The organism is Pseudoalteromonas sp. S8-8, assembly GCF_000497875.1.
Taxonomy (GTDB): domain Bacteria; phylum Pseudomonadota; class Gammaproteobacteria; order Enterobacterales; family Alteromonadaceae; genus Pseudoalteromonas; species Pseudoalteromonas arctica.
On the sequence record NZ_AUTR01000051.1, the window covers coordinates 1 to 57,671 of the forward strand.

The 57,671-nt window shown below is 41.5% G+C and carries 53 protein-coding genes, 8 tRNA genes and 1 rRNA gene (1 of these 62 running past the window's edge); 19 read left to right on the top strand and 43 right to left on the bottom strand.

Annotation, left to right across the window (positions count from 1 at the left end; translation table 11 throughout):
- Positions 1–48 precede the first annotated feature (48 nt).
- A 16S ribosomal RNA gene (locus L659_RS0116820) occupies positions 49–1,584 on the bottom strand.
- Positions 1,585–2,202: 618 nt separating this feature from the next.
- Here L659_RS0116820 and L659_RS0116825 point away from each other — a divergent pair.
- Positions 2,203–3,618 carry an alanine/glycine:cation symporter family protein gene (locus L659_RS0116825; RefSeq protein WP_024591297.1) on the top strand — a complete coding sequence of 472 codons (1,416 nt, stop codon included), beginning with the start codon at positions 2,203–2,205 and terminating at the stop codon, positions 3,616–3,618.
- 924 nt (positions 3,619–4,542) lie between these two features.
- On the opposite strand, the gene L659_RS0116830 is transcribed toward L659_RS0116825, so the two are convergent.
- The 12 genes from L659_RS0116830 to L659_RS0116885 all read right to left on the bottom strand — a co-directional run bounded on the left by L659_RS0116830 (position 4,543) and on the right by L659_RS0116885 (position 10,000).
- A tRNA-Leu gene (locus L659_RS0116830) sits at positions 4,543–4,629 on the bottom strand.
- 38 nt (positions 4,630–4,667) lie between these two features.
- Positions 4,668–4,741, bottom strand: a tRNA-Cys gene (locus L659_RS0116835).
- 19 nt (positions 4,742–4,760) lie between these two features.
- Positions 4,761–4,836 (bottom strand) — tRNA-Gly (locus L659_RS0116840).
- A 49-nt stretch (positions 4,837–4,885) separates the two neighbouring features.
- Positions 4,886–4,972, bottom strand: a tRNA-Leu gene (locus tag L659_RS0116845).
- A 39-nt stretch (positions 4,973–5,011) separates the two neighbouring features.
- A tRNA-Gly gene (locus L659_RS0116850) sits at positions 5,012–5,087 on the bottom strand.
- 64 nt (positions 5,088–5,151) lie between these two features.
- Positions 5,152–5,238 (bottom strand) — tRNA-Leu (locus tag L659_RS0116855).
- Between the two features lie 37 nt (positions 5,239–5,275).
- Positions 5,276–5,349: transfer RNA gene (locus tag L659_RS0116860), tRNA-Cys, on the bottom strand.
- A gap of 32 nt (positions 5,350–5,381) precedes the next feature.
- A tRNA-Gly gene (locus tag L659_RS0116865) sits at positions 5,382–5,457 on the bottom strand.
- A 212-nt stretch (positions 5,458–5,669) separates the two neighbouring features.
- A complete protein-coding gene (gene pgsA, locus L659_RS0116870; RefSeq protein WP_032827134.1) occupies positions 5,670–6,215 on the bottom strand; it encodes a CDP-diacylglycerol--glycerol-3-phosphate 3-phosphatidyltransferase in 546 nt (181 codons plus the stop codon).
- Between the two features lie 41 nt (positions 6,216–6,256).
- Positions 6,257–8,080 (bottom strand): excinuclease ABC subunit UvrC, encoded by a 1,824-nt coding sequence (gene uvrC, locus L659_RS0116875; protein ID WP_021032122.1) that lies wholly within the window; start codon positions 8,078–8,080, stop codon positions 6,257–6,259.
- 9 nt (positions 8,081–8,089) lie between these two features.
- Positions 8,090–8,740 (bottom strand): UvrY/SirA/GacA family response regulator transcription factor, encoded by a 651-nt coding sequence (uvrY, locus tag L659_RS0116880; protein ID WP_002963136.1) that lies wholly within the window; start codon positions 8,738–8,740, stop codon positions 8,090–8,092.
- Positions 8,741–8,848: 108 nt separating this feature from the next.
- The gene (locus L659_RS0116885; RefSeq protein ID WP_007587010.1) at positions 8,849–10,000 is read right to left on the bottom strand and encodes a dicarboxylate/amino acid:cation symporter; all 1,152 of its coding nucleotides are present in this window, start codon (positions 9,998–10,000) and stop codon (positions 8,849–8,851) included.
- A gap of 362 nt (positions 10,001–10,362) precedes the next feature.
- Here L659_RS0116885 and cysK point away from each other — a divergent pair, with 362 nt between their 5' ends.
- Together cysK and L659_RS0116895 are read left to right on the top strand one after the other, a co-directional pair.
- Positions 10,363–11,331: a cysteine synthase A gene (gene cysK / locus L659_RS0116890; protein WP_024591298.1), complete on the top strand. Its 969-nt coding sequence runs from the start codon at positions 10,363–10,365 to the stop codon at positions 11,329–11,331.
- Between the two features lie 142 nt (positions 11,332–11,473).
- Positions 11,474–11,908, top strand: a complete 435-nt coding sequence (locus tag L659_RS0116895) for a hypothetical protein (protein WP_007587009.1) — start codon at positions 11,474–11,476, stop codon at positions 11,906–11,908.
- A gap of 342 nt (positions 11,909–12,250) precedes the next feature.
- On the opposite strand, the gene L659_RS0116900 is transcribed toward L659_RS0116895, so the two are convergent.
- Positions 12,251–14,527, bottom strand: coding sequence for an acyl-CoA dehydrogenase (locus tag L659_RS0116900; protein ID WP_024591299.1), 2,277 nt, complete (start codon positions 14,525–14,527; stop codon positions 12,251–12,253).
- Positions 14,528–14,694: 167 nt separating this feature from the next.
- Between L659_RS0116900 and L659_RS0116905 the strand changes: the two genes are divergently transcribed.
- A complete protein-coding gene (locus tag L659_RS0116905; RefSeq protein WP_024591300.1) occupies positions 14,695–16,542 on the top strand; it encodes a M2 family metallopeptidase in 1,848 nt (615 codons plus the stop codon).
- 67 nt (positions 16,543–16,609) lie between these two features.
- On the opposite strand, the gene L659_RS0116910 is transcribed toward L659_RS0116905, so the two are convergent.
- The 8 genes from L659_RS0116910 to L659_RS0116945 form a co-directional block, all read right to left on the bottom strand.
- The gene (locus L659_RS0116910) at positions 16,610–17,413 is read right to left on the bottom strand and encodes a putative porin (RefSeq protein ID WP_024591301.1); all 804 of its coding nucleotides are present in this window, start codon (positions 17,411–17,413) and stop codon (positions 16,610–16,612) included.
- Positions 17,414–18,077: 664 nt separating this feature from the next.
- Positions 18,078–18,872, bottom strand: a complete 795-nt coding sequence (locus L659_RS0116915) for a putative porin (protein ID WP_024591302.1) — start codon at positions 18,870–18,872, stop codon at positions 18,078–18,080.
- Between the two features lie 199 nt (positions 18,873–19,071).
- Positions 19,072–19,446, bottom strand: a complete 375-nt coding sequence (locus L659_RS0116920; RefSeq protein ID WP_007377979.1) for a PH domain-containing protein — start codon at positions 19,444–19,446, stop codon at positions 19,072–19,074.
- Entirely contained in the window at positions 19,446–20,354 is a 909-nt protein-coding gene (locus tag L659_RS0116925; protein ID WP_007377980.1) for an ABC transporter ATP-binding protein, read from the bottom strand. The genes L659_RS0116920 and L659_RS0116925 overlap by 1 nt, the downstream gene beginning before the upstream one ends.
- A complete protein-coding gene (locus L659_RS0116930; protein ID WP_024591303.1) occupies positions 20,351–21,178 on the bottom strand; it encodes an ABC transporter permease in 828 nt (275 codons plus the stop codon). Before L659_RS0116930 ends, L659_RS0116925 begins: the two co-directional genes overlap by 4 nt.
- 143 nt (positions 21,179–21,321) lie before the next feature.
- The gene (locus tag L659_RS0116935) at positions 21,322–22,503 is read right to left on the bottom strand and encodes a cystathionine beta-lyase (protein ID WP_024591304.1); all 1,182 of its coding nucleotides are present in this window, start codon (positions 22,501–22,503) and stop codon (positions 21,322–21,324) included.
- A 9-nt stretch (positions 22,504–22,512) separates the two neighbouring features.
- Positions 22,513–23,433: an NAD(+) diphosphatase gene (nudC, locus tag L659_RS0116940; protein ID WP_007586996.1), complete on the bottom strand. Its 921-nt coding sequence runs from the start codon at positions 23,431–23,433 to the stop codon at positions 22,513–22,515.
- Between the two features lie 174 nt (positions 23,434–23,607).
- Positions 23,608–24,111, bottom strand: coding sequence for a LabA-like NYN domain-containing protein (locus L659_RS0116945; RefSeq protein WP_007586991.1), 504 nt, complete (start codon positions 24,109–24,111; stop codon positions 23,608–23,610).
- Between the two features lie 150 nt (positions 24,112–24,261).
- Here L659_RS0116945 and L659_RS0116950 point away from each other — a divergent pair, with 150 nt between their 5' ends.
- A complete protein-coding gene (locus L659_RS0116950) occupies positions 24,262–24,885 on the top strand; it encodes a hypothetical protein (RefSeq protein ID WP_010555313.1) in 624 nt (207 codons plus the stop codon).
- Positions 24,885–25,628 carry a DUF3307 domain-containing protein gene (locus L659_RS0116955; RefSeq protein WP_010555314.1) on the top strand — a complete coding sequence of 248 codons (744 nt, stop codon included), beginning with the start codon at positions 24,885–24,887 and terminating at the stop codon, positions 25,626–25,628. Before L659_RS0116950 ends, L659_RS0116955 begins: the two co-directional genes overlap by 1 nt.
- A 127-nt stretch (positions 25,629–25,755) precedes the next feature.
- On the opposite strand, the gene L659_RS0116960 is transcribed toward L659_RS0116955, so the two are convergent.
- Both L659_RS0116960 and L659_RS0116965 read right to left on the bottom strand, forming a co-directional pair.
- A complete protein-coding gene (locus L659_RS0116960) occupies positions 25,756–27,150 on the bottom strand; it encodes a DEAD/DEAH box helicase (RefSeq protein ID WP_007586988.1) in 1,395 nt (464 codons plus the stop codon).
- A gap of 200 nt (positions 27,151–27,350) precedes the next feature.
- Positions 27,351–28,190: an isopenicillin N synthase family dioxygenase gene (locus tag L659_RS0116965; RefSeq protein WP_024591305.1), complete on the bottom strand. Its 840-nt coding sequence runs from the start codon at positions 28,188–28,190 to the stop codon at positions 27,351–27,353.
- Between the two features lie 580 nt (positions 28,191–28,770).
- On the opposite strand from L659_RS0116965, the gene L659_RS0116970 reads away from it, so the two are divergent.
- Positions 28,771–29,973 (top strand): bifunctional alpha/beta hydrolase/OsmC family protein, encoded by a 1,203-nt coding sequence (locus tag L659_RS0116970; RefSeq protein WP_007586983.1) that lies wholly within the window; start codon positions 28,771–28,773, stop codon positions 29,971–29,973.
- Between the two features lie 58 nt (positions 29,974–30,031).
- Here the strand turns inward: L659_RS0116970 and L659_RS0116975 are convergent, their stop codons facing one another.
- Positions 30,032–30,799, bottom strand: coding sequence for an alpha/beta hydrolase (locus L659_RS0116975; RefSeq protein ID WP_024591306.1), 768 nt, complete (start codon positions 30,797–30,799; stop codon positions 30,032–30,034).
- Between the two features lie 129 nt (positions 30,800–30,928).
- On the opposite strand from L659_RS0116975, the gene L659_RS0116980 reads away from it, so the two are divergent.
- On the top strand, positions 30,929–31,252 hold the full coding sequence (locus L659_RS0116980; protein ID WP_010555318.1) for a hypothetical protein: 324 nt from the start codon (positions 30,929–30,931) through the stop codon (positions 31,250–31,252).
- Between the two features lie 72 nt (positions 31,253–31,324).
- Here L659_RS0116980 and L659_RS0116985 read toward each other — a convergent pair whose 3' ends face one another.
- The 3 genes from L659_RS0116985 to aspS form a co-directional block, all read right to left on the bottom strand.
- Positions 31,325–31,921: a pentapeptide repeat-containing protein gene (locus tag L659_RS0116985; protein WP_024591307.1), complete on the bottom strand. Its 597-nt coding sequence runs from the start codon at positions 31,919–31,921 to the stop codon at positions 31,325–31,327.
- A gap of 16 nt (positions 31,922–31,937) precedes the next feature.
- Entirely contained in the window at positions 31,938–32,168 is a 231-nt protein-coding gene (locus L659_RS0116990; RefSeq protein ID WP_007586979.1) for a hypothetical protein, read from the bottom strand.
- Positions 32,169–32,286: 118 nt separating this feature from the next.
- Positions 32,287–34,065: an aspartate--tRNA ligase gene (gene aspS / locus L659_RS0116995; protein ID WP_024591308.1), complete on the bottom strand. Its 1,779-nt coding sequence runs from the start codon at positions 34,063–34,065 to the stop codon at positions 32,287–32,289.
- Positions 34,066–34,311: 246 nt separating this feature from the next.
- Here aspS and L659_RS0117000 point away from each other — a divergent pair, with 246 nt between their 5' ends.
- The 6 genes from L659_RS0117000 (at position 34,312) to L659_RS0117025 (ending at position 40,894) form a co-directional block, all read left to right on the top strand.
- Positions 34,312–35,160 carry a DUF72 domain-containing protein gene (locus L659_RS0117000; RefSeq protein ID WP_024591309.1) on the top strand — a complete coding sequence of 283 codons (849 nt, stop codon included), beginning with the start codon at positions 34,312–34,314 and terminating at the stop codon, positions 35,158–35,160.
- Between the two features lie 24 nt (positions 35,161–35,184).
- Positions 35,185–35,685 carry a M48 metallopeptidase family protein gene (locus L659_RS0117005; protein ID WP_024591310.1) on the top strand — a complete coding sequence of 167 codons (501 nt, stop codon included), beginning with the start codon at positions 35,185–35,187 and terminating at the stop codon, positions 35,683–35,685.
- A 232-nt stretch (positions 35,686–35,917) separates the two neighbouring features.
- Positions 35,918–38,101, top strand: a complete 2,184-nt coding sequence (locus L659_RS0117010; protein WP_029769928.1) for a YHYH protein — start codon at positions 35,918–35,920, stop codon at positions 38,099–38,101.
- A gap of 89 nt (positions 38,102–38,190) precedes the next feature.
- Positions 38,191–38,631 carry a hypothetical protein gene (locus tag L659_RS01000000123060; protein WP_032827137.1) on the top strand — a complete coding sequence of 147 codons (441 nt, stop codon included), beginning with the start codon at positions 38,191–38,193 and terminating at the stop codon, positions 38,629–38,631.
- Between the two features lie 222 nt (positions 38,632–38,853).
- On the top strand, positions 38,854–40,212 hold the full coding sequence (locus L659_RS0117020) for an ATP-binding protein (protein WP_231389599.1): 1,359 nt from the start codon (positions 38,854–38,856) through the stop codon (positions 40,210–40,212).
- A gap of 4 nt (positions 40,213–40,216) precedes the next feature.
- The gene (locus tag L659_RS0117025; protein WP_024591313.1) at positions 40,217–40,894 is read left to right on the top strand and encodes a response regulator; all 678 of its coding nucleotides are present in this window, start codon (positions 40,217–40,219) and stop codon (positions 40,892–40,894) included.
- A 152-nt stretch (positions 40,895–41,046) separates the two neighbouring features.
- Here the strand turns inward: L659_RS0117025 and L659_RS0117030 are convergent, their stop codons facing one another.
- Positions 41,047–41,733: a DUF3334 family protein gene (locus L659_RS0117030; RefSeq protein WP_007586957.1), complete on the bottom strand. Its 687-nt coding sequence runs from the start codon at positions 41,731–41,733 to the stop codon at positions 41,047–41,049.
- Positions 41,734–41,849: 116 nt separating this feature from the next.
- Here L659_RS0117030 and cmoA point away from each other — a divergent pair, with 116 nt between their 5' ends.
- The 5 genes from cmoA (at position 41,850) to L659_RS0117055 (ending at position 46,197) form a co-directional block, all read left to right on the top strand.
- Positions 41,850–42,575: a carboxy-S-adenosyl-L-methionine synthase CmoA gene (gene cmoA, locus L659_RS0117035; protein ID WP_007378000.1), complete on the top strand. Its 726-nt coding sequence runs from the start codon at positions 41,850–41,852 to the stop codon at positions 42,573–42,575.
- Positions 42,576–42,587: 12 nt separating this feature from the next.
- On the top strand, positions 42,588–43,556 hold the full coding sequence (cmoB, locus tag L659_RS0117040; RefSeq protein ID WP_024591314.1) for a tRNA 5-methoxyuridine(34)/uridine 5-oxyacetic acid(34) synthase CmoB: 969 nt from the start codon (positions 42,588–42,590) through the stop codon (positions 43,554–43,556).
- Between the two features lie 190 nt (positions 43,557–43,746).
- A complete protein-coding gene (purM, locus tag L659_RS0117045; RefSeq protein ID WP_002959993.1) occupies positions 43,747–44,799 on the top strand; it encodes a phosphoribosylformylglycinamidine cyclo-ligase in 1,053 nt (350 codons plus the stop codon).
- Positions 44,799–45,446 (top strand): phosphoribosylglycinamide formyltransferase, encoded by a 648-nt coding sequence (gene purN / locus L659_RS0117050; protein ID WP_002959994.1) that lies wholly within the window; start codon positions 44,799–44,801, stop codon positions 45,444–45,446. The genes purM and purN overlap by 1 nt, the downstream gene beginning before the upstream one ends.
- A gap of 16 nt (positions 45,447–45,462) precedes the next feature.
- The gene (locus tag L659_RS0117055; RefSeq protein WP_024591315.1) at positions 45,463–46,197 is read left to right on the top strand and encodes a DUF3108 domain-containing protein; all 735 of its coding nucleotides are present in this window, start codon (positions 45,463–45,465) and stop codon (positions 46,195–46,197) included.
- Between the two features lie 309 nt (positions 46,198–46,506).
- On the opposite strand, the gene L659_RS0117060 is transcribed toward L659_RS0117055, so the two are convergent.
- The 14 genes from L659_RS0117060 to L659_RS0117125 all read right to left on the bottom strand — a co-directional run.
- Complete coding sequence (locus tag L659_RS0117060) at positions 46,507–47,271, bottom strand: class II glutamine amidotransferase (protein ID WP_024591316.1); 765 nt, start codon at positions 47,269–47,271, stop codon at positions 46,507–46,509.
- Positions 47,272–47,441: 170 nt separating this feature from the next.
- Entirely contained in the window at positions 47,442–48,395 is a 954-nt protein-coding gene (locus L659_RS0117065; protein WP_024591317.1) for a hypothetical protein, read from the bottom strand.
- Positions 48,368–49,072: a hypothetical protein gene (locus tag L659_RS0117070; RefSeq protein ID WP_024591318.1), complete on the bottom strand. Its 705-nt coding sequence runs from the start codon at positions 49,070–49,072 to the stop codon at positions 48,368–48,370. The genes L659_RS0117065 and L659_RS0117070 overlap by 28 nt, the downstream gene beginning before the upstream one ends.
- Positions 49,069–49,554 carry a baseplate complex protein gene (locus L659_RS0117075; RefSeq protein WP_024591319.1) on the bottom strand — a complete coding sequence of 162 codons (486 nt, stop codon included), beginning with the start codon at positions 49,552–49,554 and terminating at the stop codon, positions 49,069–49,071. Before L659_RS0117075 ends, L659_RS0117070 begins: the two co-directional genes overlap by 4 nt.
- Positions 49,551–50,180, bottom strand: a complete 630-nt coding sequence (locus L659_RS0117080; protein ID WP_024591320.1) for a hypothetical protein — start codon at positions 50,178–50,180, stop codon at positions 49,551–49,553. Before L659_RS0117080 ends, L659_RS0117075 begins: the two co-directional genes overlap by 4 nt.
- Entirely contained in the window at positions 50,173–50,460 is a 288-nt protein-coding gene (locus L659_RS0117085) for a hypothetical protein (protein ID WP_024591321.1), read from the bottom strand. Before L659_RS0117085 ends, L659_RS0117080 begins: the two co-directional genes overlap by 8 nt.
- A 4-nt stretch (positions 50,461–50,464) precedes the next feature.
- Positions 50,465–51,730 (bottom strand): reverse transcriptase/maturase family protein, encoded by a 1,266-nt coding sequence (locus L659_RS0117090; protein ID WP_024591322.1) that lies wholly within the window; start codon positions 51,728–51,730, stop codon positions 50,465–50,467.
- Positions 51,727–52,080, bottom strand: a complete 354-nt coding sequence (gene avd / locus L659_RS0117095) for a diversity-generating retroelement protein Avd (RefSeq protein ID WP_002960011.1) — start codon at positions 52,078–52,080, stop codon at positions 51,727–51,729. Before avd ends, L659_RS0117090 begins: the two co-directional genes overlap by 4 nt.
- A 55-nt stretch (positions 52,081–52,135) precedes the next feature.
- A complete protein-coding gene (locus L659_RS0117100) occupies positions 52,136–53,353 on the bottom strand; it encodes an SUMF1/EgtB/PvdO family nonheme iron enzyme (protein WP_024591323.1) in 1,218 nt (405 codons plus the stop codon).
- Entirely contained in the window at positions 53,350–53,928 is a 579-nt protein-coding gene (locus L659_RS0117105; RefSeq protein ID WP_024591324.1) for a phage tail-collar fiber domain-containing protein, read from the bottom strand. Before L659_RS0117105 ends, L659_RS0117100 begins: the two co-directional genes overlap by 4 nt.
- The gene (locus L659_RS0117110; RefSeq protein ID WP_024591325.1) at positions 53,925–54,635 is read right to left on the bottom strand and encodes a hypothetical protein; all 711 of its coding nucleotides are present in this window, start codon (positions 54,633–54,635) and stop codon (positions 53,925–53,927) included. The genes L659_RS0117105 and L659_RS0117110 overlap by 4 nt, the downstream gene beginning before the upstream one ends.
- Before the next feature lies 1 nt (position 54,636).
- Positions 54,637–55,776: a baseplate J/gp47 family protein gene (locus tag L659_RS0117115; RefSeq protein WP_024591326.1), complete on the bottom strand. Its 1,140-nt coding sequence runs from the start codon at positions 55,774–55,776 to the stop codon at positions 54,637–54,639.
- Positions 55,766–56,092 carry a DUF2590 family protein gene (locus L659_RS0117120; RefSeq protein ID WP_010553476.1) on the bottom strand — a complete coding sequence of 109 codons (327 nt, stop codon included), beginning with the start codon at positions 56,090–56,092 and terminating at the stop codon, positions 55,766–55,768. Before L659_RS0117120 ends, L659_RS0117115 begins: the two co-directional genes overlap by 11 nt.
- Positions 56,092–57,671 carry the 3' end of a phage tail tape measure protein gene (locus L659_RS0117125; RefSeq protein WP_024591327.1) on the bottom strand. It continues 1,798 nt past the right edge of the window, so only the last 1,580 of its 3,378 coding nucleotides appear in the window; its start codon lies off the right edge, out of view; it ends in the stop codon at positions 56,092–56,094. The genes L659_RS0117120 and L659_RS0117125 overlap by 1 nt, the downstream gene beginning before the upstream one ends.

Here is a 57,671-nt window from a genome sequence, read left to right on the forward strand (position 1 = left end):
TAACAATCATCTGTGTGGACACTACGAACAAATAAGTTCTAAATCGTATAAGGAGGTGATCCAGCCCCAGGTTCCCCTAGGGCTACCTTGTTACGACTTCACCCCAGTCATGAATCACTCCGTGGTAAACGTCCTCCCGAGGGTTAGACTATCTACTTCTGGAGCAACCCACTCCCATGGTGTGACGGGCGGTGTGTACAAGGCCCGGGAACGTATTCACCGCGTCATTCTGATACGCGATTACTAGCGATTCCGACTTCATGGAGTCGAGTTGCAGACTCCAATCCGGACTACGACGCACTTTAAGTGATTCGCTTACTCTCGCGAGTTCGCAGCACTCTGTATGCGCCATTGTAGCACGTGTGTAGCCCTACACGTAAGGGCCATGATGACTTGACGTCGTCCCCACCTTCCTCCGGTTTATCACCGGCAGTCTCCTTAGAGTTCTCAGCATTACCTGCTAGCAACTAAGGATAGGGGTTGCGCTCGTTGCGGGACTTAACCCAACATCTCACAACACGAGCTGACGACAGCCATGCAGCACCTGTATCAGAGTTCCCGAAGGCACCAAACCATCTCTGGTAAGTTCTCTGTATGTCAAGTGTAGGTAAGGTTCTTCGCGTTGCATCGAATTAAACCACATGCTCCACCGCTTGTGCGGGCCCCCGTCAATTCATTTGAGTTTTAACCTTGCGGCCGTACTCCCCAGGCGGTCTACTTAATGCGTTAGCTTTGAAAAACAGAACCGAGGCTCCGAGCTTCTAGTAGACATCGTTTACGGCGTGGACTACCGGGGTATCTAATCCCGTTTGCTCCCCACGCTTTCGTACATGAGCGTCAGTGTTGACCCAGGTGGCTGCCTTCGCCATCGGTATTCCTTCAGATCTCTACGCATTTCACCGCTACACCTGAAATTCTACCACCCTCTATCACACTCTAGTTTGCCAGTTCGAAATGCAGTTCCCAGGTTGAGCCCGGGGCTTTCACATCTCGCTTAACAAACCGCCTGCGTACGCTTTACGCCCAGTAATTCCGATTAACGCTCGCACCCTCCGTATTACCGCGGCTGCTGGCACGGAGTTAGCCGGTGCTTCTTCTGTCAGTAACGTCACACATGATGGGTATTAACCACCACGCTTTCCTCCTGACTGAAAGTGCTTTACAACCCGAAGGCCTTCTTCACACACGCGGCATGGCTGCATCAGGCTTGCGCCCATTGTGCAATATTCCCCACTGCTGCCTCCCGTAGGAGTCTGGGCCGTGTCTCAGTCCCAGTGTGGCTGATCATCCTCTCAAACCAGCTAGGGATCGTCGCCTTGGTGAGCCATTACCTCACCAACTAGCTAATCCCACTTGGGCCAATCTAAAGGCGAGAGCCGAAGCCCCCTTTGGTCCGTAGACATTATGCGGTATTAGCAGTCGTTTCCAACTGTTGTCCCCCACCTCAAGGCATGTTCCCAAGCATTACTCACCCGTCCGCCGCTCGTCAGCAAAGTAGCAAGCTACTTTCTGTTACCGCTCGACTTGCATGTGTTAGGCCTGCCGCCAGCGTTCAATCTGAGCCATGATCAAACTCTTCAATTAAAAAGTTTTATGTCTTTCGACAGCTCAATGAATTCTGAATTTTTTAATATCTTTCGATATTGAATTGACTGTGCCGAAGCAACTTATAAATAAGTTACTTCTGTTGGTCACTCAGTTTTCAATTGAGACTCTAAATTTGTTTGCCTCCCTACTTGCTCAATAAAGAACAAAGTAGTTTTGCTGTTAGAACTCAATCTGTACGAGTGCCCACACAGATGATTGCTTTATATTGTTAAAGAACGTTTTGAGTCGCTTTAGCGTCTCAAGGGATGCGAATAATACACCCTTTATTTTTCGAGTCAATACTTAGTTTTAAACTTTCTTTCGACAATTTAAAACCGAAGTTTTATTTAACTCTCTGAGTATTTCGTGCCTCGCTATGCTTCAGCGTTTCCCGTCTCAGTGGGGTCGCATTATAGGGAGCGGCGGATTTTACGCAAGCGTTATTTTCATTAAATAGTAATTAAAATTAAGCCCCAAGCAAGCACACACGATAAGCACAAGTTACCCACAAAACCCTGTTGATAACTCTGTTTTTGAACTTTAAAACTAAACACTTTTATCCTGATGTGATAAGTTGCGGTCACTTTTTTTAACTCATGTATTTAGGCAGTATCCATGACAGACATAATAAACAGTATAAGTGCCCTTCTATGGGGCCAAGTTCTCGTCTACTTATTAATAGCAGCAGGCCTCTTTTTTACTTTTCGACTAGGCTTTATTCAGTTTGTGCAATTTCCACATATGTTCAAAGTTATGTTTGGCTCTCGTAAATGTGCCGATAACGAAATTTCATCCTTTCAGGCTTTTTGTACTTCGTTAGCTGCACGCGTTGGTACAGGTAATATGGCTGGTGTTGCTGTTGCCTTATACCTAGGTGGGCCAGGTGCTATTTTTTGGATGTGGCTTATTGCATTAATAGGTATGGCTACAAGCTTTGCTGAAAGTACTTTGGCTCAGGCTTATAAAACAAAAGATGCTGAAGGCAATTTTAGAGGTGGCCCTGCTTATTATATGCAAAACGGTTTAGGTAAACGCTGGATGGGGACTTTATTCTCGTTATGCTTAATTTTAGCCTTTGGTTTGGTATTTAACGCCGTACAGTCAAACTCTATTGCTGCAGCATTTGAAGTAGCGTTTGATGTACCTAAGTATATAGTAGGCATTTGCTTGGTTATTGGCTCTGGTATTATTATTTTTGGTGGTTTGAAAACGATTTCTCGTTTTGCTGAAATGGTTGTCCCATTTATGGCATTAGCTTACTTGTTAGTGGCTCTTTATGTATGCGCTATTAACTTTACTGCATTACCTGATGTAATTGTACTTATAATAAAAAGTGCTTTTGGTATTGAACAAGCTGGTGCAGGTGCAATTGGTTATGGTGTTACACAAGCTATGATCCAAGGTATAAAGCGTGGCTTATTCTCAAACGAAGCTGGTATGGGTAGTGCAGCTAATGCTGCAGCCACTGCGACACCTTACCCTCCTCATCCAGCATCACAAGGTTATGTGCAAATGCTAGGTGTATTTATTGATACTATTGTTATTTGTACAGCGACTGCTTCTCTTATTTTACTATCGCAGCAATTAGTACCTGAATCTGGTGTTATGGGGATTGAACTTACACAAGCAGCATTACAAGAACATGTCGGCGACTGGGGTACTTACTTTATTGCCATTGCTATATTGTTTTTTGCTTTTACTTCTATTGTGGCTAATTACTCTTACGCTGAAACAAATTTAATGTTTTTAGAGCACAACTCTAATAAAGGTATGTTTATCTTTAGACTTGTTGTTTTAGGTATGGTGATGTTTGGTGCTGTTGGTGAGCTTGGTTTAATTTGGACGCTGGCAGATATATCAATGGGTTTAATGGCCATTGTAAACGTTATAGCGCTATTTATGCTTTCAGGTGTTGTTGTATGGCTCTCTAAAGATTACAACGAACAACGCAAAAAGGGCTTAATACCCACCTTTGACAAAAGTAAGCATCCTAAACTTGCTAAAGAGGTCGATCCCGAGGCCTGGAAATAAACAATAAACAGCGAGCTACGGCTCGCTTTTTTAGTTCTAAAAATAAAAAGTCCTGGCACATAGCACTCGATCATTTATTAGTAAAAGCTGTTACGGACGATAAGAACTGTATAGACATTATCTGATTATCAGCCTAGATAAGACAACCTACAAAAACAGATGTTTAATGCCCATAGCTCTGCATTATGTATAAGCACTTTATTGTTTACCTATTTGAAGTTCTCACCATAACTCTAGACTTACTCTTACCCGCGATTTTTAACTTCCAATGAGCATGTGTTACCAACCAATTCGACAACTATACCAACCTGCATAAATCTCTGAGCAATTTAACGAATTAAATTGCACTATAACGTCGTTAAAAATTTTTATTTAGAACACTAGATACAAAAATTTTTGCCTAAATCTAGCGTAATTTCCTTAACCTTAAATAGACCCCATATATAAGCAGATTGGTATTACTTTATGCTACCAGCACATAGGTGTTTGAACTTTGCTTTCAAGGTTATTTGCTCTCGAGGTGTAGATTGCTTTACTGTTTTGAATTTTTTAAAGCTAATGGCCTACTTTACTGGTTGGTATCATAAGTCTATGACGCTTAGTTCAGTTCAAAGTGTATTCATTAGCATTAAGTACTGTGTGTCGCTAAGGATTGCATGGCTGGTTTATTTGAGGCGCTATAGGATTGGGTTTGGAAATATTACATTATGCTTACTCATATATATCTTTAATACGATAGATATACAAACTCTTAATGAACTATCACACAACGCTATTATTGGGTAGACCATGCATAAAATAGTGCATATCAAGATAATATAAATCATAGAAAACATAAAAATGATAAATCAGGATTTTTACTGGATATTTTATAGATATTAGAAGATTTATTAGATTTTTTAAGCAGAGCGCTTAATAAAGAGATGGTGCCCGAGGCCGGACTTGAACCGGCACGACTTGTTAGTCGAGGGATTTTAAATCCCTTGTGTCTACCAATTCCACCACTCGGGCATCGAGTTTGCTAATTAAAGCGTGTGGAGTAAATTATATGGAGGCGGAACCCGGAGTCGAACCGAGGTAAACGGATTTGCAATCCGGTGCATGGCCACTCTGCCATTCCGCCTAAATGTATCCAAATAATTTGGAGCGGTACACGAGGCTCGAACTCGTGACCTCGACCTTGGCAAGGTCGCGCTCTACCAACTGAGCTAGTACCGCAAAATACTGTTTTATCAACTTCAAATCATCTTGGTAAAATAATTTAAAGTGGTGCCCGAGGCCGGACTTGAACCGGCACGACTTGTTAGTCGAGGGATTTTAAATCCCTTGTGTCTACCAATTCCACCACTCGGGCATCGAGTTTGCTATTAAAAGCAAGTGGATAAAACTAATATGGAGCGGTACACGAGGCTCGAACTCGTGACCTCGACCTTGGCAAGGTCGCGCTCTACCAACTGAGCTAGTACCGCATCATATTAATTCTAAATTAACCATTTTACAAATTACACTTGGTAATGTAATTAAACCACAAAGTGGTGCCCGAGGCCGGACTTGAACCGGCACGACTTGTTAGTCGAGGGATTTTAAATCCCTTGTGTCTACCAATTCCACCACTCGGGCATCGAGTTTGCTAATTAAAGCGTGTGGAGTGTTGAAATGGAGGCGGAACCCGGAGTCGAACCGAGGTAAACGGATTTGCAATCCGGTGCATGGCCACTCTGCCATTCCGCCCCAATAATGGAGTAATAACCTTGAGATAAACTTGGAGCGGTACACGAGGCTCGAACTCGTGACCTCGACCTTGGCAAGGTCGCGCTCTACCAACTGAGCTAGTACCGCATTTTATTTATCAGTTATTTGAATTAGCACATGATGATTTATGTGAACATTCAGGTAACTGATTAATTACCGTTTTGTTTATCTCGGGGGCTATGCCCTCTCAACACGGACGCATTCTACAGAGATTATTAAACGCGTCAATACAAAAAATGCTAGTTTTGAACTGTTTGCTTGTTTTTTATCTAAAACGGTGCGTTATTATACATTTAGAGTTAATTTTTAGTCAATTCGCCCCATGCTGCACGTAAATATTGCATCATAGAACTCAAGGTTAAAAAGGTCGCAATGTACAGTAGTCCAAAACTTAAATAGTTCATCCACGTATCATATTGCCAAATCAAACCGATAATGGCTAACATTTGTGCAGCCGTCTTTATTTTACCCATATTTGATACAGCTACATTACCACGCTTACCCTGCTCTGCCATCCATTCACGAAGTGCAGATATAATAATTTCACGGCTTATTATAATAAGAGCAGGTATTGTCATATACATTGACTGGTACTGATCAGATAACGCTACAAGTGCAGCACATACCATTACTTTGTCAGCAACAGGATCTAAAAAAGCACCAAAAGGAGTTGATTGCTCAAGCTTTCTTGCCAAATAACCGTCTAATATATCGGTGATCGATGCAAGCCAAAAAATAAAGGCGGCAGCAAAAAAAGCCCAGCTATAAGGCAAATAAAATATCACCAAAAAAACGGGGATAAGAAAAAGTCTAAATGTTGTGAGTGTGTTTGGAATATTCCACATAACTACTTGGATATGTCTTTTTGCTATATTCGCATGTAGGGCTAGCCCTTGTCATGCAAATGGTTAAATATCTTCTCAGCCATGTCAGGGCTGATCCCAGGAACTTTCTTTAACTGTTCTATATTAGCAGCTTTTACACCCTGCATGCCCCCTAAATATTTTAATAATGTTTGGCGACGCTTAGAACCTACTCCATTTATTTCTTCTAGTAGTGATTGTGTACGTTGTTTTTGTCGTTTATTACGATGCCCTGCAATAGCAAAACGGTGAGACTCATCACGTATATGCTGAATCAAATGAAGCGCAGGCGCATCTGAATCCATCGGAATGGTTTTGCGTCCACCGTCAATCAATAGTGTTTCAAGACCGGGTTTACGACTCGTTCCTTTTGCAACACCGACTAATAAAGGCATTTTAGTGTGCGGCCAATTAGAGAAGTACTGTTCAGCGCGTCCTAACTGCCCCTTACCGCCATCAATAAAGATAACGTCTGGAATTTTGTCTTCGTCTACTAACTTGTTATAGCGTTTATTAAGTGCAAATTCCATTGCAGCATAATCATCGCCACCTGTAATACCTGTTACGTTGTAGCGCCTATATTCTTTTGTATTTGGGCCTTGTGAGTCAAATACAACACAACTTGCAACGGTGTTCTCCCCCATGGTGTGGCTTATATCAAAACACTCCATTCGGGTAATATCGTCAAGTCGCAGTGTTGCTTTTAATTGTGCATAACGTTTATTAATAGAGTCTTGGGTACTTTGTTTAACCGCAATACTGTTTAATGCATTTTTATTGGCCAGTTGTAAGTATTGCGCACGCTCACCACGAGTAACCACTTTAAGGATTACTTTGCGCTCACTTATTTGTGTAAGCGCTTCGCCGAGTGCCCCGCTCTCTTCTATTTCAAACGGTAATATGATTTCTTTTGCAATACGCCCTGTTGCTCCTGGCGCTAAATAGTACTGTCCTAAAAATGAAGTCAATATTTCTTGCTCACTCGAATCTTTAGGTACTTTTGGAAAATAGGTTTTACTACCCAGTACTTTATGATCGCGGATCATTAATAAATGAATGCCGTTTAACCCGTTTAAATGCGCAAAACCGACAACATCCATTTCTGCAAAGTTACCAGAAATAGACTGTTGCTCCTGCATTTTACGAAGTAGCATTATTTGGTCGCGAACTTTTGCCGCTAATTCAAAGTTTAATTGCAGGCTGGCTGCTTCCATTTTTTTTATTAAATCAGCAATAACTTCGTGAGATTTACCCGTTAAAAATTTACGAACATAGTCAACTTGCTCACTGTAATCATCATCAGTTACTTTATTTACACATGGAGCTGAGCAACGTTTAAGTTGATATTGCAGACACGGGCGACTTCTTGCGCGGTAATAAGCATCTTCACATTGACGAACAGGAAATATTTTTTGCATTAAGCGCAAGCTTTCAGATACCGCTCCTGCGCTTGGGAAAGGCCCAAAGTACTCACCTTTAATTTTACGACTGCCACGATGAAATGCTAAACGAGGGTGTTTATGGCTAGTTAGTAAAATATAGGGGTACGACTTATCGTCGCGTAATAATATGTTGTACCGAGGCTGATATTTTTTTATTAGATTATTTTCAAGCAGCAGCGCTTCGGTTTCAGTATTGGTGAGGGTGACTTCAATGTTACAAATATTACTCACTAAAACGCGTGTTTTGCTATCGGTAATGTTACTTCTAAAGTAACTGCTCACACGCTTTTTTAGATGCTTTGCTTTACCAACATAAATAACTTGGTTGTCACTATCAAGCATGCGGTATACGCCCGGCTCACTTGATAGCGTTTTGAGAAAATGTACGTGATCGAATTCAGACATAAATTATAGTTAGTACGAAACGTCTATATCAATCATTTTATGACGAATAGCTAAATGGGTAAGCTCAACATCACCACCTACATTTAACTTTTCAAACATACGGTAACGATAGCTATTTACTGTTTTAGAGCTTAGATTTAAGCGTTCAGCTATATTTTGTGCTTTTTCACCTTTGGTGATCATAAGCATAATTTGCAGTTCGCGCTCAGATAAACTCTGAAAAGGGTTTTCATCTGTGCGGCCTGTCACTTGTGCAAGCGCTATCTGCTGTGCAATTTCAGGTGCAATGTAACGCTGACCAGCATGAACACAACGAATGGCACGAACCATTTCGTCAGAGCCTGCACCTTTAGTTAAAAAGCCATGTGCACCAATTTGCATTACCTTGCTCGGAAACGGGTCTTCACAATTAACAGTAAGCACAATAATTTTTACATCTGGGCAGTAACGACAAATCTTTTTAGTCGCTTCTAATCCGCCCATGCCTGGCATATTCATATCCATTAATACTATGTTTGGCGCATGCTGACGACAAAACTGTACAGCCTCTTCGCCAGTTTTAGCTTCGCCAATTACTTTAAACCCTCGTACGTCATCAAGAATACGCTTGATTCCTGTTCGTACAAGTTCATGGTCATCAACTAAAAGTACATTAATCAATGGAACATCCTCACTTACCTAACAACATGCAATTTAATTAAATTAATTTGCCACAGTAACATACATAAAGCGAAACAATAATTAATATTATTGCCTCGCTCTAATAGTTTAAGATGACGATTTTTCGCTAAATCTGTCAACCCATAACGCAATGATACCATCACCCGTTACATTACACGCAGTACCAAAGCTATCTTGTGCTAAATAAAGTGCAATCATTAATGCAACAGCACCTTCATTAAACCCAAGCATACTTGTTAATAAACCAAGCGCCGACATGACTGCACCACCTGGAGCACCCGGTGCTGCGATCATTACTACACCTAACATCATAATAAACGGTAGCATACCCATTAATGAAGGAACTTCCATGCTTGGCGATAAAAACATAACAGCCATTGCACAGGTTACTATAGTGATAGTTGAGCCAGATAAGTGAATAGTCGCGCAAAGTGGCACTGTAAAGTTAGCTACATCTTCTTTAACGTTATTTGCTTTACTTGATTGAAGCGATACTGGAATCGTTGCTGCACTTGACATAGTACCTAACGCTGTAAAGTAAGCTGGTAGCATATTTTTAACTAATTCGATTGGATTACGTTTTAACAATATACCTGTCGCTATATATAAAACGCTTAACCATAACCAATGCATAACAAGCGCTGCAATTAGTACTACACCAAATGTTTGCAACGTATCTACCACAGTGCCTGCCACCGTCATTTCGGCAAATACGCCAGCAATGTAAAATGGTAAAGCTGGAATAATTACTTTCGATAATAACCCGTCCACTACATCACGACCCTGATCAGACACCTTTTTAAGCGTATCAAGTTCTAGTTGGCTCATGCCTATACCAAATACAAAAGCAGTCACTAATGCGGTCATTACACCCATCAGAGGTGGAATTTCTAAATCAATAAAACTACCTATTTCAGTAGCAACTTCTGCTTCAAATGTAATGCCACCACTTAAAAAAGGTATAACAGCACTTACTAATAAAAATGCAAGCGTACCTGCAATAATGGTAGAGCTGTAAGCAAACCCTACTGTTTTACCAAGTAAGTGACCAGACCCTTTTGGTAGGCCAGCAATACCCGATGCAATAAAAAATAAAATGATAAGAGGGATGGTAAAGGAGATAATTTGACCAATCAGCTCTTTTACTGTAAATAAAAGTTCAACACCAGTTATAGGTACATATAGTCCGACTAAGATACCGGCCACAATACCGGCAATTAATTTTAAGATTAACTTCATTGTGATTGCTTAATTGAATTTAGATACGTGTTTTTATCATGTTTTAGACGCATTGTGTGATAAAACTATTCAAGTTACATTCATGTGCGCAAATAACGAACAAATACAGCTTAATCTAGAGCTCTTTTGAACATTTTTTGACTAAACGAGTTTTTACTCTTTAAATCTCAAATTAAGCCCGCACCTACAATAACTAAAGCACCGTTAATAATTGATTTTTATTTCGACTGGTTATAAGCCCAATAAATATATGTTATAGCCAAACTTTACTTTAGTTTTTTTAAACTCACAGTAAAGTGTGTATGTATAGTTAGTAGCAAAGGCTATTAGCACGTTGATCAGATTGTATCCAAAGGAACATTATGTCTACTATTTTTGAAGATAACTCACTAACTATTGGTAATACGCCGCTAGTAAAACTTAACCGTGTTACGGGTGGGAATGTATACGCTAAAGTTGAATCTCGTAATCCAAGCTTTAGTATCAAATGCCGTATTGGTGCATCAATGATTTGGGAAGCTGAAAAGTCAGGTCAGCTTGTTGAAGGTAAAGAACTTATAGAGCCAACATCAGGTAACACTGGTATTGCACTTGCATTTGTTGCAGCTGCACGTGGTTACAAGTTAACGCTTACTATGCCAAACACCATGAGCCTAGAACGTCGCAAGCTATTAAAAGCATTAGGTGCAAATCTAGTACTTACCGACGGTGCTAAAGGTATGAATGGCGCAATTGAAAAAGCAAAAGAAATTCAAGCAACAGCACCTGATAAGTATATTTTATTACAACAATTCGAAAACCCTGCAAATCCTAAAATTCACTTTGAAACAACAGGCCCAGAAATTTACGATGCACTTGACGGCAAAGTAGACTTTTTTGTAGCAGGTGTAGGTACTGGTGGTACTATTACAGGTGTTAGCCGCTACCTTAAAACAGAAAAAGGTTTAAACGTTAAGTCTATTGCTGTTGAGCCAACTAACTCTCCTGTTATTAGCCAAACGCTTGCCGGTGAAGAAATTAAACCTGGCCCTCATAAAATCCAAGGTATTGGTGCAGGCTTTATCCCTGGCAACTTAGATATGGACTTAATTGATGGTGCCGAGCTTGTATCTAACGAAGACGCAATTGCAATGGCGCATCAGTTAATGAAAAAAGAAGGTATTTTAGTCGGTATTTCGTCAGGTGCTGCGGTTGTTGCAGCTAAGCGAATTGCTGAAAAACCTGAAAACGCAGATAAAAATATTGTTGTTATCCTACCTAGTGCAACTGAGCGTTACTTATCAAGCCCAATGTTTGATGAAGAATTTAGTGAGAAAGAGTTAGTACAATAAGTAATTTTAAGATTTTTAAAAGGATGCTTTAGGCATCCTTTTTTATTATTTATTATCCAATTTTCTATTTATTGCCCCCCATACCTTTACATCTTCCTAGATAAACCACACACTTTAAAAAAACTAATTAATAATAACTAATATGAAAAAAATCACGAGTTTATTAAGTTTGGTTATCTGTTTATTTTTATCAGCCTGTGGAGACGATACCAAAACACTTGGCGACACTCCTGGCGATACAGCAACCGCTTATTTTGATGCGCTTTATAACCAGCAAGACCTTCAAAAAGCCAGCACCATGGCAACACCCAATCTTACGCGCATAATGAAATCCTACGGCACTGCAAAACAGTTTTCCCGTAACTTAGTAAATATGCAATATGATGAAGTAACCATTGAAGTTGATATGACCAATATGAGCATCCGTGAACAATACGGTGATAACGCCAAAATAAACCTTATTTTTACCGGCTATTTAAATGGTGATAAAATTGACGAAATGCGCAGTGTAAAAATGCTTCGTAAAAAGGGCAAATGGTACATAGATAAAATAGTTGCCGACCCTTACGCTCGTTAAAATAAATGAATTAAACATAAAAAGGCCTTACATTTGTAAGGCCTTTTTCACTTTAGCTAGGGCGTGTTGATCTTTGTGGATTGAAGTTTGTTCAATCTAGGGGCGATTTAATCGCGGCGCGAGGTTTGTAACCTAGTGGGCTAAGTAAAAACCGAGCAACAAAGAGTTAATCGTCCCTAGAAAGAACCCAAAGGGCAGCGCATGTTTGGCATTTATGCTGCGTTATCGCCTATTTATGGGGAATAACCACACTACATAGGCTCTGCCTTGCCTAAAAACCAAACAGCCTGCTGCAAATTCAACCACGAAGGGTCGATACGCCCTAGTATTTAAAGTACTGCGCTACAGCTCACCTGGTTGAAAATTATCAACTGCGATGGCTTTCTTTCGTAACTTATTAGCGTGATGCATTGCATCTGCATCCGTTTGCTCTAACAACTTATTTTCAAGCGCATAATTTATAGCACCTTCAATATCAAGCGTTGCAGGCACACTGCCCTTACGCTGCCATTGTTTTAGATCTTTAAACTGCGCTTGCATATCATGCATAGCTAAAAATGCGCTTTCCATGACCCCTGTACCTGCATTTTCATCTACATAACATAAATGCGTTAAGCGGTTTCTAAATACACCCGGTTGAGTCATACGCTCACAAATACTTTGTGCAATTTCATCACTTGGTCTGTGGTAATGATTTCCAAGCGGGAAGACGATACGTTTAAGGGTAAAATTAACAACCGGATTTGAAAAGTTTTTAAAGAAGCCATTAAACGCTTGGCCAATTTCAAATAATGAGTTCTCAATAGCATATTTTACAAATGGTAAATCAGCTTGTTGGCGCCCTTCGTCTTCATAACGTTTTAAAACAGTTGATGCTAAGTACAAATGACTTAATACATCACCCAAACGTGCCGATATCATTTCTTTTCGTTTAAGCTCACCGCCAAGCATTAACATAGCCACGTCTGTGCAAATAGCTAAGCCTCGGCTCATTCTGCTCAGTTGCTTATAATAAACAGCCGTTTCACCACCTACAGGCGCTTTAGCAAAATAACTACGTGTTAAGCCATGCACAAATGCCATACCTGCATTACTTGCTGCAAATATTATATGGTTCATTAATAAACCATCAAATTGTTCAAGTGCTGCGTCGTCATCTTCCATTGCAGCGGCTTCCATTTCTTTTAAAACAAATGGATGACAGCGTGTTGCACCTTGGCCAAATATCATTAAGTTACGCGTTAAAATATTCGCGCCTTCAACCGTAATTGATACTGGAATACCCATATAGCCATGCGCCAAATAGTTATTAGGCCCTACTTGAATTCCTTTACCTGAATGAATATCCATTGCATCATTCATTACCGTACGACCCATTTCAGTCATATGGTATTTAGCAATCGCTGTTACAACCGACGGGCTTAATTTTAAATCAATCGCACCTGCGGTCATTAATCTGCATGACTCAAGTGTGTAAGTTAAACCACCAATACGCGCAAGTGCCTCTTGCACGCCTTCAAACTGCCCTATAGATACACCAAACTGCTGGCGTACCATGGCATATGCCGATGTCATTTTTGAAGCTAAATGTCCAGTTGCTGCACTCAATGCTGGTAGTGATATACCACGCCCTGCACTTAAACACTCAACAAGCATTCTCCAGCCACGCCCTGCACACTCTTGACCACCAATGATCCAGTCCAGTGGTATAAATACATCTTTACCGTAAGTGGTACCATTCATGAAGGCCATATTAAGCGGATAATGACGCTCACCCGTTTCGACACCCGGATGATCGGTTGGTATTAGAGCACATGTAATGCCTAGCTCTTTCTTATCACCTAATAAAGCATCAGGGTCATACATTTTAAATGCTAAGCCGAGTACAGTAGCCACGGGTGCAAGTGTAATGTAACGCTTTGACCAATTTAAACGCAGGCCCATTACTTTCTCGCCATTATGCTCACCCATACACACCACGCCTGAATCAGGAATACTGCCAGCATCAGAGCCCGCCTCAGGTCCCGTTAATGCAAAACAAGGAACATCTGTACCATTAGCTAAACTTGGCAGCCAACGATCTTGCTGCTCTTTAGTACCATAGTGAAGAAGTAACTCGCCCGGACCTAAGCTATTAGGCACCATAACAGTGACTGCGGCTGTTAAGCTTTTAGTCGAAATTTTTGATACTATCGTTGAATTAGCAATTGCCGAGAACTCACGACCGCCAAATTTTTCAGGAATGATCAGCGCAAAAAAACCTTCTGTTTTTAGGTAATCCCACACTTCTTTTGGTAAGTCTTTGTCTTTTTGTACAATTTGATAATCATCAAGCATCGCCAATAAGGTTTCTACTTGGTTAGCCATAAATGCGTTTTCTTTATCGCTAAGCTCTGGTTTAGGAAAGCGGTGCAGTTTTTGCCAGTCTGGGTTACCACTAAATAACTCACCATCCCACCAAACATCACCTGCTTCCATCGCCTCTCGCTCTGTTTGCGATAATGGCGGAAGCACCTTTTTGAACATTTTAAACGTAGGACGACTAATCAAGTTTAGGCGAATATCTTTAACCGCAAAAATAACCACCACCACGACCAGCAATATTATAAATATTAACATGCGCACATTCCTTACACATTGAATGAAAATAGTAACTTAATTATGACCCATCTTAATTTAAATACAATCATTGCACGACGAGTCGTGAGCCTTAACGCATTCATTTTATTGTTTTAAACATCACTGCTATTATCAACGTTTTAATAACAATAAATTAAAGGAATAGCATGACCCCCTTTCGATTTAAACTAAGTATGAGCGCCTTAATGGTAGCAAGCACTCTTGCTTTAACGGCCTGCGATGCGCAAGTAACGATAGACACTACCGATTCAGCACACACTAAAAAAGCTGTAACAGCTAAAGATGCAAATACATTTATAACAAACACAGAAAAAGAACTAAGTGCACTTTATTTAGAATCGAGCCGTGCAGAATGGATTTACGCAAACTTTATTACTCATGATACGTCGGCTCTATCGGCTGAAGTTAACCGTAAAATGACCGAAACAGTCGTGCGTTTAGCAAATGAAGCTGCAAAATACGACGAACTAGAGCTTGATTACGATGCTCGCCGTAAGCTTGATAAACTAAAACTAGCACTTACACTTCCTGCCCCACAAGACGCTGATAAAACAGCACAACTTTCACAAATTGTCGCAGAGCTTGGCGGGCTATACGGTAAAGGTGAATACTGTAAAGAAGACGGCACCTGTTTAAGCCTTGGCGACATGACTTCAAAAATGGCCACCAGCCGAGATTACAACGAACTACTTGATTTATGGCAAGGCTGGCGTCAAATATCAAAACCAATGCGCTCACTTTACGAGCAACAAGTAGTGCTGACCAACGAAGGTGCAAAGGAGCTTGGTTATGCCGATACGGGCGCTATGTGGCGCAGTAAATACGATATGCCTGCTGATGACTTCACCACCGAGCTTGACCGTATTTGGGGCCAAGTTAAACCACTGTATAACTCGCTACACTGTCATGTTCGCGCAAAGTTAGGTGAAAAGTACGGCACCGACAAAGTACCTCAAGATCAGCCAATACCAGCGCACTTACTTGGTAATATGTGGGCGCAAGCATGGGGTAATATTTACGATGTAGTTGCACCAGAAAACGCCGATCCGGGTTACGACGTAACCGAGTTATTAGCTCAAAATAATTACGACGAACTTAAAATGGTAAAAGGGGCTGAAAACTTTTTTACCTCAATGGGTTTTGACGCACTACCAGAGACATTTTACGAGCGTTCACTGTTTGTAAAACCAAAAGACAGAGATGTGCAGTGTCATGCATCAGCATGGAATATCGATAGCAAAGACGATTTACGCATTAAAATGTGTATTCAGCGCACAGGCGAAGAGTTTTCAGTTATTCACCATGAATTAGGTCATAATTTTTATCAACGCGCATACAACAAGCAGCCTTTATTTTATCAAGAAAGTGCAAACGATGGTTTTCATGAAGCCATTGGTGACACCATTGCCTTATCGGTTACACCGGGTTACTTAAAAGAAATCGGCTTACTTGAACAAGTACCTGATGAATCTAAAGATATTGGTTTATTAATGAAAATGGCACTTGATAAAGTCGCCTTTGTGCCGTTTAGCTTAATGGTTGATCAGTGGCGCTGGCAGGTATTTTCAGGGGAAGTAGCACCGGAAAATTACAATAAAGCATGGTGGGAACTACGTGAAAAATACCAAGGAGTGCAAGCTCCTATCGCACGTAGCGAAAATGATTTTGATCCGGGTGCTAAGTACCACGTCCCGGGTAACACGCCTTATACACGTTACTTTTTAGCGCATATTTTGCAATTTGAGTTTCATCGCAGCTTATGTGAAATTGCCGGTAACGATAAAGCCATTCATCGCTGCTCTATTTATAACTCAAAAGAAGCAGGGGATAAGCTAAACGCTATGCTTGAAATGGGTTCGTCTCGCCCTTGGCAAGAGGCGCTTGAAACTGTAACAGGTAAGCCGAAAATGGATGCAACAGCAATGCTCGATTACTTTGCACCATTACAAACATATTTAGATAAACAAAACGAAGGCCGCAACTGCGGCTGGTAAATAGCGCTGAACAAAAAGCCCGCTCAAATGAGCAGGCTTTTTATTCATATTCTAATTTTCTGTTAAATTAGAACTGTAAGCTTACATTTGCAAAGTAAGCATCATAATCAGAATCATCCCAGTTATTGCCGTAACCTGCTTTTAAACCAACATTGTTGTTGAAAAAGTGTTGGCCACCAAGAGTGTAGTCATCATTTTTATTAACTGTAACAAACACCGATGTTGCTTTGCTGAAATAGTAGTTAGATGCTAATTCCCAGTTACTTGAACCGCCATCAACATCTTCAAACTTACCTTCAACAGTCAAGTAGTTACCTTGCTGTAAATCAACAAAGTACTTAGCTGCTACTGCACGGTAATCAAACTCATCATCTGATGTTACTGTAAAGCCGATATAATCAGTGCTGTTTAACTGATGGTTATATGCTAAGTCAAACACAAACTGATTGTCAGCATCTTCGAAATCTACAAACGTTGCTTTTAATACAAGGTTTGGGTTAAAGAAGTAACCAGCTGAAAGTTCAATTACATCCGTGCTTGAGCCAAAATCACTATCGAAATTATTGTACTGTGCACCTAATACAAAATCTTCTACAAAATACTCACCGCCAACGCTAGTAACATCTCCAAGATCATTATCACTGTATGCACCATAAACATTTGTTTGCTTATTGATGTATTCAAATTGATCGTAAGGACCTAAAGTCGCTTTTGGAGAAAAATAATACGTTGAGTCAACACTTACTGTGTCATCACCATCTACGTCCACATATCCTACATGGCTGATTGATTGGTAAGTATCTGCGGCTATTGCAGTGGTTGCAGCGCTTGATAATAAAATGCTCGAAATGATAACGGCTAATTTTTTCATTTTAAATTCCCTATAAATATTACTTTTATGCCTCAGCTGTCTAGCCAAAGTCGGGGCGCATCCTAACGCCAAAAAAATGAACAAAAACTGAATAAAAGGTCAGATTAAACCCAGTGGAATTGTAATAATTTATACGTAAATGTAAATACAAAGTATCCATCAAATCTACAAGACAATATCATGTCATCATTTAAATTTAAAAAGTAACAAATACGGTACAAACTGTCGCTAAATTGAACACAACTTAATTATTCGATAAACCTCATCAATATAATTTCCTCTCACTAAATTTTTCTAATTTCTCAAAAAATTACTCTATTTAATTCATTATTTCTGTATTTATAATGAAAAATAGGTTTGTATCAGTGCATATTTTTATCTGTTTTTTTCCAATAACCATTGTTTACTAGCAAAAACAACTCCAATACTTATTATTTTATAGCTATTATCATCGACTGCACTTAATGACTTTAATAACAATTTAGCCATTCATGGCGACTCTATTTATAACTTAAAGGAGTTATTTAGATGAGCATAATAAAAGCCGTAATTATGACTGGTAAAAGTTTATAGTTAAAAGCTCAAACATTTAAAAACGACAAAGCCCGCTAAATTTAGCGGGCTTTTTAATATTACTTTTGTATTAACTAAGTACGGGACTTAATTAAAACTGAAAACGCATGTTAGCAAAGTACGCATCGTTGTCAGAATCATCAGCGTTGTTTTCGTAACCCACCTTTACACCAATATTTTTATTGATGAAGTGTTGAGCACCAAAGCTATAAGTATCTTGCTTATTGTAGTTAGCAAATACAGATGTTGCTTTTGAGAAGTAGTAGTTAGTTTCTGCTACCCATTGGTTTTGGGCATCATCAATACTTTCGTATTTACCTTCAAAAGTAAGGTAGTTACCTTGCTGTAAATCAATAAAGTATTTAGCAGCTACTGCACGGTAATCAAAATCGTCGTCTGATGTAAGTGTAACACCTACGTAATCTGTGCTGTTTAGCATGTAGTTGTAAGCTAAATCAAATAATGCGTAATCGTCGCCGTCTTTGTTTTCAACTAGTGTTACTTTTGCAAGTAAATCAGGGTTGAAAAAGTAACCACCCGTCAGTTTATAAAGCTCACTGTTAGAACCTGAATCTGGGTCGAGGTTTTCGTAAGATGCGCCAACAACAAATTCATTAATGAAGTATTCACCACCAACTGATGTTAAATCGCCAAAGTCGTCATCAGCGTAGCCACCATATACGTTAGTTTGTTTATTGATGTATTCAAACTGATCGTACGGGCCTAAAGTTTTTTTAGGAGATAAGTAGTAAATAGAATCTACAGCAACGGTGTCGTTGTTATCGCTATTTTTGTAGCTTAGGTTACTAATTGAATTATAGCTGTCTGCAGCAGCCGCAGTGCTAGATAATAAAATGCTCGAAATAATAACTGCTAATTTTTTCATTGTAAGACTTCCCTATGTACATTGCTTTTTATGCTCTAGCTGTATTGCTAAAGTCGAGGCACATGCTAACGTTAGGAAACTGAATGAAAACTTAACTAACCACTTGTATTTATTAAGTTAATTGTAAGGAAGTGTTGTAAACTGTAAAATTAAAGTAGTTGCAACATCTAGTCAACAACTACTTAAAACATGTACCGTATTAAAGCGCGTGTTGGCTAATAATACGATAAACATCGTTAATATTATCGCCAGACTTGAACTCTTTACTAATTGGTGTTGGATCTGAGCCAACCCATATTTTTAGCTCGGCATCTAAGTCAAAATGGCCTGCACTTTCTTTACTAAACTTGGTAATTTTAGAGTAAGCAATACTCACCATTTCCATTTTAGAGCCGGTCATACCTTGCTTATCAATTAAGATTAAGCGCTTATTAGTAAAAATAAACATATCACGTACTACTTTATATGCTTTTTCTACTTGCTCGCCGTCAATTAATGTATTGGCGAGGATTTTCTCTAAATCAGAATCGTCAACTTCGCTTGCATTACCCATAAGTCCGCTAAGTAAACCCATTATACTTTCTCCTGTTTAAATATTTGATTCTCTAATGTGTGACCATTAACTAACTGCCTGTACTGCCAGTGTTGTTGATGACAAAAGTTCAGTAGTGCAATATCAAGTGGATCGCTCGTTGGTTGATACTCAACAACATATTCTTTATGCTGGCTCATATACACTCGGCTCACCCCTGCAATTGCTTGAAGCTGTTGCTCAACATTTTGATAAGCTTCGCTTAGCATTAATGTATAAAAGTGTTTATCAGTATTATTTGTTTTTGTTTGATGCTCGCTTAGTACGCCTTTATCTAAATGAAGCACCTGTGAGCATAGTCGCTCAAGCTCAGTTAAATCGTGAGAGCTTAAAATAAACGTAGCCTGTTCACTTAATTCAGATACTAGCTCGCGTACTTCTCTGGCATGAATCGGATCAAGCCCTGCGGTTGCTTCATCAAGCATTACAATTTGTGGCGCGCCAATAAGTGCTTGCGCTATCGTAACGCGCTTGCGCATACCGTGCGATAAATCCCCCGCACGCTGCTTTGCAATTTCTTTTAAGCCAACCAAGTCAAGTACACGTAGCGCCTCAGTTTGGCTTTGCTTAGCGCCCATACCTTGCAGTTTTGCATAAAAAGCGAGTTGCTTATCTATATTAAAACGAGGGTCAAGTTGCGCGTCTTGCGGTAATGCACTTACTTTATTAAATAAAGCAGCGCTCCCTGGCTTATGCCCTAATATTTCAAGGCTGCCTTTACTTGGCGCTATATAGCCGCACAACAAACTAAATAAGGTGGTTTTACCCGCACCATTTGGCCCAACAAGCGCCACTGGCGCGCCTTTATTAATCTCAAAGTCCACATTATTAAGCGCAAGTTTTGCACCATACGATTTACTCAAACCGCTGGCTGTAATTAATGGTCTCATAGTGAGCTCCTTGCAAAAATACGTTGAGCAACGCTTAGTAACACCGCAGTTTGCACAAGGGGAATAGCCACAGCGCTTAATAATGGTAAATTTTGCCCCGCTAATAACTCTATTTGCACACCCGGAAATAAATAATCAAGCAAGCCTAATGCGGGTATTTGCCATTGCAATATACCAACTACAATACCGCCTGCTGCAAAATATAAAATTGCCAATACAATAGATAAACGCGATGAACGAGCAAAGGTATTTATTAACGTCATAAGTGCTACAAATGGACACAGAGTAATCACTAATATTAAAAATATAGAAAGCGCACGGGCAAAACCACCAGCCAGTAAACTTGGATCTCTAAACCCTAGTACAGCAAGCGTAGCTACAAGAGTAATGCCCACTAAGCAGGCTAATACCGCTAATTGTCCTAAAAAACGACCAAACAGTATTTCAAAGCGAGTGGAGCGCAGTGATAAAAACCTTAGTGTGCCGCGCTCTCTATCGCCTACCGTTTGGTCACTACAAATAAATAAACCAAAAACGGGAAAGCTATACAGGGCTATTAACCAGTACATAGCAAATTCGGCCTCAGGCCAATCCAATAATTTACTTAAACCAATAGAACCTGATATATCACGGGCTATTTGCTCAAAATCGGGGGCACTTACAATGCCTACTGCCTGCCCTATTGGGTAGCGCAGTATTATTAGCCACACCAATGCAAAGGCAGCTAATGCAATAAGTCCACGTTTAGTTAAAAACATACGTACAAGCTCAAATCCCGCTATTTGCGTTAATCGCCCTACGTTTATCGGTAATGATGTTGCCATTGACTATCCTTAATGACTTTTTATTTTCTGTGTATTTATCCACACTAAGTGTAAACACCTTGAATTACCAGCAAAAAAAAGCTCACCTGTGGTGAGCTTTGTAACAATACATTTAAATGTAACAGCATAAATTGCGATATAAATTATAAATGCCGCTTATAAACCTCAAGTGCTTGGCTTAAATCGCTAATTAAATCTTCTACATCTTCAAGACCTATGTGCAAGCGAATAACCGGCCCTAAATCCCAACCTGTATTTGAGCGCAACCCTTTCATGGTTAAATTAGCCGTTACCAAACTTTCAAAACCGCCCCACGAAAAGCCCATTTTAATATGCTCAAGGCTATCTAAGAATGCATCAATCGCTTTTTGATTGCCGGTTTTCATAACAAATGAAAACAACCCATTACTGCCATCAAAGTCACGTTTAAAGAACTCATGCCCTGGGCAGCTTTCAAATGCAGGGTGTCGAATATGATCAACAAGCTCATGTTGTTCAAGCCATTTAGCTACTTCTATTGCTGCTTTTTCATGTTGATTTAAACGCACACCCATTGTACGCAGGCCTCTAAGTGCTAAATACGCATCATCGGCACTGGTACATTGCCCTAGTAAGTATGAGTTTTCGCGCAAGGTTGGCCAATACTTTTTATTAGCAACAGCCACCCCCATCATCACGTCTGAATGGCCAACAATATACTTTGTTGCAGCTTGAATACTAATATCAACACCGTGCTCTAACGGGCGATAATGCAGACCGTTACCGTAGGTATTATCAAGCATGGTCATTACGTTGTGCTCATTGGCTACTTTTACCATAGCGGGCACATCTTGCACTTCCATCGTAATAGAGCCTGGAGATTCTAAAAACAACACTTTAGTATTTGGCTGAATGTAATCTTTAATACCTGCGCCAATGGTTGGCGGGTAATAGGTTGTTGTAATGCCCAGCCCCACTAAAATTTTATCGCAAAAATCGCGAGTTGGTTCGTATACGTTATCAACCATTAAAATATGATCACCGGTTTTTAAAAACGATAAAAATACTTGGCTGATCGCCGCAGCGCCACAAGGGTACAATGCACACCCTTCGCCGCCTTCAAGTTCTGTAATCGCTTCTTGTAGCGCAAAGTGTGTTGTTGTTCCTCGGCGCCCATAAAATAACGTTTTATCGCCACGGGTTTTAGCTGCTTCTTTTAAATCGGCTACAGTATCAAATACAATGGTAGATGCACGCTGTACAACGGGATTTACTACGCCATGTGTATAGGCTTTTTTTCGCCCTGATGATACCAGCTGAGTGTTTTTATTACTTTTACTCGACATTGTTAATCCTTAAGGGTTTGTGCGCCAATGCTCAATTAAATAACGAGAGATAGAATCGGTTCTAGGCAGCTTTAAATGCTCGCCTTCTTCGTGCCAATTACCAAATTGCTCTAAGTCTTCACGACTAAACCATTTTGCATCGTCTAGCTCTTCTTTATCTACGTTAATTTCCTCAGATGTCGCCTCTGCAAAAAAACCAAGCATAATGGACGATGGGAACGGCCATGGCTGAGATGCAACATAACGTACGTTATCAACCTCTATACCTGCCTCTTCTTTAACTTCACGCGCAACAGCTTGTTCCAGTGTCTCCCCTGGGTCTACAAATCCAGCAAGCGACGAATACATACCAGTGGGCCACGCGGCTTGGCGACCTAATAAACAGCGTTCTACTCCGTCAGCAAAGACTTTAGTAACCACCATAATTACCGCAGGATCGGTGCGCGGGAATGTAGGATGCTTACAGTTTTCGTTTTCACACACTCTAGAGTGCCCGGCTTCCACTGAACGGTTTTTACTACCGCAGCGCCCACAAAAACGGTGCGTGGCATGCCAATAACATAACCCTCTCGCAAGGGCGGCTATTGAGGCATATTTAATGGTTACTTGAGGCCCATATTGGCGAATATCAAAAAACTGAGCGCCCTCTATTAAAGGCGTAAGTACGCTTTCATCCAGATCAGATACATCCAATGCAAACACACCATGTTTAGCATTATTTAAACCAACAAAAATAGCACTCGTTAAATCTAAATGCGCCACTTGTTGATACGTTAAATAGCTTACTTTAGGGGTATCTTTAATAAATAGGGTTTGATTATTTTTAACTAAAACCCATTTACTTTGCGCCGACATTTGCGCTTTAAGCCACGATGGGTCTTTACGAAAATTTGAGCCTCTATCTAGTGGCATGTTGCTATAATGAAGCATGTAAGTCCTTGGTAACTCGTTATGCTTTAAAATTACCATAATCATTTAGCAAACCCAATTGATTACAGTAATAAAAAAAGCCTATATAAGGCTTAATTCATCTATTACGGCTTTGTATTAAAATCTCTCATGTTGCAGGCACTTAGCTTGCACTTTTTTAACTATTTTTTACTGTTAAAGTAGCAAAGTATTATCAATTAAATGAAATTGCTCTGCGCTTTGTTTTAATACCTCAGCGGTTAACCGGTCAGCACCGTATACATCGCACGGTACATTATATTGATTTTTTAAATGCCCAAGTAACAAAGCAAAGTCACCATCGCCAGAGAGCAAAATAACCTTATCAAGGCTTTTACCCTGCTCTAACATGTCTATTGTTATACCTACATCCCAATCGCCTTTAGCACTTCCATCACGGCGTTGAATAAATGGCTTTAGCTTTACGTCAAAACCAATCGCACGCAAAATATTTTGAAACTGATTTTGCTTTTCATCACCTCGATAAATAGCGTACGCAAAAGCACACTCAATATTGTATTGCGCCTGCATTACCCGCCAAAACGCATTGTAGTCAAAGTTTTTTCCGTAACTCTCGCGGCACGTGTAATAAATATTTTGCACATCAACAAAAATACCTACGCGTGGTTTCGTGCTTTGCTGCTCGTTTTGTAAAGTCATTTAGTGTCCTAGTGAGGATTAATAGCAATAAAAGTAACGTTATAAAATAAGTGTACCTTGCAATTTATATTTAAGTAACCTAAATTAGTTACATACCCTTATGTAACCAATATTGGTTACACATTAAAAAGTAACCATTTTGAGATTTTTATGATTGGTGTGATCAGCGGCGATATTATTAAATCGCAAACAATCCCTAAGCAGCAATACGATGCCATGCTTTATCAACTAGAGCAAAGTTTGCGAAACATTTCGGGGGAGCAAACACTTTGGAATATATACCGAGGCGATGCCTTTCAGTTACAAGTTAATAATCCTGAGCTCCTTTTTAAAAATGCCATACTTGTATATTTACACCTTAAATCGTCAGGTTATGAGCTACGGCAAAGCTTGGCACTTGGGCAAATAGATAACCCACGCAGCGATATAAAAACAGCAACCGGTTCTGCTTTTACCCTTTCGGGGCAAGGCCTTGATAAAATAGGTAATCAACGCTTTGTTTTTAATATTAATGAGCAGCAGCTTGATGAAAGCTTAAATCTTAATTTAGCCTTTGCCGACGTATTACTCACTAAAATCACGCAAAAACAAGCAAATGCCCTGTATGTCTATTTAACATCATCAGACAACAGCCACGCGGCACTGGCTAAAGAGCTTAAAACAAGTCGCGAAAATGTAACAAAACTACTAAATTTAGCGCACTACCAACTTATAGAGCGCTTTATTAAGCACACACAACACGTTATAAAAAATATAATTAAAGGAGGTGAATAATGGAGTTTTCACTTTTACTGGTCGCGCTTATTATTGGCCACTTACTCGCTGATTTTTACTGGCAACCTATGAGTTGGGTAAACGACAGAAACACCCGTCACTTTAAAGCCAGTAAGCTTTATTTTCATGTACTTGTGCATGGTGTAACAAGTGCACTCATTATTACCGTGTGGGAATACACATTCGGGTGGCAACAACTAAGCAGTGTTTTAATTGCCACGGCGAGCATTATGCTGAGCCATTACTTTATTGATATAGCTAAATCATATTCTAATAAAGGCGTGGTGCCTTTTTTACTAGATCAAATAGCGCACATACTCGTTATTATTGCGCTCAGTATTTGGCTAACTGATAACAATAGCTTTATGGCTGCAATTAATAATATGCTCACTGATCCCAAAATACTGTGGGTGGTATGCGGTTATTTAATTATTTTGAGCCCCAGCGCCGTATTTATAAGAATGATGTTAGAGCGTTTAACAAGTAACTTTTCAAGTACTGGTAGCTTACCGCTTGCAGGGCAAAGCATTGGTATGTTGGAACGCGTACTTATGCTGAGCTTTATATTGCTTGACCAATTTGCAGGCCTTGGTTTTTTACTTGCGGCAAAGTCGGTATTTAGGTTTGGTGATTTAAGTGCAAGCAAAGATAAAAAACTTACCGAGTACGTTATGCTCGGCACACTACTTAGCGTAAGTGTGACTTTATTTGTAGGTTTGGGTATTAACTATTTAATCAGGTAGGCAATACAGTAAGTACAAATTACAGACAATAAAAAACGCGCTGCTTCTATTTATTCAAAAGAAGAGAGCGCGTTTTTTGTATCAGCCTTTAACCAAGTTCTAAATTAATTAAACGCCAATATGATCATTAATCGTTATTTGTGCGACGACGGCGTTGGCCACTACCGCCAACAGATTCACGCTTTGCCCATGGGTTTTGCGCATTATCATCTGTTTTAGCTGCTGGCTTTTTAGAACCACCACGACGAGGGCCGGTACCATTACCACCATTGTTCGGCTTTTTACTGTTAGGCTTGCTGCTATCAGATTTAGGCTTATTAAAAGGCTGCTTTTTCTTAGGCTTTTTAGACGGCAGTGGGCGAGCATCTAATGCGCGCTCTGCTACTGGGTTAATAGGCTCAAAACCGTCTTCTTCAGCACGTGGGATAAGCTCACCAATAAAGCGCTCAATACCGTATAAGTCAACAGCATCTTCTGTTGTTACAAACGAAATCGCATGACCCGACGCACCAGCACGGCCTGTACGGCCAATACGGTGAACGTAATCTTCATATACATTTGGTAAGTCGTAGTTAACAACATGCGGTAATTCAACAATGTCTAAACCACGTGCAACAATGTCTGTTGCTACTAGTACGCGTACTTCACCACTTTTAAAACCATCAAGTGCTTTAACACGTGCGCCTTGTGATTTATTACCATGGATAGCCGCGCCTACAATATCATCTCGCTCTAGTTGTTTAACTAAGCGGTTAGCACCGTGCTTTGTACGGCTAAACACTAACACTTGTTGCCAATCGTTAGTGCGAATCAAGTGGCTTAGCAATGCTGTTTTACGTGTTTTATCTACCGCATAAACACACTGAGTAACACTTTTTGCAGTGGTATTTTTTGCAGCAACTGAAATTTCAACAGGGTCATTAATTAACCCTTTTGCTAATGCACGAATTTCGTCAGAAAATGTAGCCGAAAACATCAAGTTTTGACGTTTAGCAGGCATTTTAGCAATTAAGCGTTTAATGTCGTGAATAAAGCCCATGTCTAACATGCGGTCAGCTTCATCGAGTACAAGCACTTCAACGCTATCAAATTTAACTGCATTTTGATTATGTAAGTCGATTAAACGACCCGGCGTTGCTACTAAAATATCAACACCTTTACGAAGACGCTGCATTTGTGGGTTAATTTTAACGCCACCGTAAACTACAAATGAGCTCACATCCGAATGCTTAGCGTACTCTTCAACGTTTTCGCTTACTTGCAAAGCAAGCTCACGTGTAGGCGTTAAAATAAGTGCACGTACGTGGTTACTTTTAGCTTTAGGGCCAGACGACAAACGCTCAATAAGTGGTAATGTAAAACCCGCTGTTTTACCTGTACCTGTTTGCGCTGCTGCCATAACATCACGGCGTTCAATAATTGCAGGAATTGCTTGAGCCTGAATCGGCGTTGGCGTTTCATAGCCCTTTTCTAAAACCGCATTAACCAAAGACTGTGATAAACCTAAACCTTCAAAACTCATATAAACTCTCTTTTAAATTAGGCTACGTTAGCCAGTTGCGCGCATTATACCTGTAGTAGCTAAGAATGCATGCCATTATTTACGTTGCGAGCAATTGAGCATAGCTTAATAAAATTAAACCTGTGCTCAAGTTGCTTAAAAATGCAAAAAACGGCCATAAGCCGTTTTTTGTTTATACTTAATTACTCTAAGTATAAGAGTTACTTAACACCTAACTCACGCAGGCGTTCTTGCAAGTAGCTATCTGCCGTGTAGCGCTCTGAAAGCACAACATCTGGATGCGGGTGTAAAAATAACGGTAGTGATATACGCGATTTAGTAGATGCTTTACCCGTTGGGTTAATTACACGGTGAATTGTCGATGGGAAATACCCGCCCGACGCTTCTTGTAACATGTCGCCGATATTAATAATTAAGCTGCCAAAATCACATGGCACGTCTAACCAACCGCCATCTGTTTTTTGAACTTGTAAACCAGGCTCATTAGAAGCTGGTAATACAGTCAATAAGTTAATATCGCCATGGGCTGCTGCGCGAATAGCACCTGGCTCTTCATCACCCGTCATAGGCGGATAATGTAGGATACGTAACAATGTTTGCTCAGAATCGGCAATCATGTCTTTTAAATCAATCGAAAACTTAGCACGTACATCAGCCGGAGATTCAGCCTGAACCCAACTTAACAATGTGCCAGCAAATTCACTTGCTAAACGGTAGTATTCACGTACATCAGCTTCAAGCTCTTCAGGAACGCGACCTTTAGGGTACACATGGAAGTACTCTTTAATGTCTTTTATTGTAAAGCCTTTCGCTACTTCAGATACTGAAGGCGGAAAATAACCGTCTTGAGTTTCTTTAGAGAATAAAAAGTCGTGCTTTTGCTCTGAGTTAAAAAAGTCTTGCCAATTTTTGTAAATAGACTCAACTAAAGACTGTGGGATTGGGTGGTTTTTTAAAACGCCAAATCCAGTATTTCTTAACGATTCAACAAATTGTGCAGCCGCATCGGGAGCTTTATAATCAACAGTAGGTAATTGCATTGTACGTTCCAGTGAATAGGTTGTGTGCAGTGAGTTGCTTTTAATAGTGCTAAATTACTTATATAAAGTAGCAAAGCCTTCATTATAGCGCTATGCGAGCATAGACAAATGACCTCAAAAACATAAGGACATATGTCCGCAAAGCATAGTCACCGCCACTTGGCTTGATCAAGATCAACTTATAAAAAAACGTTGAATTTGCAAGGTTTAGTACTTATATCTGGTCTACTAGGGCGTGCTGACCTTTGGTGGGTGAATTTGCAGCAGACTGTTTGGTATTTAAGCAAGGCAGAGCCTATGATGTGTGGTTGTTCCCCATAAATAGGCGATAACGCAGCATAAATGCCAAACATGCGCTACCCTTTGGGTTCTTTCTAGGGACGATTAACTCTTTGTTGCCTACATGGATGTAGGTAAGGGGCGTGAGCAGGACGCGGAAGCTTTGCTCGGTTTTTACTTAGTCCACTAGGTTACAAACCTCGCGCCGCGATTAAATCGCCCCTAGATTGAACAAATTTCAATCCACAACGGTCAACACGCCCTAATATAATGTATTTTATTTGTGTAAATAAGGCTCCCCATGCGACAAAAAGTATCTTTTAAAAGCGGCGATTTAGAACTTGCCGGCCAACTTGAACTTCCCTCTGGTGACGTTAAGTTTTACGCGCTATTTGCACACTGCTTTACCTGCGGTAAAGACATTGCAGCAGCCACACGTATTAGCCGAGCTTTAACACAACAAGGTATCGCCGTACTGCGTTTCGACTTTACCGGTTTAGGTAATAGCGATGGCGACTTTGCTAACAGTAACTTTTCATCAAACATTCAAGATTTAGTATCTGCGGCAAATCATTTACGTGAGCATTTTGCGGCGCCGCAACTACTCATTGGCCACAGTTTAGGCGGGGCTGCCGTTCTTGCTGCTGCGGAGCATATTCCTGAAGTATCGGCTATTACAACCATTGGTGCACCGTCAGATGCGCAGCACGTAGCGCATAATTTTGAAGCACACCTTGATGAAATTAACGCAGCAGGTGAAGCTAAAGTAAACTTAGCCGGTCGTGAATTTACTATTAAAAAACAATTTATTGACGATATAGCCAAGTACGATAAAAGCCACATAAGTAAACTTAAGCGCGCATTATTAGTAATGCACTCCCCTATTGATGCGACGGTAAATATTAGTGAAGCTGAAAAAATTTATGCATCAGCTAAGCATCCTAAAAGCTTTATTAGCCTAGATAACGCCGATCACTTACTTACTAATAAAAACGATGCCGACTACGCTGCACAAATAATTGCAACGTGGGCAAACCGTTATGTTAAGTACGACAAAACTAAATACACGGCAAGTTTAACGGGTGGCAATGTACTCGTTGAAGAAAAAGACCATGTATTTACTCAGCACGTAAGTACAAAAGATCATACTTGGCTTGCAGATGAGCCAATAAAAGTAGGTGGTAAAAACTTAGGTCCTGATCCGTATCATCACTTATTAGCGGGGCTTGGTGCCTGTACGGCAATGACACTGCGTATGTACGCTACACGTAAAAACTTACCACTGGAGCATGTAAAAGTAGAGCTTGATCACACTCGCGATTACAACAAAGATTGCGACGATTGTGAGCAAACAGGTAACCTTGAAGCAATTACCCGTAAAATCACTTTACGTGGCGACTTAACAGAGCCACAACGCCAGCGTTTACTCGAAATAGCCGACAAATGCCCTGTGCATAAAACACTACATAACAACCCAGTTATTGTAAGTGAACTGGTAGAATAACTGCCGTAAAATTAATATAGCGCAGGTAACACTGCGCTGTGATTTAACTTTTATAAACCTAATTTTTACTATCTAAAAATCCCTCTACTTCTTTACTCATTCTGTCCACCAGCCATTTTGGCCCGCCATCGTACATATCGTTATGGCGAGATTTTTCTATTAGTGTTTGTGTAACAGGAAACTTATCCAGCTCTGAATCGTTTAACAACACATTCGCATCAGCTGGGTAATCACTACCGCGAAGTGTAAGTACGCGAATGTTTTTATTGCGCGGGATCAACATGCGGCGATGATCGAGCGTAATAATAGTGCTAACTTCGTTTGGATAAATAGAGCCATATAATGCGGAAATATCACCGCCATTAGAATGCCCAAATAAGGTGAGTTTTGTAAAGTCGTACGCTGGGTATTTACTCGATAGCTCATTAACTAAAAACTTAAGCGTTGCTACGCCACGATGCCAGTTTTCCATGCGAGTGGTTAAATAAGGCTGCTCACGATTAAGGTCAGGGTCGGTTTTTAATTTATGTGCAACGGCTACTGTTAAGTATCCACGCTGATTAAACACATTACTAGCAAACGTGTATTCGTTATGGCTAATCCCGTAGCCCGCATTAATAAACGCTACAGAGCATTTTACTTGAGCTGTACACTTAGCATTGTTACTTGGTAATGTAATATTGATAGGAATAGTGCGATTGCGGCTTTCATCAGTTATAACGCCATCGTTTGCATAGCTTGTTGCGCCTATTACTGATGTGCTTATAACTGATGTACTTAGAGCTAGTGCGCTTAATATAAAAAGCTTTTTAAGTGTTTTTTGCATATTTAAATTTATATAAATTATTGTTTTTAATTAAAAATAACTTTTACTTTATAGCTTTGCATTCTCTATTGTCAAACTATGCGATAATAGCCGCCATTGTTTAAATATATTTAGTAAAAGATCCAATAAATGAAATCATACAATAGCATTCAAGAACGTATAGAAATTTTAGAAGACAAACTAACGGCAATACATGACGAAATCGAAACACTAAAAGCACCTGCTAAAAACAACAATGAACGTATTATTTTCAAGTTTATTGAAACAGGCAGCACAGGTAAAACGAAGGATTTTGTTCGTGAGTTAGGTATTAAATCACCGCGTGACGGTTTGTTTTCGTCAGGTGACGTTACAAAACTAATTAAAGATGGCGCTGAAGATATTTCACCTGCGTTATTAGAAATCGCAAGACAGCTTGCCAGTGCACGTAATAAAAATGGCCCAAGCCGTTAATTACCCAGTCACGCAGTATCTAGAAGCCCAGCCAAGCTGTCGCTTCTAGATATGTAATCATATTAAACTAAATTAATCACACAATTCTATATTAAGGCAGGTAAGCAAATTAAGTGCTTCGAAGCGATCAAACTTAGCATTCGCTAAAATATTATTATTCAAATCTATATTAAACGCTGTCGCACCTACAAAATCACATTTTGTTAAGTTAGTTTGAAAAAACTCACTATCGCGAAAATCTGTTCCTGTAAATTCACTACCGCTTAAATCAGCGTGTCTAAAATCAACATTTTTGGCAAAGCAGTGTGTTAGTTTGAGGGCTTTGAGGGTTAATTCAAAAAAAGAACTATTACTGAGCTCGCAATAATTAAAACTCACCGGTGCGTTAATACTAAGCGCTGGCCAATCTACATCAGCCCATTGCAAACTATTTAATTTACAGTGGCTAAAACTTACATTTTCAAGCGAGCTGTAGTTCCATTTTAGTGACGATAAATTACAGTTTTTAAAACTACATTCTATAAATCGGCAATTTTTAAACTGCCCGCCTGAAAAGTCGCAATCGATAAATATACATTCTTCAAACTCAGAGTTTTCAGTTAGCTGCTCTGCGTACTGCAAAGCATTAAATTGCTCATCAAAATACTGGTTATTGTTACTTAACAACACAATTCACCTATTAAATTTAACCCGTGTAGCCATTACTTTTAGGTAAATCTTTTTTAAGCGCAAGCACTGCAATAAAAATCAAAGCAAATAGTGGAAATAGCGCTAAACAGCCACCCACAAAAGCTAAAACACCCGGCATAGTACTTTTACGCTTACCTATTTTATAGCTAATTACAGCAAAAATAGGAATACACAGCACAATAATAAAAACTAAAAACTCACCAAATAAGGTTGCATTGATCGACATAATAATTCCTTTTCATCTGTTCGTTTAAAATACACTCTGCAGCAAATTTAACCATAAAAAAACCCTTAGGCATATAGCTTAAGGGTTTTTAAATTTAGCTCAAAGAAGCGAAACAAGATTACTCTTCGTTAGGTATCGCTTTTTCTACAACACTTATTGCAAGTTCAGCTAACGAATCAAGGTTAGGTTTGCTTGGCGCGTTGGTTAATAAACACGATGCTTGTGTTGTTTTAGGGAAAGCAATAACGTCACGAATGTTATCTGTACCACATAAAAGCATTGCTAAACGGTCAAGACCAAATGCTAAACCTGCATGTGGTGGTGTGCCGTATTTAAGTGCATCAAGTAAAAAACCAAACTTGTCTTGTTGCTCTTGCTCGTTAATACCTAAAATTCTAAATGCAGTTTCTTGCATATCTGCATTATGAATACGTACCGAACCGCCACCCACTTCGTAGCCGTTTAATACCATATCGTAGGCATCTGAAATAGCAGCTGCTGGGTTTGCTTCAAGCTCACTGGCGTTAATGTCTTTTGGTGCAGTGAATGGATGATGTACAGCATGTAATGTGCCTTCGTCATCTTCTTCAAACATTGGGAAGTCTACAACCCAAAGTGGTGCCCAGCTATTAAGGTTAGTGATTTCTAAATCAACACCAATCTTAACGCGCAGTGCGCCCATTGCTTCATTTACTGTGTTGCGCTTATCGGCACCAAATAAAATGATATCGCCAGACTGTGCATTAGTACGCTCAAGTAATTTAGTAATTACGTCTTCGCTTAAAAACTTAGCCACTGGTGATTGAACGCCTTCAGCGCCCGCAGTGTGGTCGTTTACTTTCATCCACGCCATGCCTTTAGCGCCGTAAATACCAATAAACTTAGTGTAATCGTCAAGCTGTTTACGAGAAAGCTTAGCGCCACCCGGTACAGTTAACACAGCAACGCGACCTTTTTCGTCGTTAGCCGGACCTGAGAAAACATTAAACTCTACGTCTTTAACTAAATCTGCAACATCAACTAATTTCATTGGGTTACGTAAATCTGGCTTATCAGAACCGTAAAGGCTCATTGCCTCGCTGTAAGGCATGATTGGAAAATCGCCTAAATCAACGTTTAACAATGTTTGCCACATCTCGCGGATCATTTTTTCAGTCATACCACGTACTTGATCAGAACTCATGAACGAGGTTTCTATATCTATTTGGGTAAATTCTGGTTGGCGATCGGCGCGTAAATCTTCATCACGGAAACATTTAACAATTTGGTAGTAACGGTCAAAACCCGACATCATCAACAATTGCTTAAATAACTGTGGAGACTGTGGTAAAGCGTAAAAACTACCTTTGTGAACGCGGCTTGGTACTAGGTAATCGCGCGCACCTTCTGGCGTTGCTTTAGTAAGTACAGGTGTTTCGATGTCTAAAAAGCCGTTTTCATCTAAAAAGCGACGAACAAAGCTGCTTGCTTTAGCACGTAATTTAATACGGTCACTCATTTCTAGACGACGTAAATCTAGGTAGCGGTATTTTAAACGACGCTCTTCTGAGTTTACTTGGTTAAAATCAAGCGGTAATGGCTCAGAGCGGTTAATAATATTAAGCTCTTTACCTAAAATTTCGATCTCCCCTGTTGCCATGTCTTTATTTACTTGGCTGTCTGGGCGTGCGCGAACAATACCTTTTAACTGAACACAAAATTCTTGGCGAAGTGTGTTAGCTGAACTCATTAACTCTTCAATGTCAGAGTCGAATACAACTTGTACTAAACCTTCTCTATCGCGTAAATCGACAAAGATAAGTCCACCAAGGTCACGTCGTTTGTTGATCCAGCCACATAGTTCAACTTCTTGATCTACGTGAGTTTTATTTAGCTGTCCGCAATATATAGAGCGCATAGTTTTCCTGTCAGATAAAAGGCTTAAACGGCTAAACTTATTTGTTTTAAGGCGTGTGATTTAAAAAACAGGTCACCACAATACAAATAAAGCCGCTAGCAATCTAAAAATAATCAAATTAAGCCCTGCATTATACCCAAGTAGTATCAAGATGCTAGGGCGTGTGCCGCTTTTGCCCCTGAATTTACAGCAGCTTGTTTTGTTATTTGCTACACTATCGCCACTTTATAATAGGCGCTAGTTTGTATGTTATATATTGGATGCCCGCAGTGGTCGAGTAATGCATGGAAAGGCAATTTATTTTCAAGCCAATGTAAAAACGCCGATATGCTTAGCCAATACGCACAACATTTTAATTCTGTTGAAGGCAATACCAGCTTTTACGCTGATCCTTCGCCAAGCACCGTATTGCGATGGGCAAACAGCGTACCCGACGATTTTAAATTTACTTTTAAGTTTAATCGTCGCTTTAGCCACGAGCTGCATCTAACTAATGTTCAAACCGAGCTTACTGATTGGCTTAACTTGTTCTCCCCTATTTTAGAAAAAACTGGGCAAATCATGCTGCAATTACCTAAAGCATTTGGTCCTGGTGACTTACCCAAACTCGCACAATTTATTAGCCTATTACCAAAAGAGGTTAATTACGGTGTAGAGGTACGTCATACTGCGTTTTTTCAAAAGGGCGAAGCCGAAATAGCGCTTAATCAGTTATTAATGGCAAACGACATAAATCGCATATCGATGGATACTCGCGCCCTATTTGCGGTAAAACCAACAACCGAAGCGCTAATAGACGCACAGCAAAAAAAGCCGCATTTACCCGTGCATGCCATTGCTACAAGCACGCAACCCATGGCGCGCTTTGTTATCGCCGATTTACAAAACGACTATAAACCCTTTTATAAACCGTGGCTAAGTAAAGTAAAACAATGGCTTGATGAAGGAAAAACCCCTTATGTGTTTTTTCATACAGCAGATAACCGAGAAGCGCCATTATTAGCAAGGCAGTTTTGCAAAGACCTTGGTTATGATCACAAAGCATTAAACCCATTTACTGGCGAAAAAGAAGCCCACCAGCAAGCACTTTTTTAAAAGTAAAACGACAGAGAAGCAATAATGAGTGAATACGCACGTTACTTTACCGGCTACCCTGCAAACATTGTTGAACAGGTATTAAGCCTAATCAAAAACAAAAAAGTAAGTAACTACTTACTTAAAAAATACCCGCAAGCGCATACCATAACCAGCGATAAGTTACTTTATAGCTACGCCACCGAACTTAAAAAACAATATTTAAAAAATGCCCCGCCGTTTGGTCGCGCTGCATTTAAAAAACAAGGCGACATGGTCACCAACGCACTTGGTACGCATACTTACCGTATGCAAGGTAAAACCCGTAAGCACGATTTGGCAATTAACAGCGATTTGCTGCGCGCACCCGAGCCACTACTAAAAGCATTAGTAGTACACGAACTCGCCCATTTTAAAGAGAAAGATCATAACAAAGGCTTTTACCAACTTTGCTGCCATATGGAACCGAGTTACCACCAGCTAGAGTTAGATTTAAGAATTTTTTGTGTGGTCGTCGCAATGGGAGAAAATCCTTATTTAAAATAAGGGTTTTACCGTTGTTTAACTGAGTGAAAATAACGCCCATGCTTAAGTTAATATTTCCTTCCATAACCAAGCGTTCATACCCAGTCTTTTATCCCCGTAAGCAACTCACAACTTAACGCCTTTTCGCTTAATAAAAACAAAAAAGTTTAAAACTACATAATTGCCCTACATTTGAGAGCTACACTCTTAATAGCTAATTCTTTCTATGTACTCTTAATCTTTGGAGTTTTAAATGATGAAAAATACCCATGCCTTTTTACTCAGTGCACTGTGCTGCTTAACCTTAAGTGCCTGCAACGAGCAAAACAGCCAATCACTTGAACAATCAAAACTCAATGATTTTACTCTAACAAGCTCAAAGGTAAGCGATGGCGGTAACTTGCCTATTACTTATACGTGCGATGGGCAAAGCATTAGCCCTCCACTTAACTGGAGCGGTGCACCTAACACAACCAAATATTATGCGTTAATTATGGATCATAAAGCGCCAGAGGGAATGCATTGGTATTGGACCATGTACAACATTTCCGCCGATAAAACACAAATTAAAGCGGGCGAAACTCTCGGTGAAGTAGGCTCTAATAGCGTAAACGATTTAAACCAATACGCGCCACCTTGCTCTAAAGGCCCGGGTGAAAAAAGCTATACTTATACTGTGTACGCATTATCTGCACCGGTTACCTTTAATAGCGATACAAAAGTAGATCGCTCAGCATTACTCGCCGCTGTAAAAGATATTACTCTCGATACTGCAAGTATGACGGTTAAATACTCGCGAAGCGCCAGTAGCGCCGAGCACAAACCGGATTCAAAACCAACACCAAACGAGCAACCAAAGCCTGATAAATCATATTTAACCGCTAACGTAAAATCACCTCGCTGCGATGCTATTACACAATCAGTAAATAATGCAGGGTTTGATAAAAGCGTATCTGTTACGTGCGATGAGCAATATGCTTATATTGCCTCATCTACTTACCCTGATCATGACGTAATGACAGGTATTACAGGTACTAACGAGCAAATACCCGTTCCAGCTAAAGACTACGCCGCACCTATAAAACTAAACCCTAAAAAAGCAAAAACAATTACAACAATTGATGCAGCCGTAGGTGTTGCCGTTAATGGCGTACCAATATACGACTATTCTTCGCAAGGTGAACTGGACGTAAATAACTACGATGAAAAACACGACACGTTAGCACTCGGACAGTTAGATATATGTGGCGGACACGCAGGACGAGGTGATGACTACCATTATCATGTATCGCCAACGTGTATGATTGACACAATGAAAAACCAATCAAGCGATGCCATTATTGGTTGGGCTTACGATGGTTACCCGCTGTATGGCAGTAAAAACCCAGACGGCAGTGCAATTGCCAAAGGTGACCTTGATGTATGTAACGGACAAACCGATGACACATTTGGCTATCGCTACCAAACATCAGCTACGCCGCCGTATATTATTCAGTGCTTAGTAGGTGAAGTAGATACAGCAAAATTACCAAGAGTGTCACCACTGAGTGGCGATACTCAAGGTATAAGAGCCGACTTGCGCCCGCCACAAGGAGGCGTTGAAAACTTAACGCACACAATCTCTGAAAACGGCAGCCGTACAATGAGCTATTCATACAAAAGTGAAAACTACTTTACTACCTACAGCCCTGCATCACAGGGAAAAGACTGCTATAGCTTTAAACAAAAAACTATCAGTAATGGTGGCAAAGTTCAAACAGGTACATTTTGTAGAGGTCCGCAACCAAATCACCTTACTCCTACAGTCACTAAGCAAAATACAAATTCTGCCATTACAGGCAAGCATAACTTAAAGCTAGAAGCATGGGCTGATAACTGGTTTACAGCCTACATAGGCGAGCAGTTACTTGTTGAAGATTCTGTGCCTATAACCACAGAGCGCTCATTTAATGCACAAAGCATTACGTTTTCTGCAAACTACCCTATTGAGCTTAATTTAATAATTAAAGACTTTAAGCAAAACGACACTGGGCTTGAATACATCGGTGCTAAAAATCAGCAAATGGGTGATGGCGGTTTCATTATGCAACTTACCGACACCGATACAAATAAAGTAGTTGCCGTAAGCGATAAAAGCTTTAAATGCGAAATACTTCACAAAGCGCCACTTAACAAATTATGCGAAAGCGAATCAAACCCAGTCGCGGGCGAAGGCGTTTGTACATTTATGTCAAAAGAAGCGCCAACTAACTGGCTACAAAGTAACTTTGATAACGCAAACTGGGCTAATGCAGTAGAGCACAACTTTGCCGATGTAGGACCAAAAGACGGTTACGACGATATTAACTGGGATGAAAACGCAAAATTCATATGGGGCGAAGACTTAGAAACCGACAACACCCTTATTTGTAAAGCAACTATTGAGCAACCTCAATAAACAAAAAGATCAACCGCCTCAATAAAAGGTAGTAATTATGTATTTTTTTAAAAAATTAAAATGGCTAATGCTAGCGTGTATTTTAACAAGTGTGCGCCCATGTATTAAAAAACACAACAGCCCAAGTAATTTTAAGAGACGGGCAAGTTGAGGTTAAAGTATTAACTAATGCTGAGCATTTAATTTCAGCGCTGCAAAGCGAGCAAGCATGGCTTATGGGCGATATTGATAAGCTTATGCCTACAAACTTAAGTGCAGAGCAACAAGAAGAGTTTGTAAAAAATGCACTTAAACAAAAAACGAGCTTACGTGTAAATCAGCAAGTTATCGTGTTTGAACGCGTCGCTTTTACCACCAGCAACAACGAAGCGCACGACCTAGAAATTGTTTTTCAAGCGAAGCACACATTTACAACAGTAGATGAGCTTGCCATATCGTTCCCTAAAAGTTTAGGTGCAGTACACGCAAGCTTTGTAAAACCACAATATAAGTTACTGGGTGCTGGCGATACCGCAAAAATAAAGTTCTAGTCCAAATATCAACATACCTAAAAAGCTTACTCAAAAAGGATTTTAGTAAGCAACTCCCTAAATACGCTAATTGTAGGCACATAATCAATATGCAATACTGCTTGGTACGTTAACGTCATGATTTTTACTATTTGCCAATCAGTGAAATTAATACATAAATTCTTTTTAGCTTTTTTTATCACTAATATCGCCCTTGTTGGGCTTATGTTTGTGTTTATATACATGACCTTTTCGTCAGGGTTTAACAACTTTGTTGAACAAGAAGAAACAAAGCATGTAGCAATGGTTAAGCAGCAACTTATTGAGCTTTATAGCGAATTAGGCAGTTGGCAACCTATTACGCAAAGCACGCAATTATGGCGCTCTATTGTAGAGCCGCAAAAAAAGCCTGGCGAGCCTAAAACGAATAAACACACAAGCACCCCACCCAAACCAAATAACAGCAATGCAACGCCTTCTTTATTGTGGGTACACTTACCTGCAGGTTCCCTTAAAACAGGGCAGCGTATAAGTTTATATGATCAAAATAAAAAGGTTGTTGTTGGTAGAGCTAATTTAAACGACAACCCACATATAGAGCCTATTTTATTAAACAATAACGTTATAGGCTGGATAGGTTTAGTCCCTTCAAAACTTGTGCAAAGTAGCCCAGCAAAAGCATTTTTAGCAGCGCAATTTCATAACTATTTTATGATCACATTACTCGTTATTGCGCTCGCATTTATTATGGCTATTGTGTTATCTCGCCATTTAATAAAACCAATAAAGCAAATAGTAACTGGCACCGATGAGTTAACAAAAGGAAATTTTGCCAGCAGAATATCCTCCTCTAGTAAAGATGAGCTAGGTACCCTATCCAACAATTTTAACGCCTTAGCCCACACGCTTGAGCAAAACCAACAAATGCGATTTCAATGGGTGTCAGACACATCCCACGAATTAAGAACCCCACTTACCGTACTACGCTCGCATTTACTAGCCGTACAAGATGGCGTATTTACAGCCGATACAAAGCGCATTAATTTACTCATAAACCAAGTAGATAATTTAAGTCACATTGTTGACGACCTAGCTCAACTAGCACAAACAGATAGCGTTAATTTAACCTATAGCAATGCACGCATTGATTTAATAAACATTTTTGAGCAATCAATTGAAAACTACACCGCTCGCTTTAAAGAGCGTGAATTAAATGTAGACAGCAAAAGCTTAACCAAGGCCGGCAAATGTATAATAAATGGCGATAAAGAACGCCTTGTGCAATTATTTTCAAACCTGTTAGAAAATACCTGCAGATACACGCATAAAGGTGGGCAAGTAATAATACTTGCCAACAAAACACACAATAATATTGAGCTTATTTTACAAGACTCAGCACCAAGTGTTTTACCAAACGACTTACAAAAATTGTTTGAGCGTTTTTATCGCGTTGAAAAATCTCGAAGCCGAGAGCACGGCGGCTCGGGCTTAGGGCTTGCGCTTTGCAAACAAATAGTAGAGGCACATGGCGGTCAAATATCGTTGTACAACTCACCACTTGGTGGGCTAGAAGTAAAAATAACGCTGACACTTTTAGGTTAAAATAATGGCATCACAAAAAATACTTATCGTTGAAGACGAAGAAAACATTGCAGAGGTACTTATTGCCTACGCTAAGCAACAAGATTACGAAACTGATCACTTTAATAGTGGCAAAGGTGTAGTTAGTTTTGTAAAACAAAACGCTGTAGATTTAATACTTCTTGATTTAATGCTGCCAGATGTTGATGGCACAGAGCTATGTAAGCAAATTAGAGCATTTTCAAGTGTGCCTATTATTATGCTTACCGCAAAAAGTGAAGAAATAGACCGCTTACGGGGTTTAGAGCTCGGCGCCGATGACTACATATGCAAACCCTTCAGCCCTAAAGAAGTTATAGCGCGCATAAAAGCCGTACTAAGAAGAACCAGCCAGCCTAAAGCCAACATCATCAATCATAATAATTTCCAATTGCACAAAGACGATTTCGAAGCACGCCTTAACGGAAAAAGCATTGGCTTTACCGCCGTCGAATTTAAAATCTTTTTACTATTTATAAGTCACGTAGGGCGTGTTTTTACCCGCGAAGATATTATTAATAACGTATACAGCGACACAACCGACATCTCCGATCGCAACATAGATACACACATTAAAAATATACGAAAAAAGATTAACGACATTCAAGCAGGACTAAACCCAATAGCAGCGGTTTATAGTGTGGGTTATAAGTTTAAAGAGTAGGTTTACTTATTCAAATAAAGCTAACATGACGAAAAAGCGCGATATAAATCGCGCTTTTATTTTAATCACTAACCTGAGCACTAATAACTAAAGATTAATAGCTGAGCAGTCGTTGGGTTTCGTTTCACTCAACCCAACCTACGTAAATAGACTTAAAGCCCTAAGCCTGCCATGAAATCATCATCGGCATCGTCTTGCTCTACTGCTGTAGATGCTTTTTCTTTGTCCGCTTTTTTACGTGCTTCGTTTTCAATTATGTCGTCTGGGTCTAGTGCTTCTGCAATATCAAAGTCGTGTAATTTAATAAACTCTGTTTTATCCATCGCTAATTCCAAGTAAAAGATATTTTGCTTACTTGTAGTGAATGTTACGCGGCGGGCTTGCGGGCGATCCATGGTGGTATCTACCGATATTTGCACTTGCTTGTTTATTGCCATCATTTTTGGCTGGTTTTGTGTAATTGAAGTATGTAACTGCTCGCGCACTTTAGACGTAAAGTCGCCAACAATTTGATTCATCAACTCGCCTAGTACGTTTGATACGTCGTCTGATAAATGGCTATGCGCTATTTCATCTTCTGGCATTCCCATGTTGCGCATGTAATCGCCATAAATTTCCATCGCCGCTTGCGAAGTAAAGTTGGTAATTACAAGCCCTGTAAAACCGCCGTCAAATAAAACAAAGCAGCCAATATCTGGTCGCATACATGTACGTGTTATTTTTTGCACCATGGCTGAGTAGCTAATACCATTACCGCTGGCTGAAGTGAGTACGCCTGTCACTGAATGACAAAGGGTTGCTAATATATCGTCTGTGCTGATGACCTTACTTTTGCTCATTTAATCTTCTCTTTTATACTTATTATTCATAATTCTAGTCAAGCTACTGAATTTATCACTGACTATCCAGTATAAAATGTTAAAATAGCGCCATTATTTACAAAGAGACTGCCTTCGTGACCATAAAAGACAGTATTTATGCCTCTGAGCAACAAGTAAAAGATTTTAGCTTTGACCAAAATGTAGTCGAAGTTTTTCCAGATATGATCCAGCGATCTGTGCCTGGCTACGCAACTATTGTAAGTACAATGGGTAAACTTGCGGGTGAATACGCGCAAAGTAACTCAAATCTTTATGATTTAGGCTGCTCACTGGGTGCAGTAACGCTTAGCATGCGACGAAATATTCGCACCGATAACTGCCATATAATAGCGGTAGATAATTCTCAAGCTATGGTTGAGCGTTGTAAGGTACATTTACAAGGTTTTAAATCAGATGTGCCTGTTACTGTTACTTTAGGCGATATTAACGAGCTTGAGATTCAAAACGCCTCAGTAGTAGCAATGAACTTTACGCTGCAGTTTATTCCACACGCACAGCGCCAAGCCGTGCTTGAAAAAATATACGCTAACTTAAAGCCCGGTGGCGTGCTGCTACTTAGCGAAAAAATTAAAGCTGAAAACGAGCAATGCGACAATTTATTGATTGATTTGCACCACGACTTTAAACGACACAATGGTTACTCTGAGCTTGAAATAAGCCAAAAGCGTACCGCCATCGAAAACGTTATGCGCCCAGATACACTAAGCGCTCACTTTACTCGCTTACAAGATATTGGTTTTAGCCAAACTCAAGTGTGGTATCAATGTTTTAATTTTTGCTCAATGGTAGCAATTAAATAAAGAGAGTCATCCATGTCTCAATGGTTTAACCAATTTTACGCATCTATCGCACAAAGCCCACTTAGTCATTGGCTAGAAACCTTGCCTGCACAATTAAAACATTGGCAAAACGAGGCTAGCCACGGTGATTTACCTAAATGGCAAAAAGTACTTAAAAACTTGCCAGAGGTGGCTACAACACACGTTGATATTTCTACTAAGGTAGAAATTGGCGCACCAGGGGAGATGAGTGATGGCGAGCAAAAGCAAGCCATGCATTTATTAAAACGCATGATGCCATGGCGCAAAGGCCCATTTAGTGTGCACGGAATTGAAATAGACACAGAGTGGCGCAGTGATTGGAAGTGGGACAGACTCCTACCTCATATTGAGCCATTAAAAGGCCGCACCGTTTTAGATATTGGTTGTGGCTCAGGTTATCATTTATGGCGTATGCGCGGTGAAGGCGCAGAGTTTGTAGTGGGTATTGATCCGTCTGATTTATTTTTATGTCAGTTTCAGGCAATTAAACACTACAACCCAGACGAAAACGTGCATTTACTGCCACTAGGCGTTGAAGCATTACCGGAACTTAAAGCGTTTGATACGGCTTTTTCGATGGGCGTACTTTATCATCGTCGCTCACCTATCGACTTTTTAGCACAGTTAAAAGCACAGCTACGCCCCGGCGGCGAACTCGTACTTGAAACGCTAGTAATTGAAGGTGATGAAAACACAGTATTAGTCCCTACCGACCGCTACGCTAAAATGCGCAACGTTTGGTTTATTCCAAGTACTGCAGCATTAAAACTCTGGATGGAACGCGTTGGCTTTAAAGATGTGCAAATAAAAGATTGCGCTATTACCACGCTTGAAGAGCAACGCAAAACCGATTGGATGGAAAACGAATCGTTAATCGACTTTTTAGATCCAAACGATACAAGTAAAACAATTGAAGGCTACCCCGCTCCACTTCGAGCCATATTAATCGCAAAAGCATAGCTGTTAATTTAACGCCTTTAATACTAAAAAAACGCCTACGGGCGTTTTTTTGTTTATTTAAACAACAGACAGCGGACAAGTGTCCTTGTTAATTATTTCAAAATTACATTTGAGCTAGCCGCGACCTTGCAATTGTTGTAAAATACGCGCGTTTCTAAGCAACCCAAAACAACTATTTTGAGGAAAACCTGTGAGCGAACAAAAACAGTCTCTAAGCTATAAAGACGCGGGCGTAGATATCGACGCTGGTAATGCACTTGTTGAGCGTATTAAAGGCGTAGTTAAAAAAACTCGTCGTCCTGAAGTAATGGGCGGAATTGGTGGTTTTGGCGCACTTTGCGAAATTCCTGAAGGCTACAAGCAACCAGTATTAGTTGCAGGCACAGATGGCGTTGGTACTAAACTACGTTTAGCAATCGACTTAAAAAAACACGATACTGTTGGTATTGATTTAGTTGCAATGTGTGTAAACGACTTAATTGTTCAAGGTGCTGAACCCCTGTTTTTTCTAGATTACTATGCAACTGGTAAACTAGATGTAGACACAGCAGCTGACGTAGTTACAGGTATTGGCAAAGGTTGTGAAATTTCAGGTTGTGCCCTAATTGGTGGCGAAACAGCTGAAATGCCAGGTATGTATGATGGTGAAGACTACGACATGGCAGGCTTTTGTACAGGCGTTGTAGAAAAATCTAAAATTATTGATGGCACAAAAGTAGCAGCAGGCGATCAGCTTATTGCACTTGCTTCAAGTGGTCCTCATTCAAATGGCTTCTCTTTAATTCGTAAAGTACTTGAAGTGTCAAAAGCTGATACCAGCGCTGACTTTGAAGGTAAAACTTTAGGCGAAACTTTACTTGAGCCTACTCGTATTTACGTAAAACCTTTACTTGAGTTATTCAAAAACGTTGACGTACATGCGCTTTCGCATATTACTGGCGGCGGTTTTTGGGAAAACATTCCACGCGTATTACCCGCTTCAGCAAAAGCTGTAGTTAAAGGTGATAGCTGGCAGTGGCCACCTATTTTTAACTGGTTACAAGAAAACGGTAATATTACTACACACGAAATGTACCGTACATTTAACTGTGGTGTAGGTATGGTTTTAGTAGTTCCTGCAGACAAACTTGAGCAAAGCTTAACAATGCTAAAAGACTTGGGTGAAAATGCGTGGCACCTTGGTGAAATTCAAGATGCAGCAGCTGGCGAAGAGCAAGTTGAAATTGTAGGTGGTGCTAAGTAATGGCACCGACTCGTCTGGTAGTTTTAATCTCAGGTAGTGGCTCTAATTTACAAGCCATCATAGATGCCTGCGAACGTGGCGAGATAAACGGACATATAGCGGCTGTTATTAGTAACAAAGCAGACGCTTATGGCCTAGAGCGTGCAAAACAAGCAGGTATTGCTACAAAAGTGCTCAGTCATAAAGATTTTGACTCGCGCGAAGCGTACGATGCGCAATTAATGAACGTTATCGACTCTTTTATGCCAAATCTAGTTGTATTAGCTGGGTTTATGCGTATTCTTACTCCTGGCTTAGTGCAAAAATATGTTGGAAAAATGTTGAACATTCATCCATCTTTGTTGCCTAAGTATCAGGGGCTGAATACCCACCAAAGAGCAATTGATGCAAAAGACGATGTTCATGGCGTAAGTGTTCACTTTGTTACTGAAGAATTAGACGGCGGTCCCGTTATTCTTCAAGCGCAAATACCTGTACTCAAGGATGATACAGCAGAAACATTAGCAAAACGCGTGCATGAGCAAGAGCATATAATTTATCCTTTGGTGGTCAAGTGGTTCAGTGAACACAGACTTACTATGGAAGCAGATTATGCAGTTCTTGACAAAAAACAACTTCCTGCACACGGCGCGCACTACCCACAATAAAAAAATAAGTGCCCTGTTGTTATGTGCGGGCGCTTTACTTCCAACTAGCCTAATTGCAGGCGAATTGACCCAGTATCAAGCTAATTACGATATTTTACGCAAAGGTAAAAATCATGGTGAGGCTGTTCGTGAGCTCAAAAAAATGGGCGACGATACTTATGAACTAACATACCACAGTAATATTGAGTGGATGATTTTCTCTGATTCTCGTGAAGAAACATCAAAGTTTACCTTTAAAGATGGCAAGGTTACCCCGCATCATTACAATATGATCCGCACCGGTACAGGCCCAGATAAAGATTATAAAATTGATTTTGATACAACAAACAAAGTAGTGACTAGCAGCGCTAGCGAATACCCACTTAAATGCGAATGGACTGATGAATTTCAGGATGCTATTTCATACCAAGTGCAAGTGCGCGAAGGATTGAAAAAAGGCGAAACGAGCTTTTCATTCCCGCTTATAGACAAAAAAGGTAACCGCCGCGACTACAACTTTGAAGTTGTTGAAAAAGAGATGATCTCCCTACCTATCGGTAATGTAGAAGCCATTAAAGTAAAACGTTTATACGATAACGATAAACGCCAAGCAATTGCATGGTTTGCGCCAGAAATGGATTACATGCTGGTACGTATGTGGAAAGGCGAAAAAGGTATGGAGCAGTTTGAAGTTCAAATGAATTCATTTACTGTTACATCACCTACAGCTGTTGCGCCTGCAACAGCACAACAACCTCAAGAAGCTAACTAAATTTAATTAAACCAAAGTTAAGCTAGGACCTGTTGACCTTTCAGGATTAAAATTTGTTCAACCTAGGGGCTATTTAATCGCGGCGCGAGGTTTGTAACCTAGTGGGCTAAGTAAAAACCGAGCAACAAAGAGTAAATAGCCCCTAGGCAGAACCCTTCGGACAGCGCATGTTTGGCATTTATGCTACGTTATCGCCTATTTATGGGGAATAACCACACTACATAGGCTCTGCCTTGCCTAAATACCAAACAGTCTGCTGCAAATTTAACCTCGAAAGATAAACAGGTCCTAATATTTAAAATAGGTGGGCTAAATTAGCTCACCCATTTTAAACAATGCAAATTCCCCCGGCTCCATTTTTTGCCAACGCTCATCATTCGTCAAAGGCCTTGTAGCTATAACCGTCACTACATCGTTTGGTGTGGTCTCTTGTTGAAAATCAACCACCATGTCGGCATCAATCAACGTTGCTTTACCAAATGGCGCACGGCGCGTTATGTAATGTAAGTTATTAGTGCAATACGCTAAAACAAACACCCCGTCGGTCAATAGCATATTAAACACCCCTTTTTCACGAAGGGTATGCGAAAGCTTAGCGGCGTATCTAAAAACCGACGCCATATTACTTGGACGCTTTGGGTATTTTTCACGAATTTTATCAAGTAACCAACAAAAAGCGAGTTCGCTATCGGTGTTACCTACTGGGCGATAGTACTGCGGTTTTAAATCATGATAATTAGATAGCTGCCCGTTATGAGCGTAAGTAAGCTCGCGCCCCCATAACTCTCGCGTAAAAGGATGAGTATTTTCAAGGCATACTCTCCCGCGGTTACCTTGGCGAATATGGCTAATAACCGAGACACTTTTAATTGGGTATGCTTTGACGAGCTTTGCAATTTCAGATTGATAACTCGGCTCAGGATCTTTAAAGGTTCTACAGCCTTTACCTTCGTAAAATGTAATACCCCAACCATCTTTATGTGGTCCCGTGTTTCCGCCACGCTCTAAAAGGCCTGAAAAACTAAAACAAATATCGGTAGGCACATTGGCTGACATGCCAAGCAACTCGCACATAAAATAAATAACCCTTTATAAACAATGCAGTAGTAAAAAACAAACAGCCCACCATTTCAACTGGTCACACTTTGGGTCGCACTTTGGTTTTGTGGCCGTTATATTTTTTAGTTTTTTACTGCTTTAATGTGGTTATTGTTAAGCACGATTAACGAATAGGCAAGCGTTAACTACTCTACTATTGGCTCTAGCGTGCCTTTTAGGCTGCTGGCTGTTGATTTGTGGGCGGCAAATTCGCCTTTGGTTATTGGTGCGCCTGCCCCTGCTCCGGTGTGTCCGTGAGTTTCTAGGCTTTGGTTTATGTCTTTAACCAGGCTTATTAAATCTAGCAGTACTTGCGCTACGTTTACCGAATTATTTCCTAGCCACACCGTTGCGCCTTCTACTTTTGCCAGTTCGGTTGCTTTGGCGTGTAGGGTTTTTAGCGTGGTTAGGTTCATGTTTTCGGCGGCCTCAATGTCTACTTGTTTTTTACTGCCAAGTAATAGCCCCTCTAACGCGACAATTAAGGCTTTTTCTCCGACTACTGTTTTTAGGGCGCCCATCACTTCGGTTATTTGGTTGCCGTCTACTTTTAGTGTGTCGTGCGTGGCTATGTTGGTGCTGCGTTGGTGGTAGTCTTGCTCGCTTTTGCGTGCTGTTGTTTTATTTGTGTCGCTGGTTTGGGTTATTTCGCCGTCGGTTGTGGTGTGCCAATTGCCGTCGCGGCCTTGTATTTTGCTGCGGCTATTTTGCTGGAGCGTTACGTCGGTGCGTTTGTGTTCGGGCACTAGGCTTTGCCATGGCAATAAGCTGGTGATCACGGGGTGGCTGTTTAGTCCGTCGATATATTGTATTAAACAATGCATGCCTGGCGTTGGCTCGTTTAATAATCCGTGATCGGATGCTTGGCCTGTGCCGAGTGTTACTTGCTGAAATACGGGCACGGCCAATGGCTCGCCCGTTAGCGGGTTTAATAGCTGTACGTCGGCGGCTTTTAACGGCCTAAATGCGGTGCTAATGGCTGCGCCGCCATTTGGTATGTCGTAAATACGTTCAATACGCGCTAATTGCGGCAGGTGTTTGCGCTCGCTTAGCTCTGGAAAGTAGCGCTGTATTAGGCGTTTAATGGCTTGTTTGACCATCGTATGTGCATCCTGTCGTTGATTAGTGTTACTTCGGTTATATGGCGGCCGTTTATTTGTATGCCTGGCCTTAGCTTTGGTATAGCTATTAGCTCGCCGGTTGTTGAGCTTTTGGCCGTTACTGTGTGCTCTGGAAAATCGTTTATTGCTGCGAGCGGCCAGCGCGAGTCGTGCCAGCTGCCAATAAATATTTTACCATCGGGGCGCTGCTGAAATATAAAATCGCTAATGCCCCACACTTTAGCTACTTGCCTAAGCGCTTCAATACCTGTGCCGCTGTGATAAAACGCGGGTGCTATTTTATTTAAATACTCTGCGTTCTCAGGTGTCGAAAACTCAACGCCGAGCTTTGCCAATTCATTGAGCACGGCTTTTATTGTTGCGTGACGAATAGCAAGCGGGGCGGGAAAGCTTAGCGCGCCGAGCAGCTCGCGGCAGGTTAAATACCATCGGCCATTGGCTTGGTGCTTTGACTCTATTACACCAAGGAAATACGGGGTCATATTGTCAAGCGTATAACCTAAGTGCAGCTCGACCAATCCGCTTGGCTCCTGCTCTGCTACCACTTCAAATTTAGCGCGGCCGGTGCTTGCAATGTCTAGCTGCACGGTTTTGCTAACTATGTTAGTCACTGTACTGCCGCCAATTGTTAGCGTGTTAGATAGGCGGGTGCTCATGGCCCTTCGACCTCGTTAAATTTATTTTGTACGTCGTCGTTACTGGTTGATGCTTGCGGCTCTGCGTTTTCGGTTGCTTGTTCGTCTAGCTGCTGCTGCTCGCGCTCTGATACAGATTGCACCTCTACCAGTTTAAATGCTACTTGCCAGCCTTTTTTGTTTTCTATTTCGCTGGCGCTTATGTCGCCGTCGAATTTGGCTTTACGTATTTTATATGCTGCGGCTAGCTCGTTATTTACGGTGTAAATAATGCGTGCGCCGTTTTCGTCCAGCGCTTTGGCTTTGCTTATTAATAAAGCTAGGCTGGCGCTTTCGTTAAATGGGATTTTAGTATTTACGGTTAGCGTACCCGACTTTACGCCTTGGTCGCTGCTTAGTGAAAAACTGCCAAGGCCTGACATGTCGCCACCTGCTAATTTTACACCTGCGTTTACGCGGGTTTCGAACCCCGGCACGTTCCAGCCGTCGAGTGCTATGCTCATAATGCCTCTTTAATTTTATTTAGCTCGCTTGCTTGGCCTACAAATACGCACATTGCCCAATACATTTGTTCGCTGCCTTTGCTGGCAATTGAACCGCTTAGCTGCTTGGCGCTGCCGGCATTGATTAATTGCACATCTACCCCACTGCTTTTTGCTGTGAACTGCGCTTGACTTAAGCGCTGGTCGCGGGCGGTTTTTAGCTCTGCGGCTTGGGTTAGTGCATCGTCAATGGTGGTTATTAATTGCTTGCCGCTGCCGTTTACTGTGGCTAACTCTGCTGCTATTTGTTTTTTACGCAAAGGCAGCCAGTTTTGCAGGGCGTTTATTTGCCACTCTACGCTTTGGCCTTCGTACGTTGTCAGCTTGCTTTGCTCTAGCGTGCTTTGGCTTTGCCCGTATTGCGCGCAGGCGATGAACTCGGGGATTGGGCAGTATTCATTTATCGTGCTTAGCGAACTTGCCAGTGCGCCGGGGTCATTTGCGCTAACGGATAAGAGCAGCGCGCTATATTGTGCTGGCTTATCTGCTCGTGAGTCGTCGCTTATTGCCGCTGCAAGCAGCTGCGCGCCCTCTTGCATTGAGCAAGGGGCGGCGGCTTGGTGGTAGCATAGCGCTATGTTATGCATTTTCTGCTGTGCTTTCTGGCAGTGGGTAGCGTGATTTTATTTCGGCTACTTTGTCGCGCCATTCCTGTAGCGATTCTGGCGTGCCGTCAAACTGCGCTTCCATGTATAGCGGGTCTGACTCTTTTGTGTATGCCGACTGGCGCTTTTCTAGGTTTTGGCTTAGCTCAAACTGCTGCTGATTTAATACAGATTCAATTTGCTCTTGGTCCATGCTTAGCGATTGCATGTATTCGCTGCTTGTGTTGCTGTGGCTTGTGCCCTTGTAAATGTATGTAAACATAGTTCTACCTTTTAAATGGAGTGTTAAATAACTTTAGTTTTATGCTGTGCGTGTCGGCATGGCTTGCATGACCCAACCACGACTGCACGCATTGGTTTATTTCTACTAGTGACACTTTACCTTGTGAAAATTCTTTTCTAAATCTTTTTAGCTTTGTGCTTATTTTTTTTACGCTGCTTTTTCTTAGCAGCCTATGGCTTGCATATATTCTATACCCTAAAAAATCGAGTGATCGGCCGTTCGTTTTTGCTATTGGGAACACCTGCGTTTTGCTGTTTGTTTTTAGTCGTAGGTTTTTATATAAAAACTCTTCGATTAAATTTCTCCACTCGTTAAGTTGCGCCTTGCTCTTGTGTATTATTACAAAGTCGTCCATATAGCGAATATAACGCTTTGCTTTTAGCGTGTGCTTTGCAAAGTGATCTAGCTCGTGAAGGTAGATGTTTGCAAATATTTGGCTCGTTAAATTTCCGAGCGGTATACCTACGCCCACTGCGTCGCTTGGGCTGTTGTCGATAATGTAAAAAAGCAGGGTTTTTGTTTTTTGGCACTTTAACTTGGCATCTAAAATATTTTTTAATGCCTGGTGATCAATGCTTGAAAAATACTTACTTATATCTGCTTTTAGCGCATATGCTTTGCCGCTTTCGCTTTCCACCTGCTTAATAAATAGCTGCGCTCTGTCGGCTCCGGCGTGTGCGCCCTTGCCTGTTCTGCACGCGTAAGAGTCGTGTATGTATCGTTTGTCGAATAGCGGCTCAATTACATTGTAAATTGCCCGATGTATTACACGGTCTTTAAAGTGCGGCGCTGAAATTAGCCGGCGCTTTGGCTCGAATACATAAAAATGCCTGTACGGTAATACGCTGTACATTTCCCACATTAGCTCGTTTTGTATTTGCACTATGTTTTCTTCTAGATTATTAAAGAATGCAAGGGCCGATGCTGATGTTGTTTTTCCTTTTCGGCATTGGTATGCCGCGTTTAATATGTTTTCGAACTGGAATATTTGTTCGTACGTGCAGCCTGTTGACGCGTCGACAGGCTTTATTGCTTTTTCAGCTATAGCTGGGGCAGCTGCATCCTTTTCAAAGTTGCACTGACAGCCCCCCTTAAGGGTACTGCTTCTGGCATAATCAAGAGCGGGACGAAAACCGATGTTACTGTTCGCATTCGAACGCGCATTGTTCAGATTGAGCGCGCCCAGCCCAGCGTTCGAGCCATTGTTCCAGTTGCCGCCACGTAGCGGGAATCGATTCCGTGCATTCATAATGCAACTGCCTGTTTGTTTCTTATGGATTTAATCCAACCGCCCAACATTTTGCCAATTTCTACTAATCGCTCTATCCATAATTGATATTTTTTTACGTCTATATAGCGCAAGTCTTTTGCCAAGCGAACTTGGCGCTTTAGTATTGCTAGCTCAATGTCTAACTCTGTTAGCGTTGTTTTTTTATGATAACGCTTAAATGCAGTAACGATTAAACGTTGAAGCTGCAGCATAGACTTGCGTATTTCTGCGGCTAGCACATGCGTTTCGTGCTTTGGGAATTGCTTTATTGCTTGATACCCGTACATCAACATGTCTCTGCATTTTTCTTCGATTGTTAGCGCGGTCAAATTTCCTCCTTGTTATGCCCGCGCTATCGCGCGGGGTTCAAATTTCAATAACCAATTACGCAAAGAAAGCGGGACGAAAACCGACGCTACCGCTCGCATACGAACGCGCAAAGCTCAGATAGAGCGCGCCCAGCCCAGCGCCCGAGCCAAAGCTCCAGTAGCCGCCACGTAGCGGGAATCGAGTGCCATAATTTCGACAGTAGATGTAACCACCAACCGTAGTGGTTGATTCTGACTCGATTAACAAGCGGCGTAGTAGCTCTATTTTGTTGTAATCGAGTGCTTTTTCGATTGCTGCAAAATGACTATTTGTTAAATAAGGGTTGTCGTTTGCGTCATTGCCCGCTGGGCCATTACGATTTGTAACGCTGTTACTAAGCTTTGGAGATCCAGCGCTGCCGGTGCCTTCTGTGCTTGCCGTTGGCGAATCTAAAAACGCTGTGTGCTTGCTCCAGTTTTCTTCAATCACCGCTGGGTTGTTGTCGAGCGTAGTAATGATCTGCCCTTCGTCTAGCATCATTTGGTCTAGCCATTCCCACACGTTACCTACTAGGTCTTGAATGCCCCATGCGGTGTGGTCGTGCGACCATGTTGCAGGACCTTTGCCTGTGTCGGTTCTTGCTGTTCCTGATGCATCGCCTGGCAAACCGTTGTCGCTACGGCGTGCTGTTTCTAATTTGTTTTCGTGGCTGCGGCCGTAGTTTGTATTGCCACGTGGCACCGTGCCATTTGCATAAGACCACAGCGCAATTGCTGCCCACTCGTGAATGCTCATCATGTGCCAGCCTTCGCCTTTGTTATTGCATAGCGCTTTTGCTGTATCGTAGTTAACTGATGTGCGCGGCTGTACGCCACCGATAACACTGCAGCCGCCATTTGCTCCGGCTGATGCTAGGTATTTGCCAATGTACACCTCGCCCAGCTGAACACCGTTACGCATAAACATGGTTGGAATACCGGTGCCTAGGTTTAAATCTACGCTGTATTTCTCTTGTATTTTTGCCGTCAACTCTTCGTATGTAAACGGGGCAATTGCCACCATTACATTTGGGTTGCCTTGCTCGTCGATGATCACTTTATTGCGACCGCCTGATGCATGCTCGATTGCGTTGCGGTAACCTTCTGATGCAACGACTGCCATTTCGCTTGCTTTGCCTTTTACGAACTGGTCTAGCTGCGTTGTTTTGCTGTCGATTTCTGCTGCTTTGCCTTCGATTGCTGATGTTAGCTGGTCGGCTGCGGTTACTAGCTGGTTTATTTGCTCTACGCTCATGATAGTTCCTTGCTGAAATTGCTGAAGTTTTTATTTAAAAAGTAATTGCGCACAGTGCGGCGCATGTTGTTTATTTGTGCCGTTGCATTGCTGGTTGCTAATAGTGTTAGCGCGTCTATTTGCGGGCTATAGTCGAACATCCATGATTGCGCGGGAATAGCAATTCGCGCTAGGGCTGCGGCTGCCGCAAACTTTAAAACGAACGAGCGGTTATGCACGTTATTTACGCCTTGGCGCTTGCGCTGTAGCGGTAAGTAATCTACTGCTAGCAGTGTGCCGTTGCGTGTAACTAGGCCAATCCAGTTATAGTCAAAGTCGCCGATGTCTTGCTCTAGCACTACTGCCCACGCGACTGTGTTTGCATCAACATACCCTGACGTATCTATGTTGCGGCGGTAAACTATTTGTGCGCCGCCCGGCATTTTCTCGTTTGGGTTGCGGGTTGCTTGCTCGTTTAGCCCGGGTATATTTGCAAATACTAGCTCTGTCACTTCAAGCCCTTTATTTTGCAGCGTTGCTGTTGTTATGTATGCCTTGCCAGCATTGGTCATTATGCCGGTTATTGCCTGATTCATAGTTGCTCCTTGGCGGTGCTTATGCCGCCGTCTTTGCTTAAAAACCCATAATGCTGGTGCGCGGTAATGCTGTGCTGCACGCCAATGTTTATTGCTTGGTGCTGTGTGTTACTTGTTAGTGCGTCTAGCCCTAAAAAGCTATGAACTAGTGCGTGATCAATGCCGGTTATTGCGTTTATTTTTGTTGCTGAGTTAACGTAATTGCTATCCCATTGCACATGCGTTAAGCCAAGGCTTAGCGATACTGCCGCTAAGTTATGTACTGTTAGTTCGTATCGTCGGCATGTTCGGCCGTACAGCTGTATTAGCTCTGGCAATAGTTCGTATGCGCTTGCTAGTGTTGAGTCGGTCATGTCGATTGCAATAATATCCCAGTCGCGGCCCTCTATTCGCTCTCGCACATTTATGACCTGGAGATCCAGCCGGTTAAAAATATCTTTTATGGTTGCTATTTCTCCGGCGTCAATTGTATTGACTAGCGCGTGCTGCACGCGCTTACGGTAGAGATCCAACGGCTCACTATTTAACCGCTGCGTTAATCGCTCCCATGCTAGCAGCCCGAGTATTGGCTCTTCGTTTTGTAGCTCGTCTTTTTGCTGAACTGCCCACACAACGTAATTACGTGACTGGCTCCAATATCCTGTTGCTGCCTTCACAAGCTTTTCGGCGTAGCCTTTGTTTAGCCATGTTGCTATTTGATTAGCCATTTTAGCCCTTGGTTACTGTTAGTGATGAAAGCACTGGCAGCCAGTTGGCGGCTGTTATGTCGTCAATGTCGAACTTGATTGATTGCAGTTCACTAAATTGCGCGTGGCACTCTGCCACCAATTGGCTAACGCTAAACACGCATTGGTGCGCTACGCGGGTGGGTGCGTACGCTGCATTTTGCCTGAATGCTGCTTGTATAAATGCTGTTAGCTCGCTTTGTATGTCTTCGCTTTGCGAGTGCAGTTTGTATGTTGCTGTTACATTAAACCCAGTGGTTGCCATTGCATACACTATGAAGTCGTCGCCTAAGCCGTGATGCCCTGCGTTTCTTATGTGCTGATTGATTGCACCCAGCAATGCGGTTGGCACTGCGCCTATGTCTAGGTATATGTAGGCATTTGCTGTACCTGGACCTCTCGGCGCTCCGGTCTGAATGTAGATGTTATCTATTGGCACGCCAAAGCTGGAAATTATTTGTTTATACACAGCGTTAATATGCCAGCGCGCGGCTGTTCCGAACACGTTACGTATGCGTAGGCGGTAATGCTCTGTGCTTTCTGTGTCGGCTCCGGGCTTTATTAGCCAGTCTTCGCTGTTAGTTACTGTTATGCCCTCTTGCTGCTCAACAAAGTAACGGTATGCATTGGCTGGCAAGTTGTATGCTGCGCCCTCTTCTTGCGCCTGCGCCAGTGCGTACGCTGTGCTTTGCCCTGGTGCAAAGTGCACGTCTTGCATTGTGGTTAATTTATACACTTGCTGGCCTAGCGTGTCGGTTGCTATTTGTGCACCGGCGGTAATTGAGCTTTCTCCGGCGGTGTTTTGGCGCGTGAACGTGAGTATGCCTTGAGCTGCTACGCCCGCCTGAATGAATACGTTGCGCGCGGGGCCGTGCTTTTCTATTAGCGCGTCGCGGTTGGCGGTCATTATAAATAAGTTTGGCATTAGCTGCTGCGCAACCCAGTTTAATAGCTGCACTAGCGGCTTGGTTATTAACGCCTCAACTGTTCGCCAGAACGGGCTAAACGGTGAGTTGTTAGCAACCTGTATGTTTTGCTCTTTTAGCTGAGCTTGCCATTGTGCTTGTGCTGTTTGCTCGTCCATTGGCAAGCCTGCGTTTTGCATCATTGTTTTAAAGTTCATTGCTGCTCCCGTACTGGCGCGTTTGCGCATTAATGCTTAGCGTGCCGTCGTCGTTGCGGTGCACTTTTATTGTGCCTGGCTTTACGCGATTGTCTTGCTCGGTTAGTAATTCGAGCTCGGTTAATATTGGCTCTATGGCGTTTTTGTTGCGTAGGCCAACAAGCTTGGTTAGTAAGCCGCTTTCTAAAATGCGGTGCTTTATATCCTGGCTTATTACGTCTGCTTTTTTAAACGTGCTCGGGCTTAGCGAGTCGTTAAGCATAAAGTCGCCGTCTTGTATTTCTAGGTCTATGTGTAGCGCTATATCAAATTCCATTAACCTGCTAGCTCCATCATTTGTTCAAAGCTTTGCGCTAAGTCGTCTGATTTAAAGTTTACGTTTTCAATGCTTATATGCTTGCTGCTGTCACTGCTATTGCTGTTGTTGTTTGTGTTGCTGCTGTTGTTAGTTAGGCTTTGCAGGTAAGCCGACTTTTGCAGCTTAGGCTTATATGCAGTGGCCTGTTGTTCTGCGCTAATTTGCTGTGCTTTTTCGGCGCTGTTGCTGGCTGTGTTAGTAATTACCTGATCTGTTTTTACGCTTGGCAATGCTGGCTCTGGTGCTGCGCCTTGGTTAACGCTTACCAGTTGCGCTTGCTTTGAACTATAAACAGGCGAGTTTGCCGAGTTAGTAATATTGTTAGTTGCAACCGTAACTGCTTTGTTTTGCTCGCTTGGGAATGCATTGTTTATTAACGCCTGGCTACGTGCTTGCGCCTGTAAATTTAACGGGGCGGTGCTGTCGGTTGGCACTGCAGGTAACTGCTGGCTAGTAAATTTAAATGCGTCTTGCGCTGCTTCACGCTCAGTCAATGCTTTTGGTTGAGCAGTTATGGCGGCTGGCGCTACGTTATTTTGAACGGCGTTAACTGCGCTGCTAGTTGCTGCGGTGCTTTGCGTTGTGCTAACCGCACTGTTATTTAGTGCTGTTAATGCCTGTGTGCTATTGGCTGTTTCATTAATTGCAGTGCTAGCCGCGCTGTTAGTTACCGCTGCCACATTGTTTTGCGCGGCGTTAGTTACGGCGTTGGTTACTGCAATGCTTGTAGTGGGGCCGTTAATTGCGCTGCTTACGGCTTCATTAATTGCATTGCTGGCGGTGCTGTTAGTTAGCGTTGCCGCATTGTTTTGCGGGGCGCTAACTGCGCTGCCACTTGCTGTGGTGCTTGTGGCATTGCCATTAATTACACTGTTAGTTACTGCGTTGTTTTGCTCGCTTGGGAATGCATTGTTTATTAACGCCTGGCTACGTGCTTGCGCCTGTAAATTTAACGGGGCGGTGCTGTCGGTTGGCACTGCCGGTAGCTGCTGGCTAGTAAATTTAAATGCGTCTTGCGCTGCTTCACGCTCAGTCATTGCTTTTGGTTGGCCTAAATAAACAGGGTCGTTTGCTGCTGCTTGCTCTGCCAATGCCTGCGTGCGCACTCCTTCAGCTTCAGTAATTGCTGCTGCTTTAGGTGCTGCATAATTTACAGTGTTGTTTGGTGCTACATACTGCGGACTTGCTTGCGGTGCAGGCGCGTTTGCTTTGCTGATAACGCTTTGGCCGTAGTCGCGGCTGTACGCTTGGTCGGCACTTTGCATAACCATTGTTTGCGGCTGAACTGCTTGGGTTACCTGATCTACTTTGTTTGATACTTTTTCTGGCTCGTCGTCTGAGAAAAACGAGATAACCGAGTTTAATACGCCGTTGTCGGCGATGGCTGAAATAAAGCTACTTACGCCGTCAAATATTCCACTGATGCCGCTGGCTATGCCGCCGAAAAAGTCGCCCAAAAAGCCGAACGTTTCGGTTAGGTAGTTTATTAGCGATTCGATTATGTCGACTGCGCTTTGCCAAATGCCGGTGAAAAACC

Coding starts and splice junctions, on each gene's coding strand:
- L659_RS0117020 (WP_231389599.1), top strand. CDS start 38,854: ATGACCTTTTCGTCAGGGTTTAACAACTTTGTTGAACAAGAAGAAACA.
- L659_RS0116900 (WP_024591299.1), bottom strand. CDS start 14,527: ATGTTAATATTTATAATATTGCTGGTCGTGGTGGTGGTTATTTTTGCG.
- L659_RS0117110 (WP_024591325.1), bottom strand. CDS start 54,635: ATGGCTAATCAAATAGCAACATGGCTAAACAAAGGCTACGCCGAAAAG.
- L659_RS0117080 (WP_024591320.1), bottom strand. CDS start 50,180: ATGCATAACATAGCGCTATGCTACCACCAAGCCGCCGCCCCTTGCTCA.
- L659_RS0117065 (WP_024591317.1), bottom strand. CDS start 48,395: ATGGTCAAACAAGCCATTAAACGCCTAATACAGCGCTACTTTCCAGAG.
- L659_RS0117070 (WP_024591318.1), bottom strand. CDS start 49,072: ATGAGCACCCGCCTATCTAACACGCTAACAATTGGCGGCAGTACAGTG.
- L659_RS0116955 (WP_010555314.1), top strand. CDS start 24,885: ATGGAGTTTTCACTTTTACTGGTCGCGCTTATTATTGGCCACTTACTC.
- nudC (WP_007586996.1), bottom strand. CDS start 23,433: ATGCTTCATTATAGCAACATGCCACTAGATAGAGGCTCAAATTTTCGT.
- L659_RS0117075 (WP_024591319.1), bottom strand. CDS start 49,554: ATGAGCATAGCACTCGACGGCTGGAACGTGCCGGGGTTCGAAACCCGC.
- L659_RS0116935 (WP_024591304.1), bottom strand. CDS start 22,503: ATGTCGAGTAAAAGTAATAAAAACACTCAGCTGGTATCATCAGGGCGA.
- L659_RS0117100 (WP_024591323.1), bottom strand. CDS start 53,353: ATGAGCGTAGAGCAAATAAACCAGCTAGTAACCGCAGCCGACCAGCTA.
- L659_RS0117010 (WP_029769928.1), top strand. CDS start 35,918: ATGATGAAAAATACCCATGCCTTTTTACTCAGTGCACTGTGCTGCTTA.
- L659_RS0116905 (WP_024591300.1), top strand. CDS start 14,695: ATGACCCCCTTTCGATTTAAACTAAGTATGAGCGCCTTAATGGTAGCA.
- L659_RS0117085 (WP_024591321.1), bottom strand. CDS start 50,460: ATGTTTACATACATTTACAAGGGCACAAGCCACAGCAACACAAGCAGC.
- L659_RS0116825 (WP_024591297.1), top strand. CDS start 2,203: ATGACAGACATAATAAACAGTATAAGTGCCCTTCTATGGGGCCAAGTT.
- L659_RS0116965 (WP_024591305.1), bottom strand. CDS start 28,190: ATGCAATTACCTACTGTTGATTATAAAGCTCCCGATGCGGCTGCACAA.
- L659_RS0117115 (WP_024591326.1), bottom strand. CDS start 55,776: ATGAACTTTAAAACAATGATGCAAAACGCAGGCTTGCCAATGGACGAG.
- L659_RS0116910 (WP_024591301.1), bottom strand. CDS start 17,413: ATGAAAAAATTAGCCGTTATCATTTCGAGCATTTTATTATCAAGCGCT.
- aspS (WP_024591308.1), bottom strand. CDS start 34,065: ATGCGCTCTATATATTGCGGACAGCTAAATAAAACTCACGTAGATCAA.
- L659_RS0116945 (WP_007586991.1), bottom strand. CDS start 24,111: ATGACTTTACAAAACGAGCAGCAAAGCACGAAACCACGCGTAGGTATT.
- L659_RS0116885 (WP_007587010.1), bottom strand. CDS start 10,000: ATGAAGTTAATCTTAAAATTAATTGCCGGTATTGTGGCCGGTATCTTA.
- L659_RS0116990 (WP_007586979.1), bottom strand. CDS start 32,168: ATGTCGATCAATGCAACCTTATTTGGTGAGTTTTTAGTTTTTATTATT.
- L659_RS0117090 (WP_024591322.1), bottom strand. CDS start 51,730: ATGAATGCACGGAATCGATTCCCGCTACGTGGCGGCAACTGGAACAAT.
- L659_RS0117060 (WP_024591316.1), bottom strand. CDS start 47,271: ATGTGCGAGTTGCTTGGCATGTCAGCCAATGTGCCTACCGATATTTGT.
- cmoB (WP_024591314.1), top strand. CDS start 42,588: ATGTCTCAATGGTTTAACCAATTTTACGCATCTATCGCACAAAGCCCA.
- L659_RS0116980 (WP_010555318.1), top strand. CDS start 30,929: ATGAAATCATACAATAGCATTCAAGAACGTATAGAAATTTTAGAAGAC.
- uvrC (WP_021032122.1), bottom strand. CDS start 8,080: ATGTCTGAATTCGATCACGTACATTTTCTCAAAACGCTATCAAGTGAG.
- L659_RS0116975 (WP_024591306.1), bottom strand. CDS start 30,799: ATGCAAAAAACACTTAAAAAGCTTTTTATATTAAGCGCACTAGCTCTA.
- cysK (WP_024591298.1), top strand. CDS start 10,363: ATGTCTACTATTTTTGAAGATAACTCACTAACTATTGGTAATACGCCG.
- L659_RS0116960 (WP_007586988.1), bottom strand. CDS start 27,150: ATGAGTTTTGAAGGTTTAGGTTTATCACAGTCTTTGGTTAATGCGGTT.
- L659_RS0116895 (WP_007587009.1), top strand. CDS start 11,474: ATGAAAAAAATCACGAGTTTATTAAGTTTGGTTATCTGTTTATTTTTA.
- L659_RS0116915 (WP_024591302.1), bottom strand. CDS start 18,872: ATGAAAAAATTAGCAGTTATTATTTCGAGCATTTTATTATCTAGCACT.
- L659_RS0117120 (WP_010553476.1), bottom strand. CDS start 56,092: ATGGAATTTGATATAGCGCTACACATAGACCTAGAAATACAAGACGGC.
- L659_RS0117025 (WP_024591313.1), top strand. CDS start 40,217: ATGGCATCACAAAAAATACTTATCGTTGAAGACGAAGAAAACATTGCA.
- L659_RS0117030 (WP_007586957.1), bottom strand. CDS start 41,733: ATGAGCAAAAGTAAGGTCATCAGCACAGACGATATATTAGCAACCCTT.
- L659_RS0116930 (WP_024591303.1), bottom strand. CDS start 21,178: ATGGCAACATCATTACCGATAAACGTAGGGCGATTAACGCAAATAGCG.
- L659_RS0117105 (WP_024591324.1), bottom strand. CDS start 53,928: ATGAATCAGGCAATAACCGGCATAATGACCAATGCTGGCAAGGCATAC.
- L659_RS0116920 (WP_007377979.1), bottom strand. CDS start 19,446: ATGGGTTTACTTAGCGGACTTATGGGTAATGCAAGCGAAGTTGACGAT.
- L659_RS0116950 (WP_010555313.1), top strand. CDS start 24,262: ATGATTGGTGTGATCAGCGGCGATATTATTAAATCGCAAACAATCCCT.
- L659_RS0117000 (WP_024591309.1), top strand. CDS start 34,312: ATGTTATATATTGGATGCCCGCAGTGGTCGAGTAATGCATGGAAAGGC.
- L659_RS0117005 (WP_024591310.1), top strand. CDS start 35,185: ATGAGTGAATACGCACGTTACTTTACCGGCTACCCTGCAAACATTGTT.
- purN (WP_002959994.1), top strand. CDS start 44,799: ATGGCACCGACTCGTCTGGTAGTTTTAATCTCAGGTAGTGGCTCTAAT.
- pgsA (WP_032827134.1), bottom strand. CDS start 6,215: ATGTGGAATATTCCAAACACACTCACAACATTTAGACTTTTTCTTATC.
- L659_RS0116970 (WP_007586983.1), top strand. CDS start 28,771: ATGCGACAAAAAGTATCTTTTAAAAGCGGCGATTTAGAACTTGCCGGC.
- L659_RS0116925 (WP_007377980.1), bottom strand. CDS start 20,354: ATGAGACCATTAATTACAGCCAGCGGTTTGAGTAAATCGTATGGTGCA.